Origin of the sequence: Bacillus sp. PPSBB_2 (genome assembly GCF_045291115.1) — a bacterium.
GTDB classification, from domain to species: domain Bacteria; phylum Bacillota; class Bacilli; order Bacillales; family Bacillaceae_G; genus Bacillus_A; species Bacillus_A cereus.
In genome coordinates, this window is sequence record NZ_CP147983.1 from 1346360 (window position 1) to 1404030 (window position 57671).

Here is a 57671-nt window from a genome sequence, read left to right on the forward strand (position 1 = left end):
GTTGCAAAACTAAAATAAATATGCAATGTTATGAATCAGAAAAACTAGCTGAACATGCAATAGATAGCGATTTTGACCATACCAACGTGGCTGTTCCAGCCCTTTATCTTTGAGATGACTAAACTGTTGTTCAATTTTTCCACGCTCTTTCATCAACTGTTTGCCAAAGGTAGTTTGTAGAAAATGAGACACTACACGACGATGTGTACTTTTGATTGGTCCGCTATTACGCGGGTTAATTGGATTGATCGCAAAGATATCACATGCTCCGGCAATTTCATGAATGTGCTGACTATCATAAGCGGCATCTGCAACGGAAAATAACACATTTTGGTTTTGTATATCCCGAAGCAATGCAGGAGCTATTTTACTATCATGTACATTTGCGGTTGTAAATGCATACGACAATATAACACCTTCTGGTGTAGAACAGACATGAGTTTTATATCCCTTATACCAACCATAGCGAGTAGATTTTCCCCATTTCGCTTGAGAATCATATAAACTACTCCGTAAGGCTGTACTATCAATTAAAACGCACGGAATTAACCCTAAATTCTTTTCTTGAAGAATTTGTTTATGAAGCAACGGAATTTCTTCGTTGCGAAACCAAGTGCCTACACGTGAAAAAGTAGATATATGAGGAACAAGCGAAAGGCCACAAGATACACGAAATGAAGGATATTGATGTAAAAAACGAGTTAACTTACGTAATGAATTGATCTGGAATACCGTTTTTATAAAAAAACATTTGAGTAAAGCTTTTCTACAGATGGGTGGGCGGCCTGTCATAGGCGGAACGCCTCCAATGGTTAAACTGTCTACGTAGGCAAATAAAATTTGTAAAATGGATTGATTTTGATCAAAATTGGTTATCATACTAGTAAATCCGTCCTTTCTGGAGATAGTTTTAGGATACTATCATTCTTCCAGGAAAACGGGTTTCTTTATGCATTCATTTTTGGATATTTATGAGTTTTGCAACACCCTCTATGTAATATCCCTTACCGTGAAAATGAACTATTAAAGAAGACGACGTTAATGATCTTTGGTGCGGTTTTACTTGTAGTGGTAGAGGTTATTGTTTGGTATATGTTGAGAAATTAAAAATCCTCCTAACATAGGAGGATTTTTTTTATGAGTGGATAATGATTTAAATATGAATAGCTGCTACTAAATGAATAGGAGATGAAATGTATGCCCCTAAAAAACTACGGTGTGTTAAAAGGTACAGTTATACAATCAAAGATTGGAAAAGGGAAAACACCTCATTATCAAGTTCATTTACAGGGCGAGACAGGAGTAGATTATCGTATTGCAATTAACGTAAAATCGCAAAGTTATCCGTCAGAAGTTTTATATTTTGCGAGTAACAATATTAGGTCAGAGGCGATTCATATTTTACCGACATTACCATTCGGTTTTACAGAAATAAAAAACAATGAACCGAAAGTAGCTTTAGATTATGTAAGAGGAAATCTATTTGACTCAAAACAAATGATTCCTTTGCCTCCCGAAAAAGCAGGAGCAGATAATGATTTAAATGAAAAAATAGAACGTTATATAAAACGAGCGATAGAAGAAAAAGCAATTATTTACGCATTTGGCGAAAGATGGGGACCAGAAGAAAATACACCAGATTCCTATTTTCATTTCAAACCAGGAAACGGTATACATGATATTCACATGAATCAAGGGAATGTAGAAAAATGGCAAGGTGATGATGGCATATGGCAAGACGGAGGAATACTCATTCACTTCGAGAAGGAAGAAGAATGGATTGGTATCTTTCTTGCATTCCAATCACAGTCATGGTGTACCGATGAAGAGGGGCATGCTCGTGTTCCGGTTGAGCATTGTGATTATAAGGGGAATAATTAATAAGAAGAGGGCGTTCAAAAAGAACGCCCTCTTCTTATTTTATAAAACCCAAAACTTACAAGTGTAGAAATACAAGAGAAAAGCAGTGCTACACTAGAAAACGCAATGAGATACATATTATATTTCATAACCTGTCCAAGTAGCTGGTTACTGTCGTATTGAAACAGTCCCGCGATGATGTTGAATAAAAATAAAACGATAAACATGACGATAACTCCGTCTATTGATCCTTTAATGTCTGGTTTACTTAAAGCGATATGTGCGGAAATGCAAATGGCGATAAATAAAAATAACCAAAAGGAAGGATTCAATAAATTACCGATTGTAAATAAGCTTTTCAATAATACAAACGTCGACAAGAGCATGTTTTGGATCATTTCTATATTAATAGAGGTAGAAGCAATCGTTTTTTCGAGAGTTGTATTAAATAAAAAATATGATTCTGGTACGAAATAGCGCATTAAAAGGATTAGTGCAGTAATACCAGAAATAATAGGCCCAATGCCGATGAAGAAATTCCCAATCCGTTGATACACACTTTTTTGATTGTATTGATGTTGTACGTAACCTAAAGCCCCTTGACTTGTATCTGTCGGGAAGAACTGCGTTGCTACAATCTTATGACGGAACAGCACGCACATAATGGCATGTCCAAGTTCGTGAATCGGAACACCAATCCAAGCCGTTAATAGGAATCCTTTTCTTCCGAAAGCTCTCGACCAATACATGCGTGTGAGAGATTCTAAATAGCCTAATAGAAATCCAATTACAATGATAACGCCAATTAAAGATAATAATTGGATTACGCTTGTAAGGAGTATTTGAAAAATTGAGTTTACCAATTCCATTGCCAGTCATCCAATCTGTTAAAAATATTATTTATTCTGTTTCATAATAGCATTTTTTTTCAAGATTACTAGCACATATATTTTCTTTCGGAAGAAGGATTTCAGAATCTTTTTCTTGTAGTCATGTTTTATGTCCAAAGTCATATATTGAACTTGTAACACCCTATATGGTATATGCTTAAGGAGGGATAAGAGAATGAAATGTCCGTCATGTCATACAGAAAATGCAGCGGAGGCAAAGTTTTGCGGGAATTGTGGACATTCGTTAACGGAAGAAGTAGTGGCAAGTAGTGGCCAAGAAGAAGGGCCGGAACAAGCACGTGCGGCACAAGCAAAGGAAGCTCGGCCAAATGAAACGGTAGAGCAAGCGAAACGGTTTGCGAGCGGCTATTTTCAATTTTTTAAACATGCATTACAAGCACCGACAGCGATTATGAAAAGCGGCGCTATTGAAGTGCGAAATGGAATTGTAAGTCTTGTTCTTATTTGTCTTTTAGGAGCATGTATTTTTTATAGAATGATGAGTGCAGCATCAGCAGTTACGAGAACATTTGCACCAGATATATCTACTCCCACGTTTTTTGGAGAATCTATAACGGTCTTTTTCTTTTTATTAATTTTAACTTTATTTGTCGGATTTATTATTTTTGTAAGTGGCAAGATGATGAAATCATCTTTTTCGTTTCTTGAAGTATTTGGTATATGGGGAACGATAGCGACGCCGGCTATTGTCATATTAGTCCTTTCTTTTCTTTTTAGTTTCTTATTAATCTTTTTCTTACCTATATTATTATCCGTAGCTGCAACTTATATAGGGATGAGTATAACTGTAGCCGTATTAAAGCTAGACAATGGCGGATTAGATCTCGTTTACACACTTATTATTGCAAATGTTTTAATTGGAATTGCAACGTTCATTGTACTTTGGTCTTACATTAGCACGATAATTCAAGCCTTAACACAGGGAATAACTGGCTTCTAATGAAAAGGTGGTTGACTGAATGAATGTATGTACAAAGTGCGGAGTTCAGTTTGAAGATGGTTTGCAATTTTGTCAAAACTGCGGGTCGAAGAGGGGACGTCCTGTAGTAAAGAAGAACATGAGCGGTGGTGCAAAAGTTGGCATTACACTGTTAGCGCTATTTGTTATAGTGATTATTGGATTGTATTTGTACGGATCGTCGTATTATACGCAGCTGGCACAAGTAGACCGGATGATTACGATTTTACAAGAGAGGGACGGAGAGAAATTAGCTGAGATCGTTACGGCAGATGATCCATCGGTTATGATAACGAGAGAGAGTGTAAAGCCCCTATTTTCATATATAAAAGAAAATCCATCTTACGTAAATGAATTAAAAGGATATTTGAGACAAGGTGAAAAACAACGGGACGGAATAGAAAGAGCTGATTTTTCATTAACGAAAGACGGAAAGTATTTCTTTATATTTGATCGATATAAATTGAAAGCGAAGACGTACTATACAACTTTGCTTACAAATGAAAAAGGCGTATCGTTAAAAATGAACGGAAAAGAAATTGATAAGACAGATGACAAAAGGTTTGAGAAGCAATATGGGCCATTTCTTCCGGGAAATCAAGTGTTTCAATCAGATTATAAAAATGACTATGTAAAATTATCTCGTGAGGAAAAGGTTGTACTTATGAAACAGAGCCAAAATAACGTAACGATAGATTTAACGTTGCAAGGTCAATATATTACAGTTCAAACGAACGCGCCGGGTGCAACATTGTACGTAAATCAAAAACCGGTTACAGCGCTGGCAGGAGAAGAAATTACATGGGGGCCAGTAGCGACTGATGGAAGTGCGACGATTTATTTAGAACGAAATGGAGAAAGCGGACGGGAAACGACACAAGTAGAGACGGTAACGGCACTTTCGTCTTATAATCTTCCATTCCAAAAGAAAAGTACAGAAAAAACAGTTGTTTATAATGTTACTCCAACGCCCGCGACTGGGTATGTATATAATGGTTTCATCTTTCCTGATAGTGATATTCGAAAATTAACGAGCGCAGATTTAACATATTTATCGAAAGAGCAGTTGAAAATTGCTAGAAATGAAATATATGCAAGGCATGGACATATTTTTCAAACGAAAGATATGCAAGCGTATTTTGCAAAACAGTCTTGGTATAGAGAAAATCCTTATTTTAAAGGAAAGTTAACAGATATCGAAACTTATAATATTGAACTAATCAAATCAAGAGAATAGAACACAGGAAAAAAGGTACAGTGCATAACTGTACCTTTTTATGGTTTTTTATCTGAACCAGGATCCCTTGAGAAAAAGATATGAAAGAGAAATGTGACTTTACTTGCTCCTCCTGATGTACTTGCTTGCACATCAGATAAACCATTAGATGTTAAAACACCTTCAGAATGAGGGGGTACGACTATTTTGAGATTATCATCTGATTCTGATGATGCAGTAACTGTTATTGTATCATCAGATAAGTTCAAAATTTTTACAGTGCCGATTGGTAAGATGGACTTGCCAGCGTGTGATGCTGAAGCGAAGCGAGAGCCTTTCCAAATCGTTTGTGGGAAAGTCTCATCATTAGATAACCAAGCACGAGCACTATAGATGGTTGCGTTAATAGAGAATTCTTGATCAAGCGACAAGGCGGGTTTTGGTTCTTTCGGTTCCTCTGGAGTTTGAGCGAGAAGGCCGGCGCACATGTATGTTTCACCTACTTTCAATTGTTACTGTTATAGCATATTAAACATATTGTTTATAAGACACGACAGTTACCTATTCAAGCATAGGTTTGTGCACAAAATTTGAAGATGGAATTCTCTTTCTTTACAATGGAAGTAGGTGTTATTTCTATAAAATATGGAAAACGTAAAGAGTATGTAAAAAAAGAAGGAGTGGTAAAGTGAACTATGTCATTATTGGCGGAGATGCAGCTGGTATGAGTGCAGCGATGCAAATTGTTAGAAACGATGAAAATGCAAATGTTGTAACTTTAGAAAAAGGTGAAATTTATTCATACGCTCAGTGTGGATTACCGTATGTCATTAGTGGTGCTATCGCTTCAACTGAAAAGTTAATCGCGCGTAACGTAAAGACGTTTCGTGAGAAATATGGAATTGATGCGAAAGTGCGTCATGAAGTAACGAAAGTAGATACGGAAAAGAAAATGGTGTACGCAGAGCATACGAAGACGAAAGATGTCTTTGAATTTCCGTACGATCGATTATTAATTGCGACTGGAGTGCGTCCTGTTATGCCAGAATGGGAAGGACGGGAATTACAAGGCGTTCATCTTTTAAAAACAATTCCTGATGCTGAGCGCATATTAAAAACGCTAGAAACGAATAAAGTTGAAGATGTAACGATTATTGGCGGTGGTGCCATTGGACTTGAGATGGCAGAAACATTCGTCGAACTTGGTAAGAAAGTAAGAATGATTGAGCGAAATGATCATATCGGTACGATTTATGATGCAGATATGGCAGAGTACATACATAAAGAAGCAGATAAACATCATATTGAAATTTTAACGAATGAAAATGTAAAAGCATTCAAAGGGAATGAACGAGTAGAAGCAGTTGAAACGGATAAAGGTACGTATAAAGCGGATCTTGTTTTAGTATCTGTCGGAGTGAAGCCAAATACTGATTTTCTTGAAGGGACAAATATACGTAAGAATCATAAAGGGGCAATTGAAGTAAATGCATATATGCAAACGAATGTGCAAGACGTATATGCAGCTGGTGATTGCGCAACACATTACCACGTTATAAAGGAAATTCATGATCATATCCCGCTCGGAACGACTGCCAATAAACAAGGGCGACTTGCTGGACTGAACATGCTGGATAAACGAAGAGCCTTTAAAGGTACGTTAGGTACAGGTATTATTAAATTTATGGATTTGACGCTTGCAAGAACAGGATTAAATGAAAAAGAAGCGAAAGGGCTACACATCCCGTATAAAACAGTTAAAGTAGATTCTACAAATATGGCGGGCTATTATCCAAATGCAAAACCACTTTACTTGAAATTATTATATCGATCCGATACGAAACAATTATTGGGCGGGCAAGTAATTGGAGAAGAAGGCGTAGATAAACGGATTGATGTGATTGCAATGGCACTTTTCAATAAAATGAGTATTCACGATTTAGAAGATGTCGACTTAAGTTATGCACCACCATATAACAGCGTTTGGGACCCAATTCAGCAAGCGGCAAGGAGAGCGGAATAGCACTTTTTAAAGTGCTATTTTTTTTACAATGAGGGAGTAAATAAAGTTTCACTTTATTTTGAATATACCCTTTCCCCTTGAAAACATATTACGTATCGCTTATATTTTCATATAGTATTTATTTTTTAAACGAAGCAATGAATGAACCAGGGGGCGCAGTATGGCAATTAACATGAAAACAATCGAAGAATGGATTGCTGAATCAAATGCAAGACATGAAGAAGACTTTGGACACGTTGTGGAAGAAATGAAAGAAGTATGTGTCGGACTTGATAACGCGACATTAATTTATACGAAAAATGTATTTTGTTTCGGTAAAAAAGTAGAAGTATTTTTCTTCTTCCAAGACCATGTCGTGATTGGACAAGAAAAAGACGAATATATTGAGATTGAAAAATTAAAGTATGATGACATTACAAATAGTAACTTAAAAACAAATGACAAAAATACTACGTTAGAATTAAAGTTTGCTAACGGACAATCTATCAATTTAGATAGTTTAAATGATAACTACGGTACGAAAAATTGGTTATTTGCTAGACAAATTAAGAGTATTTTTAAGTTAATCTAGTAAAAAAGCACGCCGATAGACGGCGTGCTTCTAACAATGCAAAGCCCCTTTTAACCAATTCCGCGCTCGATATGCCCCAACTGGAACTTGAATAAGAGATGTTTCATTCCCAGCATCTATTCCGTACAATTGATCACATGAATTTGTATCAAAACTAAGTAAAGGATGCCCGCCCATCCCCATCGCGGTCGCTGCAAAAACGAGTTTATGAACGAGTATACCTGCTTCCATTTGATGGATACGGTACCCTCTATAGCCTAATGCATTTGTATAATAATCTTTCTTTCCGACTACATGTAGGCAAAGTGGTACTTGAAAAAGGTTTACGTTATCCATCGTCATACTAGACTGAAGTGGGTAGCGAAGGTCTCCATATCGAATTGGTTGTATGGAATGTGTTTTACTGTTATAAGCGTAAGCTCCGTTTTCAATATTTTTCACGTTATAAAAACATCCATATAAGGAGACGCGTGTATTTTTATTTGTATACTTACCATCAAGGTCGTTGTAATAGGGGAAGGAGAGGCTCGCTTCTTGTAGTAAAGTAGCGAGCTCAGCTGCATCCCATTTCGTTAAAGTAAAGTCAGCATCAGGGGAATACCGTTTTCTGCAAAGTTGCAAGAAATCATAAGATAAACGCTCTACTTTCGGCAGTTGTACAGCATACTCATGATGTTGATAGTGCTCTTCATGAGCAAGTGTTTGGAAGTGTGCTGTCGATTCGATTATAGAAGCCTCATTTATTTTTGTTATCATCGGATATTCATCTACATGTTTTGAGCGAACGAAATGTTCATGTGCGAGCGGCGGAATTTGTTGCAACAACTCATGAGAAGTAACTGTTTTATTTTCACGGTAATCATTGTGAAACCAATTAGTTTCTGGCTCTGTACTTAAAGGAATAACGGCATACACACTTTCTTCACCTTCTGACAATCCGAGTAAATGGTTCAGTGCACGGTCTAGAAATTGAAAGTATACGCCGTTCGTATAACCGAACTGATTTGCACATTCTAGTAATTGTCCAATGAGAACCCCGCTATCTAATCCTTGAAGTCGATATGAAAAGTTATTGTATTTAAAGAAGTTTTTCCAAAACATAGTGGATACGAATGCAGCACCGAAACAATCCTGTATGTTACAGCGATTACCGAGTGCGTCTGCTAAATAAGAATCGAAATTTCCTTCGCGAAGTAAAATAAGTCGGTGATGCGCGGCGTCATAATGGTAAATGCCGTCTGGATAATCGTCAATCTTTAAATAGATATACAATTCATTCGGGTATAAGGCACCGCCTGAAGGAATGGATCTACGTAATACATTTCTCTCGCTATTTAGCTGACATAATTGTGTTACACCAAATGAATACCAAAGGTAGTAACCAATCTCATTTAGAGTAGGTGTAGTAGAAGAGTTCGATAAAGATAACGGGATTTCTAAGGAGAGCGGGATGGTAGGTACATTTCGATATAATTTATAAGGAAGCGGTGCGTCTTTCCAGTCCACCTCATGATTTGGCATAATTTCATCGATAGAGAAATGGAGATGATGTAAAAAAGTATCTAGCTGCATGAAATCCCTCCTTTACTATGGAAACGGATGTGGATGTGGATTTAATCTTTCATTTGTTAAAGGTTCGTCTGTATATCCAAGTGTCATCGGTACGGTATATACCCGGTCCAGTCCTGTAACCCGAGTAAGATGGTGCCCGAACGTCATCGGTAACATACCTGGAATAATAACTTTTACACAGTGTAGTCCGTTCTTTTCTATAAGGGGAACGGTTTGATCTACAACGATTACTTCAAGGTCAGATTGATGCAAACGATTTAAAAGTTGGTGGAGATCGGATGTTAAATCCATATCAAATGATTGTGATACATTCATTTCTTGGAACGTTTGCACCGGTGCATCTTCTCGTAAAAGGAAGTGAAGACGTTCTTCCGTTTCTTTCAATCCGTACAGCATACTATGGTCTTCCATTTTATTAACGAAATAAGGATCTTGTAAGCACTTTTCGTAGTATTCTCTTTTGTGCTCGAGCTCATCGTCTGTTATAAGTAACATGCCTGCTATTTCTTGAATAGCGCTTTTTAAGGCTCGAATAGGATCTAAATGAGCGCCTCCCGCACAAACAACGTTCATTCCTTTTTCACGCGTATTTTTTGCAATTACCCATAAGCTCGGGATGCCGTGTTCCATCGTCGCGTTAAAAGCGTGTAATTCATATCCGGTAATCGTACGTAACCGCTGGATCATTAATTGTAATTCTGTATCATTTGCTGAATTAAGATCAAGGCGGGGAAGAGGTAATTCGGCATACCAAGTGAGTAAGAAGGCATCACGCTCTACAATTTCTAAAATGCCGTGAAAAATCGCTTCTTCTAAACTACCGCCAATTGCACATCCATTTGATGTTTCATACACGAAAGCGTCTCGATGACCGAGGCTATAATAAGCAATTGATTCAGGAACTAAAAGCGGTCTGTTTTGTGATAAAGAATATCCCCATACCCAGTTTTGCTCATAATCAGGATCAAACGGTTTAAATGGAAAATTATCACGATTGTAATGTTCATTTGTATGTACACCGAGCGAGAGGGGATTTAGTGCATGTTCCTCTAAATCATGAAAACTACCATGCACATTTGTCTTTTTCCCGCGAGGCGACATACCGCAATATCGTTCTAAACCTTCTAAAATAGCAGTTGCTTCACTCACTGCAAATGAATGGGTTCGGCCTGCAACACCTTCATTTCCAAACATCAATGGCATGTTTATAATGACGTCAGCGAATGGTAATACAGAATGCTGCATTTTGCCGTTCAACATACCGACCCGATAATCTAAATAGTCTCTCGTTAAAAATGTGTTTAATTCATGAATGGAACGGCAGCGATACGTTTCGGTGCTTACTTTTAAACTCGGTTGTAAAGAAACTTCCGCCGCATCCGCAGTATCATCAGGTAAATTACTACATACAGGACAGAGAGGATCTGGAAGAAAAGAATGCCGCGTACATTGTAATGTTTGTAAGTTTAGTAAAATAAGTTCATTTTCTAAAGAAGAATGGTTATGAGTTAATATTTTTTCTGTTTCTGCGCAAATAAGATGGCACATTTGTAACATTCCATTTTGGGTGGCACGTACATCACGCCTCGTTACATTATCTGCTTTAAAGGCATATTTCCGCTGTAGTTCCCACATTTCTTTTTGATCAAAGCCAGCGATAAAACGGCGTCCATCAGAACAATGGGAACATCCGGGCGTAAGAGGATGAATGTAAGGACCGATAATACCTTCGCCAAATGAAGTAAAACCACGTAACCACGGAATATGATTTGACCGAAAAATTAGCTCAGCGTCATGATGAATAGTAGAAGGAGATCCGTCATGTAATACGAGAGCGAGATGAATATTTTCAGGAAGTTCTTCTGTAAGGGTATGCTGACGAATGATGGAATATTGTTTGCATAATTGATCATGTACATAGTCTGCAAGAAGGCCATCCCCTATAAGTAATATATTTTGAGTCATAGACCGTCCTCCTTTGCAATTAATACCCCATACACACCGTCTAAGTTTTCTTTCAAAAATGGTTCGATTGCTAAATCAAACACGAAGGGATAAAAATTATGTTCTTCTAAATGCTGTAAGGCAAGCTGTAAAGATTGCACACTTGGAATTTCTTCTTCCGCTTGTATTTCCACTCTAAAAGAATCCGTGTCATATAAAATAATAGATGATTCAGGCAAGATATTAGCTCTGTAAGGAGTCTCTTCACTTTGAATGTGGAGCAGTGATAGTTGTAGTGCGCTTCGTAACGCTAACGTCATATTAATATTAGATGCACCGTACCATCTATCATTTATACCAATCCAAATGACTGGAAAACTGAGAATCTCTTCACTCATTGCAATTTTAGGTGTTTCATGAATTGTAGCAAGAGCATCGTAATAAAATCTACAATGTTTATCGTGAATATCAGTTAAATCAATCGTTGTAAGTTCTTCTAGCATATGTGACTGCCGCTCATACAGTTTATTGTTTAAATGTTGTTGTAGTGCCCGGTAAAATCCTTCTGTCATCGTTTCTCCAGCACCGATACCGATATCGTTATGTTCAGGAATAAGGCGGTGAATGATTTCTGCTACATATGTTTCAATTCCTGTTAAACCGGCTTCTCGGCGTGCTTCATTATGAGTCAATCCACTGCAAGTCATAAGAGGCAGAAGGGGAGCTGGGCCATCTGATAGTGGAGTGGCTACTTGAATATAGCACTGTGATAACGGTAATTGATATGAATCTTGTTCATCCCATACATGGAATATACCGGCTTCTTTAGAAGTTAATGAGTCGAAAAAGCGGAATACATCAGTTGAAGTATGTTGGTTCGACCGATGCTCAAGTTTTTCAGAAAGATTTTCTATCGTATCAATTGTAAAACTTTCATCAGTTGCAAGAGGGTGTTTTATAAAAGGATGCCACGTTCCTTCAAGTGTTTCATAGTTTAATAAAAAGAATTGTGATTCTTTTTCACGATATGAATCATCCGCGACATGTTTAAACAATTCAAAAACGATTACATTTGCTAACATGGCAGATGTAATTTGTGAGAAGGAATCCGATGAATTTTCATTTTGCAAAGTCGTTTCATGTAGTCGATGCCATGCGGATTCCCAGCATTCATCACGGTTTTCCATTACGACAGGTCCAGCTATACCGAGTGTTGATAAACAAATAGCTGGTATAAAATTCTTTTTCGTTTCTCTACAAATAGTGTGAACTGTTTTTAAACCGTCAATGTCTCCGTTTTGAGAAACATATAAAATCCAATCAAAAGGTTCGAATACTTCATGCAAGGGACGGTCAATTGTAGTATCGATTTCTTGAAGGAGTACACTGTTATCAACTTCATATGCACGTTCTATTAGCTCATGTATTCTGTCATAGTTTGTTTCATCCCGATCTGTAACGAGGTAATAAAATGTAGGTAAACCAGATTCTAATAAAGAAGAAACTAAGGAAGTGAGCATATCCCCAGAACCAAGTACAAGGACATTTGCTCCGCGGTACGTTTCGAATTTTAAAGCACCTGAATGAGAATCGGCTTCTAAAAATTCAATTTGCGAAGCATATCTGTCGAGTAATGTACTGTTTAATTCATGAGGTGCATCTTGATTTGCATCACGAACGAAACCATTTTCATATAAAATCTCTCCAATTTCAAATACACGGTTTTGATAGGGGAGAGGGAGGCCATCGGTTATTTCGGCTAAAGAATAATTCCCGTTAAACATTGGCATTAATTTTTCAATCCAGTCATAAATTCCATCACCGTCCATACGAAATGAACTGGCGTTATTTCGAAAATAGACACCCCCGTTTGAATCGGGGAGGAAGAAAGTATCCTTATTTACTTTAAGTTTTGCATGAATTGGAAGGTTATTCATTTTAATCCTCCTTACGTTTAGGCATACATTATTACCTTATGTCATGAAATTTGTCCCGTATGAACACAATAAAAAAAGGCTGTAGAATGAATCATTCTACAGCCTTTAATAGATTTTTAATCTATCAACCTTCTAATAATAATGACTTTGGATCTTCAAGCATATCTTTAACAGCAACAAGGAAGCTAACTGCTTCTTTACCATCAACAATGCGGTGATCGTAAGATAAAGCAATGTACATCATTGGGCGGTTTTCCATACGCTCGTTATCAATTGCAACTGGGCGTACTTGGATTTTATGCATTCCTAAAATACCAACTTGAGGGCTATTTAGGATCGGTGTTGACATTAGAGAACCGAATACACCACCGTTTGTAATTGTAAATGTACCACCTTGTAGTTCTTTTAATGAAAGTTTGTTATCGCGTGCTTTTTTACCTAATTCACGAATTTCGCTTTCGATTTCAGCGAAGTTTAATTGGTTAGCATCGCGTACAACTGGAACAACTAATCCATCTGGAGCTGCTACTGCAATACCGATATCATAGAATTTTTTAATGATAAGCTCGTCACCTTGAATTTCAGCATTTAATAATGGGAATTGTTTTAATGCTGCAACAACTGCTTTTGTGAAGAATGACATGAAGCCAAGACGTACATCATGTTTTTTCTCGAAAGCATCTTTGCGTTCTTTACGTAATTCCATGATCGCACTCATATCAACTTCGTTAAATGTTGTTAACATTGCAGATGTTTGTTGAACTTCTACAAGACGTTTTGCAATTGTTTGACGGCGGCGGGACATTTTCACGCGCTCAACTGGTTTTTCGAATTCCGTTTTTGCAACTGGAGCAGGAGCTGGACTCTTTGGAGCAGCTGGTGCTTCTTTTGGTGCTGCAGCATGAGCTTGTACATCATGTGGTCTCACGCGTCCAAGTGGATCTGTACTACGTACGTCGTTTAAGTCGATTCCTAATTCACGAGCCATCTTTCTAGCAGCTGGTGATGCGATAGGACGGTTTGTATTTGGTAACCCTTGTAGTGTTGCAGTTTGCTCAGCACTTGGTGCCGCAGCTTTCGGTGCTTCAGCTGTTTCTTGTTTTGGTTGCTCAGCCACTGGTGCAGGTGTACTTACTGCAACTGGTGCTCCATTAGCATCTAAAATTGCGATAGTTGCGCCAACTTCAACTGTATCCCCAGGTTCGCCTAGTAACTTCGATACAATACCTGAATCTTCTGCAATGATTTCTACATTGACTTTATCAGTTTCAAGCTCAACAACGCTGCCACCTTTCTCAACTTTGTCGCCTACGTTGATAAGCCATTGTGAAATAGTTCCTTCAGTAATAGATTCTGCAAGCTCAGGTACTTTAATTTCGATCATTTTAAATGTCCTCCCCTTATTTGCCTAACGGTGTATTTTTTCTTCTTTTGTCTTCGGTAATCTCCATTTGTTAGCCTGGCCTTGGGCAGAATATCTGCCCAAGGAACAAGCTAGAAACCTTCATTGTTACTTTTTAGTTGCTGTAAACTTCAATTTCTTGTTTATCTTGACGGAAGTTATACTTCACATCTAAAGCATGTGCAACAATTAGTTCTTGCTCAGCTTTGTGAGCGAATGGATCGCCGCCAGATGGACTAGAGCGATCAGGACGTCCAATGTAGCCTGTTTTCACTTTATCTCCAGCAAGTTCGAACAGAATTGGAGCCATGTAATGCCATGCACCCATATTACGAGGTTCTTCTTGAACCCAAATGATTTCTTCTAAGTTTTTAAAGCGTTTAATAATAGATTGAACTTTCTCAGCAGGGAATGGGTACAATTGCTCAATACGAACGACATGAACTTCGTCTAAGTTGTACTCATGTTTACCAGACTCGATTTCTGCTGCTAAGTCAATCGCCATTTTACCTGTGCTTAAAACAAGACGTTTTACTTTATTTGGTTTCATGCCAAGGTTTTCTTGTTCTAAAGCAGGTTGGAAACGTCCTTCGCTTAACTGACTAGCAGTTGAAAGCGTAAGTGGGTGACGTAATAAACTCTTCGGCGTCATCAATACTAATGGTCGAACAGCTTCTGTTCCTAAGATAGATGCTTGACGACGCAGGATATGGAAGTATTGTGCCGCACTCGTTAAGTTTGCAACTGTCCAGTTATTCTCAGCAGCTAACTGTAAGAAACGCTCTGGACGTGCACTAGAGTGCTCTGGTCCTTGACCTTCATAACCGTGTGGTAATAGGAGAACTAAGCCAGATTTTTGACCCCATTTTGCTCTTCCAGCTGAAACATATTGATCAAATAATGCTTGCGCAGTATTTGAGAAGTCACCATATTGCGCTTCCCACATAACAAGAGTTTCTGGAGCGAATACGTTATAACCATATTCGTAACCAACAACAGCGGCCTCTGATAACGGACTGTTATGAACAGAGAACGATGCATTAATGTTTGGTAAGCGATGCAATGGTGAATATGTTTCGTTTGTATCAGTATCGTGTAATACGATATGACGGTGTGCGAATGTACCACGCTGTGAATCTTGACCAGTTAAACGAATTGGCGTACCTTCTTGTAAAATAGAAGCGAATGCTAACGATTCAGCAAGTGCCCATTCAATTTTACCATTTTCTTCAAGAGCATCTTTACGGCGCTCAAGAATTTTCTTCACTTTCGGATATACGTTAAAGCCTTCTGGCCAAGATAGTAGACCTTCATTAATTGCACGAAGTGAGTCAAGCTCAACACCAGTATCAATTGGCTGAATACCTTTTGCAACAACATCTGGCACTTTAACGTGAATTGTTGCGTCGCTCGTATCAGCTGGTGGTACTTGTGCATAGTCAGATTTTAATTGCTCTTGTATAAACTGTGTAATTGTTTCAATTTCATCTGCATTTAGAACACCAGCAGCTTGTAATTGATCTGCATAAATTGCCCTTACAGTTGGATGGTTTTTAATTTTTTTGTACACTTGTGGTTGCGTAACTGCTGGATCATCCATTTCGTTATGACCGTAGCGGCGGTAACCAATTAAATCGATTAAGAAATCTTTTTTGAACAACATGCGATATTGAATTGCAAGGTTAGCAGCTGCAAGACAAGCTTCCGGATCATCAGCGTTCACGTGAACAATCGGAATATCGAAACCTTTTGCAAGGTCACTAGAATATTTCGTAGAACGAGAATCATAGCTGTCAGTCGTAAAACCAACTGCATTGTTTGCGATAACATGAATCGTTCCGCCTGTTTGATACGCGTTCAATCTGCTTAAGTTGAGTGTCTCAGATACAATACCTTGACCAGGGAATGCAGCATCACCATGAACTAAAATTACGAATGATTTTGAAGTATCTTGATCTGGAAGACCAGATTTTTTACGATTCTCTTGAGCAGCACGTGCGAAACCTTTTACTACAGGATTCACGAACTCAAGATGACTCGGGTTATTTGCTAATGTCACGCGAGTGCTAACTTCTTCGTTACTAACGACTTGTTCTCTACCTAGGTGGTATTTCACATCGCCAGTCCAGCCAGAATTAGCCACTGCGCCTTCTATTTTGGCATGTTTGAACTCAGCAAACATGTGGCTATATGGTTTTTCTAATACGTGAGCAAGTACGCTTAGGCGACCGCGGTGAGCCATACCAATCATGACATCCTCAACGCCGTTTTTAGCACCTTCTAGAACAATTTCATCTAAAACAGGTACAAGCATATCAACGCCCTCGATAGAGAAACGTTTTTGCCCAACGAATGTTTTATGCAAGAATTGCTCGAAACCTTCAACAGCTGTTAAACGTTTTAAAAGAGCAGTTCGTTTTTTATTTGATAGTGGTTGACGCAATGAATTTGATTCCACCATTTGATGCAACCACGCGCGTTCTTCACTATCTTGTATATGAGAAAATTCATAAGCTAAAGATTTTGTATAAACGTCTTTTAATCTATGAATTACATCAAGTGCAGTGTGAATACCTTCTGGTGCATCTTGCCATACTGTTTTCGCTGGAATCGCTTTCAAGTCAGCATCGCTCAGTTCGCTCATTGCTTTCTCAAGAAGAGATTGTCCATTTGCAGCATCTTCCATCGGGTTGATGTGAGCCAACGTGTGCCCGAAAGAACGAATCTGCTCAACTAGTTGAACGACTTTAAGAATTTTTTCAATGTTACCTGTGTTTTGAGGAGAAAAATGTGTTGCTGTGTTGTCCCCTGTTACGACATCATCTTGAAACGAAGGAGCTCCAAAAATTTCAAAAAGCTCTTGTAATTCCGGATCAACAGAACCTGCTCCAGTTACGTAAAGATCATACTGTTCAATAACATAACCAAGGTTCGGACCGTGGAACTTGGCCCAAGGGTTTGTCGTTGTATTCTTCCTCGTCATTTGTTTAAACCTCCCAATGCATATAATCCTTTTCCATACAAAGGTGCATTTTGCTCTTTTTCAATAAGTAATGAATCAATAATCAATGTAAATGTTTTCTTTACTCTTATGTTATTACAATAATTTACATAATACCAAACACTATTACTTATCTGTTTTGTAAAAAAACATTCACAATAACTTATCACCCAAGTTAATCTTTCATGTTATAAATTAATTTTACAGAAAAATGGGGTGGATATATTTGGTATGCCTATACTAATAGCTATAATTGTTGCATTTAAATATAGGTATAATAGTTAGAATGTTTCGATAAAATCAGTTTGAATTATGTATATTGAAATAATAAGCGCTTTCATAGATATTATACAACAATATAACGGAATATAGTATAAAAAATAAAAAATTATGAATTTATCGTAAACTTTATTTAGATAGTGTTAAATATTGAAAGGAAAGTGAAGGATTTCTACAAAAAAAGTTGCTAAACATAAAAAATGCTCCATAAACAGTTAGTTTCTATAAATATGACGAAAAACACCGTAAAACAAATAACGTATTTCGTGAAATAAAGAAATAAATGAAATATTTTAAAAGGATAAAACAAATATGGAGATATTAAATTTTAAAAAAAGAAGTGAGGAGATATAGTAACAGTTATTTACAGTGTTCCGTGTTTCGCTTCAAAATAGACGTGCTGAAATTGAAAAAAGTTTCTTCTATATAAATAGCGTGAATAATAATCAAAATATATGTAAAGGGAACTTGACGTAAAGTTTCCTTTACATATATACTCGGTATATGGAAGGAGGGAGAAATTTCCTTGGAAAATAAAATGGTCGAATACCGAAAAAAATTTGGACTATCTCAAGAAAAGTTGGCTGAGAAACTTGGAGTTTCCAGACAAACCATTATCTCAATTGAAAAAGGGAAATACGATCCATCACTTCCGCTAGCATTTGAAATAGCGAAAACATTTCAGACAACGATAGAACATGTATTTATTTATGAAGGAAAAGAAGAGGGGGAATAGGGATGAATTATTCACAAAAGTACTTTGTAATTATGGGGATTATTTTTCTATTTATGAGTGGATTTATGATATTAACAGGTATAATGACGCATTCTGCACCGCCAACCATAACGTATCCATTGCTTGGGATTATGATTATGAGTTTCTGTCTAAGCTACTTGCACCCGCAATTTAAAGAAAAAGACGAGCGAATGAAACTTATTCGTTATAAGGGAATGTTTGTAACCTTTTTTGCATTAACGGCATATTATCTTCTTTTCTCTATCGGCTTAAACTTAAAAATACTTACACTTTCTGCTACTGAATTATTAAATATACTTATGGCACTTACAATGAGTACAGTTTTTATCTCATTTGTTGTTTTATCAAAAAGATATTAAGATGGAAGAGAGAAAGGAAGATTAACATATGCAAATGATGTATGCTTTTGGCATTGGGCTTGTATTATTTTTAGCTGTATTCTTATTTATTCGTAAAGACGTTCAAGGCGGGACGTTAACGAAACGAGGATTTTATAAATTAATCGCCTGTTTAGTTGTTATGCTTATAGCGATTATTGTAATGATCGTTTTAATAAGTCAGTCACTATAGAATGTAAAAACGGAACCTTACTTCGGTAAGGTTTTTCTTTATTATTCAACCTAAAAAATACCATTAAATCCATTTATTGTAAATAACTTATGTTATATAATCCAATGAAATGATAGATAAGGAGTGTAGTATATGAATAAAAAAACTATCTTCTATTTATTAACTTGTCTACTACTTGTAGCTAGTACTCCTTATATAATATGTAACAAAAGAGAACAAGTGCCACCTATATTAGTATGGGACGAACAAGAATATTATGTTACGAATGAACCTGCCAAAGTAGAAGAAGTTGGGCGAAAACTTGGCGAAGTAACAAGGGAAATTAAAACAAGTAAAAACCTACTAAAAATAGAGAATCTAATACATTACAAGAGAAAACAGAAGTATTCACAATGATTGAGGAAGAAAAAAGTGAATATCCGCCTTTAATCATAAAGGAAGCTTATAGTGATGAATATAGGGTAGTGAGGCCGATGTCGAAGCAGGTATTGTGATGAAAAGGAGAATCTTTTGTAGACAGTAATTTAGTATTCGTGGTCGTTAAGAAAAATATTTGTCTTTTCCTCCTATCGGTGCCGTTTACATTTTGATGAATAGAGGAGCAATGCAAAAGAGAGATTTCATTTTATATTTATTATTTACTGCTATTAATATATCGCTTTGGTTATCGTTTATGATTTTTGATTGGAGTATGTGGATGGTAGTAGGGCATTATTTGTTTGGAGCAGTTGTTATTGTTTTTTCGAATATGAATAAGAGCTAAGCCAGCAACCTTAAAGTTGCTGGTTTTTATTTTGCTATTTATAATGAAGAAACAAATTTTTAATAGAGAGTAGTGGGCGTTATGAGATGGAAAGAGGGAACGTTTGAAAAAATAGACACGAATGACTCATCTGTTGAGCAACTTATAAACACGTTTAAGGAACAAAACTTAATTGGTGGAACAATAATAAGCTGTTTTAAAGTGCATAACGAAAATTTTTTTAAAGAAATACCACATTCGAAAGATGGACATGAGCACTTCTTTAGAAGAATCTTCAACTCTTTAGACATAATCAATAACTTAGAAGAGTTAAAAATACATACATCAGACAAATATAAGTTTCGTTTTAAAGAGCAGCTGGCAGTTATGCTTGATGGTAGCATTGCTGCGCAAATTTTGTGGGGCGGAGCATATGAAGGGTTTAAGGAACGACCAGTTATCGCAAAACAATTAGCAGTCAATGTATGTCAATATATGTTCCAAGATCGATACGAAGATATTAAAGTGTTCGAAAGCTATCGCCCTTGGACAGATTGGTTTTACAATGTTGCGTGGGATGTTACTTGGATGGTGTTAGATAGTAGGGAACAGAAAATGTGGTTCATTTGTGCTACGGATACAGATTGATAGAAGAGGGCCTTGTAGGAATGCTGCAAGGCCCTTTATCTTTTGGGAATTAATAGAAAACGAATCATATAAATGCTATACTAAAAAATGTTTGTAATGTCAGTTTCATAATATTGTATGATGCTGACTTACTAGAAAAGATAAGAGGAGAATGAGCGTGCAAAAGATAAAGAAATTATTGCTATTAATGATGGTAGTAGGATTAACAGCAGGTGTTTTAGCAGGGTGTGCAAATCCGAAAGATACTACAGAAGAATTTTTAACAGCGATACAAAAAGGTGATATAGAAAAAGCTCGTACATTTGTTGAGAGTGACAAGGAATTTAATAAACTAAATGAAAAAACAGATGATGCTGAGGCAAAAGCAATGCTAAGTGCAATTACAAAGAACTTTAAATTTGAAAAGCTAGAAGAAGTATCGAAAAAGGATGACAAAGCAGAAGTGAAAGTGAAAATTACATCTGCTGATCTATCCGTTGCTGTAACAAAAGCAGTGGGAGAAGTTATGCCAATGGCCTTCGCTAGCGCATTTAGCGAAGACAAAGAACAATCTGAAAAAGCGATCGAAAAAACAATGACCTCAACTATCATCAAAAACTTAACGGATAAAGATGCAGCAATGGCAACTCGCGAAGTTACATTGAACTTAAAGAAAGACAAAGATGGCGACTATAAAATCGTTGCTGACGATAACTTGAAAGAAGTATTGTTTGCCAATGCAAAGTCTTTGGAGAAGATGTTTGGTGGGAAGTAATTGAATGAGATAAAAAAGAGACACTATATCACGTAGAAGGTTGATATGGTGTCTCTTTTTTATATGACCCCGGAGAGGCTCGAACTCACGACCTCCACCCTGTCAAGGTGGCGCTCTCCCTGCTGAGCTACGGGATCCCAACTATAAATGTTACCATCAGCAATGTATTTTCATTTCATTCGTGTAATCGGAGGATTTGTACAATTTGTTGGGTATTGTAACATTTGATGTATTCCTATAATAGCAACAAACTTTAATGGTGTAAAGATGTAATTTTCTGAATATTTATATTCTAATTTTTGTATAAAAAAATAAGCCCCGAAGAGCTTATTTTAATAATAATATCAACGCAATTATCAATGATATTTTCAAAAATACAATCATAAATAATGGAGCTTGTTCATAAGCTATCGTCCTGTAACTGTCATTCCTGCTGTGTAAATTGTATCAATAGAACCGTCAGCGCCTTTTATTTCGACTTTATAACGATATGTTCCATCCTCATAAATATCATCGCCATATCCTGTGAAAGTTGCAATTTCATCATTGCTTCCAGCTGGGACCCATTGATTTTGCCAACGGAAGTTGGTTTCAAATTCTCCCCATCTATCGCCATATTTCTTTTCAAGGCTGACATTGTAATGAATTTCTTCAGCTCGGTCATTTGTAATTCTTGCAATTACGCTGTTACCAAAAGTAACTTGTGTAGAGTGTACCTGAACTGTAACACCGTTCACCGTTTCACCAGGACCACAAATGTAATGACAACCATCCCATTCGTCAGCATGTGCTTTTGGTGTTTCAATGTTCATAACCGTTAAACCGCCTAAAGCTAAAGCTCCTGTTAATAATACTTTACTAAATGTTTTCACTTGAAATTCCCCCTAAGTATATTCTCAATTCGTTCCATAGATATCACATTAAGTAGTTTTATAACATTAATCTAATCGAACGCTTTTTTTCTCGAGTGTATTCGCTATGAATCTTTCATCTTGTAGTAATCTAACCTCTACATATAATTTCATAGTTTTGATTCCATATATGTATCATGATTTACATAGAGCAAATCTGTTAATACGTTTTGGTTATTTGCTTATCCCACTACTCTTTATTACCTTTTATTGGTAAAAAGTTGATTTTATTATATACCATTATTATCTATTTACAAGAGAAAACAATACTGTATGCAAAAATGCATAATAAAAAACACTACTTGTATTCTGAATTACAGAATACAAGTAGTGTTGGGTTTCAATTAATATTTGAGTGGAACTTAATGCTAATTTTTTATGCTTAACAGTATACATATATCATCGTTTATTAAAGTCATAATTGATAAACCTTGTCCAGGGGACGCTCTTCCTGCTGAGCTACAGAATCTTCAAAAGGGAAAGTATAAGCGATTATGCTAGTAATGGAGGGATAATGATAAGAAGAAAATTCAGTAAAAAGTAGTTTTTGAATGTAGCTGTTATATTATTTCCGGTATTTATCTAAAGGATTTTCATCGCTTAAATCAACAATTAAAGGGCATAAAAATAACAGTGGTAAAGCGGCGTTAGCTTGATGAAAAGTATCATTAGACATATATTGCCTCCCAAAACAATACGGACAATCTTTTTCAAATGTCACGAGTATTGACCATACATCTTTTACTTTCCACTTCGTTTTACAATACGTACAACGCGCCATTGAGTTCCTCCTCAGTTTAAGGTGTTTTCTAATATATTCTACTTTATTGTACGAAAGTCATTTGAATTTGATGTGGTAAAATGCAAAACAAGCCTAACCTCGTTCTACATTCAGGGAGGGGTTAAGCTTGTTTTAATTCCGTTCAATGTCTCTTTGTATCAGGCTGTTTATACATTGCCTAGATAGCTTCGTGTTAAATTCGGGAGAATAATTTTTCCATCTTTACTGTATTTTTCGAATAGCTCTGATAGGAGAAAAATAAAGTTTTTATACTGTTCGTCATTTTCTTTCGGAGCATAAGATGCTGATAAATTCCTTCCCAAAAACCCTTCATAATCAAAAAGTAAATCATTTTGATATTCTTTAAAATCATACTTTCCATCTTTAAAAAAGTTGTTAAATACTTCTGGAGTTTCATCTATTCCACCGCTAAAGCCTTTAAAGTTTGGACAGGTTTTCTGGCAAATTTCTGCATTCTCTTTAATAAGTGGACTAGTTAAATCTCTACTATTCCAAACAAGTGCAACATTTGCTTTTTGTTTTAAAATTCGTTGGCATTCGATTTTGAAAGCCTCTTTATCAAACCAATGAAATGCTTGGGCAACAGTTACTAAATCTACACTATTTTCTTTTAAAGTGGTATTTTCAGCAGTTGCTTTTATGGATTGAAAACGAGAATATAGTTTTAATGATTGCTCAGCCATCTTTCTCATATCATCATTTGGCTCAACTCCAATAACATGTAAACCACTTTCAAGCAGCTGGTGGCTAAATATCCCCGTACCTGAACCAATATCAGCCACAATCCGATTCCCTTTCAGTTGGTTAGCTGAAAGCAAGTAATCAATATATTCATTAGGATAACTAGGGCGATATTTTGCATATATATCGGCCCTGTCAGTAAAATTTTCTGTTGTTTTCACAGTACTACCTTCTTTCTTACGATATGATGTACAGAAATAGAAATTAAATATGAATTCAGGCATCAGTCTTTAAGTCTACAACTTAAGAATCCAGCTAAATAGAGGGCCTCAGTTTCTTTATTCAAATATCCTTTATCCGTTTAGTATACTATTTTAGATAATATCTTCCAAAAGACTAGAATGGCTTACTCAATTATGTTTTAAAGTGTATATTTTTATGGATTTATTTAATAATTTATGAGCGATTGTATGTCGTATTACGTTTACGTAGGTAAGAGATTTTCATTTTTGCTATTTAAATTGGCCAATATATCCTTTTTACAATTTACTGAAAATCATGTATAACAGAGATACATGATTATTTTATCTCGCTATTTGCGGGCAGTAAGATCCCTTACCTCGAAATTCAGCAAAAGTAAAGAAGTTAGGTTCGGGTCGGAATGCCCGTAAAAGTCCGATTCGTGAGGGTTGATGAAAGTTTCACTTTATAAATATTCAGAAGTAGAGGGAGAAAAGTTGTAATGGTAAGAAAAACGTTCAAGATGCGCGTGTCTAAAAATAGAACGATTTCGATTAATGGATCGATTCTTGATGTGGATGTTACACATGATGAATTTTTACAAGAGTTTGTTGAGTGGGTCGATTCTAAAGGTTGGTCGTTTATGGGAATAACAGATGAGATTACGCCCGAGGAAGCTAGTCAAAAGTTAATAGATTCGTTGATTGATGAGAAGGATAAGAAAGAGTAATTCCTTCTTATTTTTATTGTATATTTATGTTCTTTATCGTAAAAGTATGATATAGTAAAAAATAGTGAAATTTCTTCCAATATAATACAAATTACATATGATTGGTAGATTTATTATTTTGTTAAGGAGTAAATGGAAAAGGGAGAGTCATATGGTAAATTTTAAGAAAATTTTGGTTTTTATTACAGTTATTTGTTCGTTTTTTTTGACGCCCATAACATTGCGTGCTGAGACGAATATTGGAGTAAATCCAGAACAAGTTGCACCACCACCTGCGGAAGGACCGAATGTTTTTAGTCAGTTTGCAACGACAATTGATGCGAAAACAGGAGATGTTTTGTATGATAAAAACGCATATCACCGAGCATATCCTGCTAGTACGACGAAGGTGTTAACAGCGATTTTACTCATGGAGCATACAAAGCCAGAGGATCAATTTACATTTTCACAATTAGCATTAGATCAAGAGAAGAGTAATTATCAAATTGAGTTTCAACCTGGAGAGACAATTAATAGAAATACTGCGCTTATGATTTTAATGGTGCTGAGTGCGAATGATGTGTCGTATGCGATTGCGGAGCGGATTGGCGGGAGTGTTGAGAATTTCGCTAATATGATGAATGAGAAAGCGAAGCAATTAGGAGCGAAAGATAGCCACTTTGTAACACCGAATGGATTGCATGATCCGAACCATTATACGACGCCGTATGATATGGCTATGATTACGAAGGGTGTGCAAAAGTATCCTGAAATTTTACAAGCGATGAATACGAAAAGAACGACAGTTACGACGTCTAGGCAGACGGTGTCTATTTTTAATAAATCTAATTTTTTTGAAAATCCATATAGCATTGGCGGTAAGACAGGGTTTACGAATGAAGCACGTAATACACTTGTTTTATTAAATGAGAAAGATGGAAATCGTATTATAAGCGTAGTAATGGCTTCTCAAAGACCTGAAATTTATGAAGATTTGAAGCAGATGGCGGAATATTCTTTCGGTCAATTTACGAAGCAAATGGTGCTTGATAAACATAATTGGCATCAAAAAACAACATATTTAAATAAAGATGTTAATTCTGAGTTGGAACAAAGTGCGGAGCTTATGCTTAAGAAAGATGAAGGGAAAAATGTGAAAACTATTTTCCGGGCGGCTTCATTAGATAAAGAATCTTTATATCATAAAGGAATACATCGTGGTGAGGTAGTTGGTGCAGTTGATATTACGAAAAATAATCAAACAATTGCGACGGTAAATGTTCTTTCAACAGAAGATGTCACTTTTACGATGCCTAAAAAAGATACAACTATGCCTGAAGTAAAAGACTCAAATGTGAAAGTAATAAGTGTTGGGATGGGTGCGATTATATTATTTGGAGCAATTTTATATGTAGTGTTGCGCCGAAATACAAAAGGAATGAAATCAGAAGGTAAATAAATTACTAATAAAAAGACTGTGTAAAATTTTGGCACAGTCTTTTTTATATATCTTAAATAACTAATAATTGTAAATTTTCTTATTGCAATAACTTAAAGTTCGTTATATCATTTACTTGTGTTCTTGTTAAAGAACAAAGTGGATATTGCATACTTCAAATAATATAAAACAACGGAGAGGGAGAGAGACGATGAAATTAATATGGAAGATAATTAGCAACGCGATCTCATTTGTTTTATTTGCATTGATGTTTTTTTTAGCTTTTGTAGTTATTTCTTCAAAAGCAAGCGGTGGTGATCCGACAGTGATGGGATATCAATTTAAGAGCGTTCTTTCAGGATCAATGGAGCCGACGTTTTTAACAGGATCAATCATTGCAATAGAACCAAACAAAGATGGTTCTAAATATCAAAAAGGTGATGTTATTACCTTTAAAGAGAAAGATCAAAAAATTATCACTCACCGTATTATCGGTGTGAAAGATACAAATGGAAAAGTAATGTATGAAACAAAAGGGGATAACAACAATGGACCAGATTTAGAGCCAGTACTTGCAGAAAATGTAGTTGGAAAGTATGCAGATATTACAGTTCCGTATGTTGGTTATTTACTGAATTATGCGAATTCAAAAGCGGGAGCAGCATTGCTTCTTATTATTCCAGGAGTCTTTTTGCTTGGTTATTCCGCTATTTCTATTTTTGGTGCTATTCGTAGCATTGACGGAGAAAAGAAAGATAAAAAAGTAGAACAATCCGTCTAGTTCGTTTGGTTATACTTTCCGTTTAGGAAGTTAACAAATATATATTAAGGGGATATGGACATGACTTTAAAGAAAAAATTAGGAATGGGTATTACATCAGCAGTATTAGGAGCAGCTTTAGTTGGTGGAGGAACATTTGCATTTTTCAGTGATAAAGAAGTGTCAAACAATACATTTGCGGCTGGAACACTGGATTTAGCATTAAATCCATCAACAGTTGTTAACGTATCGAATTTAAAACCTGGGGATACAATTGAAAAAGAATTTAAACTAGAAAATAAAGGTTCTTTAGATATTAAAAAGGTTCTACTGAAAACAGATTATAATGTAGAAGATGTAAAGAAAGATAATAAAGATGATTTTGGTAAACATATTAAAGTAACATTCTTAAAAAATGTAGATAAGCATGAGACAATTGTGAAACAAACTACTTTAGATAAATTAAAAGGTGACACACTTACAGCTGTAGATAATGATTTATCGGCTTGGTTCTGGGATGAAAAAGGTATTTCAGCAGGTAAATCTGATAAATTCAAAGTGAAATTTGAGTTCGTTGATAATGGAAAAGATCAAAATCAATTCCAAGGCGATAAGTTACAATTAAATTGGACGTTTGATGCACAACAAACAGCAGGTGAAGAAAGATAATAATAAAAAGGGCTATCACATGGATAGCCCTTTTTCTATTTTTCTAGTATTTGTCTATCAATTTTAATAGTTCTTTACTATAATATAGATAATGTTCTGTATAAAGAACGTAATGTTCGATGGGAGAGATTAAGATGCTGAAAAGACCGCGTAATTTTAAAAAGATGCTTATATTGCCGTGTATGTGTTCTATTACGTTTTATTTAGGATCTCAAATTATGACGCATACAGAAGCGGCGTTCATTCATGAAACGAAAGTAGAAGCGACGCTTTCTACAGCAATTATATTTCCGAAAACAGTTAATACGTTAAAAGAGCAATCTGAGAAACATAAACAGTTTATTGAGCGTGAGTATGGAACGATGAAGGGGAAATCGAAAGCAACTTCTATTGAAGAAATAAAACAGGCGATTTCTGTATGGCAACAAGGGCGTGAGAAAATTGTTGCTGAGAAGGAAGCTCTGCAAAATGTATATACTGAAATAGAAGCTCCTTACAATCAAATACAAGAAGAATTAAAGGTAAATAAAGATGAGTCGATGCAGCAAGTGTCCATATATGTAAATGAAGGCTTTCGCAGTATCAAAGAGAAGCGTGACTATATTGAGAAAGAAATTAGCTTGAAAGCTATTGATGAGCAAATTCAGGCTCTTCAGCAACAATTAAACGTTGCAATTGAAGCGGAAGGACAAAAGAAAGTAGAAGAACAAAAGAAAGCCGAAGAACAAAAGAAAGTAGAAGAACAAAAGAAAGTAGAAGAACAAAAGAAAGCCGAAGAACAGAAGAAAGTAGAAGAACAGAAGAAAGTAGAAGAACAGAAGAAAGTAGAAGAACAGAAGAAAGTAGAAGAACAGAAAAAAGTAGAAGAGCAAAAGAAAGCGGAAGAACAGAAAAAGCTAGAAGAGCAGAAGAAAGCGGAGGAACTGCTTTAGTGAAACAGCTAGAAAACAAGAATGTGGTGTAAGAGAGAGTGAACGAATAAGCAAGACTAGTAATATTTATACGAGTGTGAGGGAACGTTAGCCCTCACCTCTTTGTTTTTCTTTTTTCTTATAGTATTAAATGATTTGAGTGTGAAAAAAGTTATAAATTATCATCATTTTTTCTGAAAAGTCTAAATAATATTGAGAAATAAAAATAACTGAAAATATTAATAAATATGTGTTGTGTTTATATAGGGTTGTTCGTTATAATGAACATAAGGTTTTTAAAAAAGAACACATATTAGCTAAGCTAATATAGTTTTCTTTACATCTCTTATTGAAAAATAAGTGATAAAAATATAAAAAAAAGCTAGGGGGAATTGATTGTGAGTCTGAAAAAGAAATTAGGTATGGGAGTTGCATCAGCAGCATTGGGGTTAGCTTTAATTGGTGGAGGAACATTTGCATTCTTTAGCGATAAAGAAGTATCAAACAATACATTTGCAGCTGGGACGTTAGACCTTACATTAAACCCTAAGACGCTTGTAGATATTAAAGATTTAAAACCAGGGGATTCTGTTAAGAAAGAGTTCTTATTACAAAACAGCGGTTCGTTAACTATTAAAGATGTTAAATTAGCAACAAAGTATACTGTTAAAGATGCAAAAGGTGATAATGCTGGTGAAGACTTTGGTAAGCACGTTAAAGTAAAATTCCTTTGGAACTGGGATAAACAAAGTGAGCCTGTATACGAAACAACTTTAGCAGACTTACAAAAAGTTGATCCAGATCTTTTAGCTAAAGACATTTTTGCTCCTGAGTGGGGAGAAAAGGGTGGATTAGCAGCTGGTACAGAGGATTATCTATGGGTACAATTTGAATTTGTAGATAATGGAAAAGATCAAAATATCTTCCAAGGTGATACATTGAATTTAGAATGGACATTCAATGCTAACCAAGAAGCTGGGGAAGAAAAATAATAAAAAAGCGGGTATCCCCCGCTTTTTTTATAAAGAAAAAGAAGTGCTACTTGTAAGCACTTCTTTCTATTTATTATTTTGCTTCCACTTTGTAAATTCAAGAAATTCACGAAATTGTTCTTTGGAGACACCAGAGTTCATTGCATCTTTAACGAGTTGTGTCCATTCGGAGTCTAGGTTAGTTTCCTTTGTTGTTTCATCATGAAGTAAAGTATCAACTGGAATTTGTAGAACTGCTGCGATCTTTTCAAGAAACTGAATGGAAGGGTTTTTTTGTAAATTTCGTTCTATAGAACTAATGTAAGATTTAGCAACGCCAGCTTTTTCGGCAAGTTCAGTTAATGAAATCCCTTTTTGTAAACGAAGGCGTTTTATACGTTCTCCAATCATATTTGCGCACCTTTCTATCAATATGTAGTTGTCTTATGATGTCATTATTATAACATAAACTTCGTTAAAAAGAACAAACCTATTGAGCCTGACTGGATGGCTTCATACGTTGGAAAAATTGCTCGATGTCTTGCATGGCGATACCAGCATCTAGAGCTTCAAGTATTAAATCAATCCATTCTTGATCCAGTGCGTCTGTCTTATCTTTGTACAAATGTAATTCCTCCCTAATTATCGGTCATAATTGCTGCTACAGAATACATGATAATGCAATTGGATTTTGTGTTTTATATAGTGAATTATCAAATATTGTGTAGATGAAACAAAGATAAAATCCCCATTAAACTCCCTCTATGGAAATTATAAATTGTTCGATAAAAACTTTCAATATTTTCAGAAAACATTGTTGAATTGTGATATATTCGTATGCTAACTATGAAATTTTTACAAATATATTAAAAATATTACATAATATGACTAAATATTGAAAAAATATTGAATTTTTAATAAAATTCAATTTGTAATACATATTATTTATTAGGGGAGGAAATAAGGGATGAACAAGAAACCGTTCAAAGTTTTGTCATCAATCGCTTTAACAGCTGTATTAGGCCTTTCATTCGGGGCTGGCACTCAATCTGCATATGCTGAAACGCCTGCGAATAAAACGGCTACGAGCCCAGTTGATGATCACTTAATTCCGGAAGAACGTTTAGCAGATGCGCTAAAAAAACGTGGGGTAATTGATTCGTCAGCTTCAGAGAAAGAAACAAAGAAAGCTGTCGAAAAGTATGTAGAGAACAAAAAGGGTGAAAATCCTGGGAAAGAAGTACCAAATGGGGATCAACTTACGAAAGAAGCATCTGATTTTTTAAAGAAAGTGAAAGATGCGAAAGCAGACACGAAAGAAAAATTAGATAACCCTGCAACAGGAACACCTGCAGCGACAGGCCCAGTTAAAGGCGGTCTAAATGGTAAAGTACCAACTTCTCCAGCGAAACAAAAAGACTATAACGGTGAAGTTCGTAAAGATAAAGTACTCGTTTTACTTGTAGAGTACGCTGACTTTAAACATAATAATATCGACAAAGAGCCTGGATATATGTATTCTAACGATTTTAATAAAGAACATTATGAAAAAATGTTATTCGGCAACGAGCCGTTTACATTAGATGATGGAAGTAAAATTGAAACGTTTAAACAATATTACGAAGAGCAATCTGGTGGTAGTTACACAGTGGACGGAACAGTTACAAAATGGTTAACAGTTCCTGGTAAAGCTGCTGATTACGGTGCAGATGCTGCTAGCGGCGGTCATGATAATAAAGGACCAAAAGGCCCACGTGATTTAGTAAAAGATGCATTAAAAGCAGCTGTAGATAGCGGTCTTGATCTATCAGAGTTTGATCAATTTGATCAATATGATGTAAATGGTGATGGAAATAAAAATCAACCGGATGGTTTAATTGATCACTTAATGATTATTCATGCAGGTGTTGGACAAGAAGCAGGTGGGGGTAAATTAGGTGATGATGCAATTTGGTCACATCGCTGGACAGTTGGACCAAAACCATTCGCAATTGAAGGTACACAAGCGAAAGTTCCATATTGGGGTGGAAAGATGGCAGCGTTCGACTACACAATTGAACCAGAAGATGGAGCAGTTGGTGTATTCGCGCATGAATATGGTCATGATTTAGGTTTACCAGATGAGTATGATACACAATATAGCGGTGCTGGTGAGCCAATTCAAGCTTGGTCTATCATGAGTGGCGGAAGCTGGGCTGGTAAAATTGCAGGTACAACACCAACGAGCTTATCACCACAAAATAAAGAGTTTTTCCAAAAAACAATCGGTGGTAACTGGGCAAATATCGTAGAAGTAGATTACGAGAAATTAAATAAAGGTATCGGCCTAGCAACATATTTAGACCAAAGTGTTACGAAATCTAACCGTCCAGGTATGATTCGTGTTAACTTACCAGACAAAGATATAAAAACAATTGAACCGGCATTCGGAAAACAGTATTACTACAGCACAAAAGGTGATGATCTTCATACGAAGATGGAAACACCACTGTTCGATTTAACAAATGCAACGACTGCAAAATTTGACTTCAAATCATTATATGAAATTGAAGCAGAGTATGATTTCCTTGAAGTACACGCTGTAACGGAAGATGGTCAACAAACGTTAATTGAAAGACTTGGTGAGAAAGCAAATAGTGGAAATGCAGATTCGACAAATGGAAAATGGATTGACAAATCATATGATTTAAGCCAGTTCAAAGGTAAGAAAGTAAAATTAACATTTGATTACATTACTGATGGTGGTTTAGCATTAAATGGTTTCTTACTTGATAATGCTTCATTAACAGTAGATGATAAAGTAGTATTCTCTGATGACGCAGAAGGTACGCCACAATTCAAATTAGATGGTTTTGCTGTTTCTAACGGAACAGAGAAGAAAAGCCATAACTACTATGTTGAGTGGAGAAACTATGCTGGTTCAGATAACGCGTTAAAATTTGCACGTGGTCCAGTATATAACGCTGGTATGGTCGTATGGTATGCAGATTCAGCTTATACAGATAACTGGGTTGGTGTACATCCAGGACACGGTTTCCTAGGTGTAGTTGATTCTCATCCAGAAGCAATTGTAGGAACTTTAAATGGTAAACCGACAGTGGAAAGTAGTACACGATTCCAAATCGCAGATGCGGCGTTCTCATTTGATAAAACGCCAGCTTGGAAAGTCGTATCTCCAACGCGTGGAACGTATACGTATGATGGTTTAGCAGGTGTACCGAAGTTTGATGATTCTAAAACGTATATTAATCAACAGATTCCAGATGCAGGACGTATTTTACCGAAGCTTGGTCTGAAGTTTGAAGTAGTAGGACAAGCTGATGATAATTCTGCAGGTGCTGTTCGTTTATATCGTTAATACTGTAAAACTACCGAGAGATTTTCTTTCGGTAGTTTTTTTGTGAGCAATGAATTTTATATAGCTGAAAAAGTCATATATAATGTAACCTTAAGAATAGAAATTTGTTATATATGAAGTCTATATAAATAATGAAAGAATTGGATAAAAATAGTGGGAGAAGGTGAGTGAATGAGTATTTCCTCTATTGTAAGTAGGCAAAAGGAATATTTTTTAAAAGGGCATACGAGAAGCATCGAAATGCGAAAGAATAATTTGAAGAAGCTTTATGAAGGCATTCAGCATTTTGAAGAAGAAATATTTCAGGCATTGAAATTAGATTTAAATAAGTCAGTTCACGAGTCGTTTACAACGGAAGTTGGATATGTATTAAAAGAAATTTCCTTTCAATTGAAACATATTTCATCGTGGAGTAAACCGAAACGAGTTCGAACAGCACTTACTCATTTGGGATCAAAAGGAAAAGTAGTGCCAGAACCGTATGGTGTGACGCTTATTATTGCACCGTGGAACTATCCTTTTCAATTAGCAATTGCACCACTTGTAGGAGCACTGGCAGCTGGAAATACAATCGTTTTAAAGCCGTCAGAGTTAACACCAAGCGTTTCAAAAGTGCTTAAGAGAATGTTAGATGAATTATTCCCAGAAGAGCTTGTAGCGGTAGTAGAAGGTGGCGTTGAAGAGAGTACATCTTTGCTGAGGGAACCGTTTGATTATATTTTCTTTACTGGTAGTGTTGGCGTTGGAAAAGTTGTAATGGAAGCAGCAGCGAAGCAGTTGACGCCGCTCACTTTAGAACTTGGCGGGAAAAGTCCTTGTATTGTACATAAAGATGCAAAGATAGAGATGACAGCAAGAAGAATTGTTTGGGGTAAGTTTTTAAATGCGGGGCAGACGTGTGTAGCGCCTGATTATATGTATGTGCATTCTTCCGTGAAAGAAAAGCTAATTGAGGCACTGCGACATGAAATTATAGAGCAGTATAGTAAAGAACCTTTGCAAAATGAAAATTATGTGCGTATTGTAAGTGAGCGCCATTTCGAACGATTATGTGGATTTTTACAAGATGGTCAAGTCGTAATTGGTGGAAACTATAAGAAAGATACATTACATATTGAACCGACAGTACTAGCGGATATTACATGGAAAGATACTGTTATGGAAGATGAAATTTTTGGTCCGATTTTACCAATCATAGAGTACGACAACATAGAAGATGTAATTGGCAAAATCCAGCAACATCCGAAGCCGTTAGCGTTATATGTATTTTCTGAAGATAAAGAAGTACAAAAGAAAGTGACGAGTAATATTTCATATGGTGGAGGCTGTATTAATGATGTTGTCTATCATCTTGCCACGCCATATTTACCTTTTGGGGGTGTTGGAAGTAGTGGATTAGGGGGTTATCATGGGAAAGAAAGTTTTCGGACTTTTTCACATTATAAAAGCATTTTAGCCCAATCTACAGCATTCGACATGAAAATTCGTTACTCTTCTACAAAAAGTGCTTTAAAATTCATACGAAAGTTGTTAAAATGATGATGGTGTTTATCAGTAGGCGTAGCCGTATGATAATAGCCCCTTCGCAATGGAAGGGGTTTTTCTGTTCGACGTTATGTATCATGCGAAAATGAATCAAACATACTACATAAAGAATAGAAACGAACGCTTGTTAAATAACCATTTTTGTTTGGATCGAAACAAAAAATAGTCTATAGAACATAAATATTTATTCATGAATATAAAAATTTAAAATTTAAGGTAGATAGGACGGGAAAATGAAAAAGATTATTAAAGTTGAAGCAGTTGAAAAACATTTTGGAAATCAAGTGATTATCCCACCTCTTTCTTTAGATATTAAAGAGGGAGAGTTTTTAACAATTTTAGGGCCGAGTGGCTGCGGGAAAACGACTTTACTTCGTATGATCGCAGGATTTGAAACGCCAACTAAAGGGAATCTTTTATTAGATGATGAAAGAATTAACGATTTGCCGCCATATAAGCGTCATATGAACCTAGTGTTCCAACATTACGCACTATTCCCACATATGACAGTAGAGAAGAATATTTGTTTTGGTATGAAAATGCAGAAAGTATCAGCAGCAGAGCAGAAAGAGCGTGCTGAAGAGGCAATGCGTTTAACGCAGTTACTTGAGTTCCGTAATCGTAAACCTGCGAAGCTTTCTGGTGGACAACAGCAGCGTGTTGCAATTGCAAGAGCGATTGTAAATAATCCGCGTGTATTACTATTAGATGAGCCACTTGGAGCGCTTGACTTTAAGTTACGAAAAGACTTGCAACGTGAATTGAAAAACTTACAACGTAATTTAGGAATTACGTTCATATACGTAACGCACGATCAAGAAGAAGCAATGAGCATGAGCGATCGTATTGTCGTTATGAATAAAGGACATATCGAACAAATCGGAACGCCGAAAGAAATTTATAATAAGCCGAAAACATTGTTCGTTGCGACATTCATCGGTGAAAATAATATTGTGAAGAACGGGGAAGGCTATGTAGCAATTCGCCCTGAAAATGTAAAAGTACGTTCGGTTGAAGAACCAATTTTAAAAGAATACCATCTTGGACATATTGAAGATATTGAGTTTGTCGGAAATATGGAGAAGCTTTATGTACGTGATGAGAAAACATCAGAATTACTAATGGCATATCAAACTGCTGAAGAGGCAGCGCAGTGGAGCATTGGAGATAATGTATATGTAGGCTGGGAGCAAGAGGACGAGGTGACCTTAAATTGAAAAAAGGGAAATTACTCGCACTACCTACAGTCGCGTGGCTGTTAATTTTCTTCCTAATCCCGCTCGTATTCGTATTAGGATTCGCCTTCATGCAGCGCGGAGCTTACGGGACAGTAGAAATGCAATTTACGCTGGAGAATATATCCCGTGTATTTGATCCATTGTACTTAGGAACGTTATGGGAAACTGTTAAGATCGCAGTTATTACAACAGTAATATGTTTATTAATTGGTTATCCGTTTGCGTATACAATTACAATTGTTGACCGCAAATACCGCTCTATTCTTTTATTATTGGCAACGATCCCGTTTTGGATTAACTTTCTTGTTCGTTCATACGCATGGATTGTTATTTTACGTTCACAAGGTCTTGTGAATACGTTGTTATTAAAGCTTGGCATTATTAGTGAACCGTTAAATTTATTATATAATACTCCTTCTGTAATACTCGGAATGGTCTATTCTTTATTACCATTTATGATTTTACCAGTGTATGCAGCAATTGAGCAGCTGGATAAGCGTAAGCTAGAAGCGGCTTATGATTTAGGAGCAACACCAATAAAGGCATTTTGGAATATAACAGTGCCGATGACGATGTCAGGAATTGCGACTGGTTCTATTTTAGTATTCGTTTCTTCTATCGGAATGTTTGTTGTATCAGACGTGATGGGCGGATCGAAAGTAGCATTAATCGGAAACGTTATTCAAAATCAATTCTTAGGTGCACGTGACTGGCCGTTTGGATCTGCGTTATCGATTATCGTTGTTCTATTCTCTGTTCTGTTAATTTACTTATATTATCGTGCAACGAAAGTATATAAATATAATGAGAACGGAGGGGAATAGGCAAAGATGAAGAAGTTTTTAGTTTCTTATTCTTGGTTAATTTTGTTATTCTTGTATTTTCCAATGATGGTTTTAATGGTCTATTCTTTCAACGACTCTCGCATTAATGCGGAGTGGGAAGGTTTTACATTCCATTGGTATACAGATTTATTTCAAAAACAAGATGTTATTGATGCATTTGTAAATAGTATTACGATTGCAGTTATAACAACGATTGTGACAACGGTACTTGGTGTATTCTTTGCAATTGCTTTACATCGTTATAAATATCGTTTCGAAGGGGCTATTAATGGCCTTGTATATTTACCAATTTTAATTCCTGATATTTTAATGGGGTTATCTTTACTAATTCTTTTCAGTCAGTTAGGAATGGAACTTGGACAAACAACGATTATTATTGCACATATTACATTTAGTATTTCGTTTGTTGTTGTTATTTTAGCTGCGCGTCTTTCAAGTATGGGACGTGACTTAGAAGAAGCTGCAAATGATCTAGGAGCAACACCTTGGCAAACGTTTCGTTATGTAACGTTCCCAGCAATTGCACCGGGAGTTATTTCGGCAGCATTATTAACATTCACATTATCAATTGATGATTTTGTAATTAGTTTCTTCGTATCAGGACCAGGATCAACAACATTGCCACTATACATTTACAGTATGGTTAAGCGCGGAGTATCACCAGAAATTAATGCTCTTTCTACAATTTTAATTGTTGCTATCGTAGGATTAATGGTTCTATCTGAAATCTTCCGGAACAAAGGTGCAGATGGTGAAGAAAACTCTGGAGGACACCTTCCTTTATAATACGAACGATATAGAAAGTACAAGGGGGTAATAAACCGATGAAATTAATGAAAAGAATAGCTGGCGCAGCAATTAGCTTTAGCCTTGTTGCGGGTGTGCTTGCTGGTTGTGGTGAAAAGAAAGAAGAATTAAATATTTATAGTTGGGCTGACAATTTTGATGAGCAAGTGCTAAAAGATTTTGAAAAGAAGTATAATGTGAAAATTAACTATGACAAGTACGCAAGTAATGAAGAAATGCTTGCGAAATTACAAGCTGGTGGCGCAAAGTATGACTTAATTCAGCCGTCGGATTACATGGTTAAAACAATGGCGAAAATGGACTTATTAGCGCCGTTAGATAAAAAGAATATCCCGAATATCGAAAATATGGTTTCTAATTTTAAAACACCTGCGTTTGATCCAGAGAATAAATATTCTTTAGTGTACACTTGGGGTGTAACAGGGATTGCATACAATAAAAAGTATGTGAAAGAAGCACCTACAAGCTGGGCGGACTTATGGAATGAGAAATATAAAGGACATGTAACGTTACTGAACGATTCTCGTGAAGTATTAGGAGTGGGTCTTAAGAAGCACGGGTTCTCAAACAGTACGAAAGACGATGCACAATTAAAGACAGCAGCAGATGATTTAAAGAAGCTGCTTCCAAACTTATTAGCATTTGATACAGATAACATTAAACAAAAATTCATTACAGAAGATGCTTGGATCGGAACAGTTTGGTCTGGAGATGCAGCATTTATCGCAAAAGATAATAAAGATGTAGAATATGTTGTACCAAAAGAAGGCGGCACAATTTGGGCTGATACGTTAGCAATTCCAAAAGGTGCAAAACATAAAGAGCTTGCTGAGAAATTTATGAACTACTTACTAGATGAAAAAGTAAGTGTGAAAAACTACGAGTCAATTGGTTACAGTAATCCAAATGAAAAAGCTCATCCTCTTCATAGTAAAGAATACCGTGATAATCACATGATTTTCTTAACGAAAGAAGAGTTAGATCGTACAGAATGGCTTGTTGATGTAGACGATAAGTTAAAAGACTATGATCGTTACTGGACAGAGCTAAAAACAAAAGGTAAATAAGCAAGGAAATGCGGTTTCTAAAGTAGAAATCGCATTTTTTCATAGTAGGAGGAAATCGTTTGAAGAAGAAGTTACATCAGTATGAGGTAATGTGTATCGGTTTGTTATTTGCTGTATTTGGTATTGTTGCTTGGCGCGTACATGCAGGTGGCGTTACAGTGATGGATACATATGTCCGTGGATTAGTAAGAGGGCTACAAACGGAAAGTTCGCTTACATTTTTCTCGTACTTTACAAAATTGGGATCAGCAATTGGGATAGTCGCTACGCTCGTTATAAGTTTGCTTGTTTTTTGGAAGAAGCGTTATTATGCTGCGATGATTGTATATCCAATGGGAATTTTAATAACACATCTTGTGAATAAAGGGATAAAAGAGATTGTAAAGAGAGAACGTCCGTCATTAAATGAAGCGCTAGATGCACTTGGGTATAGTTTTCCTAGTGGACATGCAATGTTATCGATTATGACATTTGGATTTCTTACTTATATCATTGCTGCTAATTTGAAAAGCGTAGCTGGGAAATGTGTCACAACGATTTTGATGGGTATAGTAATTCTATCGATTGGATTAAGTAGAGTCATTTTAAATGTACATTACCCAACTGATATTTTAGCTGGTTACTGCGTAGGTGGTATTTTGTTAATTATCGCGATTTACTACCATCGTTTACTTACTGAGAGATTAGGGCTTAATAAAGAGAGATAGAAAAACGTCTGGAAAAACTATTATTATAGTTTTTCCAGACGTTTTTGTTTATATCAAGATGTGATACAGTATAAGTGACAATTGAATTATGTAAAGTAGGTGAAAATGTGTGAAGACAAATGTACATAAAGTTGATAAGTGGGGGAAGTTAGGAGCCTTTTTGTATCAGTTTCGTTATACAGTAATTGTAGCGTTACTGTTGCTCGCAATCGCACTTGGGATTTTTGCTCCAAAGCTACCGGGAGTATTAGGTGGTGACGGTTTCCAAACGGAAGGCGACTATCAAAAAACGAAAGAAATTTTAGATAAAGATTTTAAGAAGTCTCAAGATACGCTGCTGCTCGTTTTTGAGAAAAATAAAGATGCTTCGCATGAGGAATTTAAAAAGCGAATAAATGAAATTGTAAAGAATGTTCAAGAGAAAGAGAACTATGAATCTTTCCATCACCCAATCCAAAATAAAGAAATGCTACAAGATGACATCGGCTATGCGACAATTTTATTTTCCGGGAAAACAAATAAGGAACGAATGGAAAAGACATTACAATTTGCTGATGAGATTGAGAAAGAAAGTAATATAGCATTAAAAGTAACACCTACAGGGTTTCCGAAAATTAATAAAGAGATTAATGAAAGAACGCAAAATGATTTAAAAGTAGCAGAGATGATTGGATTACCAATTGCGTTTCTTGTATTACTATTTTCGTTTGGTAGTCTTTTGGCATCAATTTTACCGATTTTGAATGGGGCGCTTAGTGTTATTAGTACGATGGGTATATTGTATTTCATCGGTGTTGATAAAGAACTATCTATTTTCGTGTTAAACGTTGCACCGATGATTGGACTTGCATTATCTATTGATTTTGCGCTATTATTTGTGAACCGTTTTCGAGAGGAAGTTGCTAAACGAACGGTAAAAGAAGCGATAGCAATTACATATCAAACGGCAGGACGTGCGATTGTATTTTCAGGATTATGCGTATTTGTTGGGTTATCCGGTTTGTTTTTCTTTAAGATAGATTATATTCAATCTGTCGCGATTAGCGGAATGATTGTTGTCATTATGAGTATTTTATTCTCACTCACACTTCTTCCAGCACTATTATCGTTAATCGGTAAAAGAATATTAAAAAAGAATCAAGTAGCACATACGCCGGCAAAAGCATGGCGTAAATTTGCACAATTTGTGATGAAACATCCAATTGCAATGATTATTGTTGTTACAACATTTATTGTTATTTGCTTATTACCGTTACGTACAGCTAATTTGCAGTTCCCTGGTGTTGAAGCTTTACCTGAAAAGAGTGATACAAGGATTGCATATGAAAAGTATGAAGGAGCATTTAATGAAACTGTCAAAACACACGCTGATGTTACATTAGTTGTAGAGACGAAAAAAGATATGAAAGAAAAAGAAAGTCTACAAAAGATAGAAGAAGTCGTTCAAAAGTTAAAAGATGATAAGAAAGTACATGAAGTAAGAAGTTTATACGACGGGTTAACTGGAATGAAAGCAGATCAAGTTGTTGGAATGTTGCAGTCGCCAGAATCAGCGAAACTAACTCCTGTATTTGAAGCATACACGCAAGGGAATAAGACGACGATAGAAATCTTTTTGAAAACAAAACCACGTACAGAGACTGCAAAACAGTGGGTACGTGACTTTAAAAAGAACTATAAAGAAACGGATGTTACGTATTATCTAGGCGGAATGACGACGTTTCAACAAGAATTAGAAGATGAAATTAAAGATAAAGTTGTAATTGGTATGTCTGTTATATTTGGATCGACCTTTGTTATATTATTATTTGCATTCCGATCTATACTCATTCCAATTAAGGCAATTGTTATGAATATACTTAGTTTAAGTGCAACCATTGGAATTGTTGTTTGGTTATTTGAAGGTGGTCATTTCGGTTTAGAAGCAAGTCCGGTTCTGTTTGTCTTACCAATCTTCATTTTTGGCCTCGTATTTGGGCTTAGTATGGATTATGAAGTATTTCTTATTTCACGTATTCATGAGCTCTATGAAGAAACAGGAGATAACGATCAAGCAACGTTAGAAGGGCTCGTTTCAACAAGTAGAATTATTACATCAGCTGCTTTAATAATGATTGTTGTAACTGGTGCATTCGCATTTACTGATATTTTACCAGTAAAGCAGATGGGTCTTGGCGTTGCATTAGCAATATTTCTTGATGCAACAATTATTCGTCTTATGCTCGTACCAAGCTTAATGAAGTTATTTGGAGACTGGAACTGGTGGTTACCATTTCGAAAAAAAAGAGAAAAAGCATCATAAAAAATGCTCATCAATATGATGAGCATTTTTTATGAATAGCAAAGCCTACATTTTGCAAATAGTATGTGATAAGAACATTACATAATAAGTAGGTGAAGGCAATGTTTCGTTATTTTAAGTTTAAGTTAAATGATACAGTACAGTTTGCCGAGAACGATGGGCATATGTATCGCATTGTCGGTTATCGGTTAGAAAAAGGGTTTTATCCAAAAGATGAATGGACTCATATCATTTATGAACTACTTAGAGAATTTGACGGGTATACGATGGATGCAGAAGAGGAAGAACTTGTAAAGGTCGTTCAAGTAGAGGATGAGTATTACAAAATACAAGAAGTATCAGGTTATCGCTATCCAGTAAAAATGAAACAAAAACAACAAGTGATGAAAATAGAAAAGATGGACGATTTATTAGATGCTTACAATGATTATAAAAGGTTGGCGGATTTCTTTAAAGATTTATCGTATGAACAAAAAGCTGAAGAAGTATTGTTAGAAATGAAAAGACTTAGAGCTTGAGGGGCAGTCTATTATAAGACTGTCCTCTATTTTTGACGGTGCATCAAAGTGTGTTTTCCGTTACAATGAGAGAATCAATAGAAATAAGGTGATAAACAGTATGGAAACAAAGAAAAAGGGTGAATGGTGTGAAATTACCGTTCCAGCTAAATGGAATGGTATAAGTATTGAATCGGTATTAAAAGTAGAATGGGAAATACCGAAAAAGCTATTACATCAGCTTCGTATGGAAAAAGGTGTTACGGTTAACGGGGAACAAAGAAGATGGAATGAGCTTTTAAAAGAGAACGATAAGTTACAAGTCCATATGTTTGCGGAGGAAGAGTACGGTGTAGATCCAGAATATGGTGAATTACATGTAGTATACGAAGATGATCACGTACTTATCGTAAATAAACCAGAGCAAATGGACACGCACCCTGCTGAAAAAGGTGGAACCGGGACGCTTGCAAATCTTGTTGCTTTTCATTTTCAAATGCAAGGTTTAGAGACGAAGGTGCGTCATATTCATCGTTTAGATAAAGATACGACAGGTGGTGTCGTGTTTGCTAAGCATAGAATTGCTGGTTCAATTATGGATCGCTTATTAATGGAAAGAAAAATTAAAAGAACGTACGCAGCGCTCGTTGAAGGGAAAGTAAAGAAGAAAAAAGGAAAGATTGATGCTGCTATCGGAAGGGATCGCCATCATGCTACAAGGCGTCGTATTTCTCCAAAAGGTGACCAAGCTATCACATATTATAAAGTAGAAAAGTATTTTAAGAAGCAAAACACGACTTTCGTAACGTTACAATTAGAAACGGGTAGAACACATCAAATTCGTGTTCATATGAGTCATAATGGTAATCCATTAGTTGGGGATGTATTATATGGTGGACAAACAAAATATATGTCCAGTCAGGCATTGCATGCGATGAAGATAAATTTCTTGCATCCAATTACGAAAGAAGCGATTGAAGTTGATGTGCCGTTTCCTACAAAGTTAAATAATAAAATAAAAGAATTTCAAAAAGAAAATGCGTAAAGTATAAGTTTTAACTTGAAAAAAGTAGATTTTTGCAGGGATTTCTCTAAAAGAAGCGAAGCCGTTAAGAGAAAAGAGAGGTGAGAATCACTTGATTAAATATAAGTATGTACTGGGAATATTTTTCGCTTGTCTTTTACTTACTCTATTTCTCTATCCCTATTTACCAAATCGTATGGCAGTACATTGGAATGTAAATGGTCAGCCAAACGAGTTTATGAGTAAACAAGTCGTTGTAGCATTTATTCCCTGTTTTATTATTTTTTCATATGGATTTTTGTATATTATTTCACATAATATATTTAAGTTTAATGAAAGAGAGCATGGTATTATAGGCGGATTTATAAAGAAAATTACGTTATTTATGTTGTTTATTCATACGCTTATCCTCTTTATTAATTTTGGGGATTTGATATCCTTTCAAACAGGATTAACGATTGGGATTAGTATGTTTCTTTTTATGCTGAGTAAAGAATTTAAGAAAATAAAAGGCAAAGAAAAAGAAAAAGATCCAATTAAATTACAAAAAATTTGTTTAGTGAGTAGACGGATTTTTCAAGTGATGGCATGTGGCATATTGTTTTCATTGTTTTTGAACTTAGAGTGGGGATTTTATGTATTGCTTAGTGTAATAAGCTGTGGATCTATGTTGTTTATGTTATATATTTTCTATTCATACATAATAGAAAGCTATGAAACTTAAAAAAGAGTCTTCTCATTATGAGAAGACTCTTTTAATCTATTTACTTCGTAATAAATTGTTGTGTCCAGTAGTTGCCGCTTTCTACATAACCAACACCGATGTGAGTGAAGCCGTTATTTAAGATGTTTGCACGGTGTCCAGCGCTGTTCATCCAAGCTTGTACTACTTCTTCAGGTGTACGTTGACCTTGAGCGATGTTTTCACCTGCAGATGTATAAGAAATACCAAATTTCTTCATCATGTCAAACGGAGACCCGTATGTAGGGCTGTTATGATCAAAGTAGTTGTTTTTTTGCATATCTTCAGACTTAATACGTGCTACTTTGCTTAATTCAGTATCGATTTTTAGTGCTGGTAAGCCTTGTTTTGCACGCTCAGCGTTTGTTAATTCAACAACACGTTGTTCAAACTCGCTTAAAGATTTTGCTTCTTCAGCAGGCTTTTGCTCAGCTGGTTTTTGCTCAGCTGGTTTTTGAGTATTGTTGTTTTCAGCAGGCTTTTGAGCTTCTGGTTTTTGAACTTCTTCAGCAGGCTTTTGCTCGGCAGGTTTTTGCTCAACTGGCTTTTGAGTTTCTGGCTTAGCTGTTGGTTGCTCAGTTACAACATTTTCAGTAGGTTGTTGACCAGGAATGAAGCAGTTTGGTTGGAAGTTTCCTTGTTGCCATTGTGCTAATGATTCAACTCCCATAGATTGTAAGAATGCTTGTAATTCTTGTTGGCTCATTTGTTTCATCATTACTTTTGAATACTGAATATTTTGAACCTTTACGTTAGATGGTTGTACTGTTGCAGCTTGTGCATCTAGAGAAGATACTCCTAAAGTAAGAGCTGTTGCAGCAGCTACAGATAATAAAACACGCTTTTTCATGATGTGTGTCCCCCTATATAAAGTTTTAATTTGTTTTCACACGATTTGTTTTTGACAGCCTGTCTGACTGACAAATTCATCGTAGCATACAATTTGCGAGAAAAAAGATGGAAAAAAATTCATAGACTTTAAAATTACCTAATTTATCCTAAGAGAAGAAGGGGGTAAAAATAAGAGAAATATAGAGTATAAAAGGAATTTATAGTGTTTTTATACTTGGTTTTAAGAGGGGATTTTTGGATAAAGTTACCTAAATAGAAAATGAAGAATCCTATTGTATCAATGGTTTGAACGATTTTTCGAGGAATATAATGGATTGATTTTTACAAAACTGTAATGTTTCTGTTGTTCTTTTTTATAATAAAGTAACATATTTTTAATGTTGTAGCAGACAAAAAAGCGGCTATCTCTTTACATAGACGAAGGAGATAGCCGTTTTCCTATTATTACGTATGTTACGAGTTATTACGAGTTAGTTTCAATTGCTTCTAATAATAAATCCACAATGTGAATTCCTCTCATTTTATGAGAAAGCCCTTCTCGCTCAATGCCCAATTTCATTTGTAATAAACAACCTGGATTTGCAGTAACAATGGTTGCTGCTTCTGTTTCATGCACACGGTCCATTTTGTAATCTAGAAATTCCATTGATAACTCTGAATGAACAATATTGTAAATACCAGCAGAGCCACAGCAGCGGTCGGCATCTTTCATTTCTCGATATGTTGCACCTTGGATAGCCTCTAGTAACATACGAGGTTCAGAAGATGTGCGCATAACATTGCGTAAATGACAAGAGTCTTGATACGTAATAACCTGCGGCGTGAGTCGTAAGTCAGTTCGCTTATGGAAGTCTAGTTCTACTAGTATAGCAGTAATATCTTTAATTTTAGAAACAAACTGCTTAGCACGTTCAGCCCAATCCGGATCATCCTTTAAAAGATAATCATAGTCTACAAGATAAGCCCCGCAACCACCTGCATTCGTAATAATATAGTCGATGTTTAAATTTTCGAATGCTTTTATATTTCGCTTTGCTAATTCTTTTGCTCCACTCTTTTCACCAGCATGTCCATGCAATGCACCGCAGCAACTTTGTGTTTTCGGAATAACGATATCACAACCAGCTAATTGAAGAAGTTTCATCGTTGCATTATTTGTTTCTAAAAACATCGTATCCATTAAGCAGCCTGTAAAGAATGCAACTTGTTTTTTCTTTGTACTTTCTGCAGGTAAAAATGAAGGACGATCTTTCATCGCTTTCATTTTAGGGACTTTTGGTAAAACGAGATCCATCGTTGCAAGGGTTTCAGGGAATAACTTCATAATCCCTGTTTTATGTGTTAGCGTTTGTAAACCAGAACGTTGATAAAATCCGATTAGTCCAGTTAATGTTCTCATTCGATTTTGATGGGGGAATAATCCTTCAAAAACGACTTTTCGAACAGCTTTCACTGGCACTGAGAATTTTTTATTTTGATTAATAATATCACGAGCTTCTTCTAATAAATGTCCATAATTTACACCAGATGGACAAACAGGCTCACAAGCACGGCAACCAAGACAAACGTTTAATGTATTTTCAACATCTTCATCTGGTTCGATTAAACCATCAACGACTGCTTTCATTAATGCAATACGTCCGCGCGGTGAATGTGACTCTTTATATCCGGATTGAATGTAGGTAGGACAAGTAGGTAAACAAAAACCGCATCGCATACAGTTTAGTAATTCATCTTCACTTAATCGTTCTTTAAATTCTTTTTGAATATTTTCTTTATTTAATGTGGTCATCGCTCAACCACCACTCTTTTTCGAGTGTCTTTCGCGAACATTTTTCCAGGATTCATAATGTTATTTGGATCGAAAGCTTGCTTTATTCCTTGCATAGCTGCAATACCTTCTTTACCTAATTTCATTTCTAAATATGGAGCTTTCATTGCACCAACACCATGTTCACCAGTAATTGTGCCACCAAGTTCAATTGCTTTCGCAAATATTTCAGCAAAAGCTTGCTCAGCTCGGTGCATCTCTTCTGCATTACGAGCGTCTGTCATACAAGTTGGATGTAAATTACCATCACCAGCATGTCCAAACGTACAAATAGGAATATTATATTTTTTTGCAATGGCATTAATAGCTTCAACCATCGGAGCGATTTGTGAACGTGGTACAGTCGCATCTTCTAATATTGTAGTAGGTTTTAATCGTGCGAGCGCTGATAGAGCACTACGGCGAGCGGTACGAAGCGCATCTGCTTCTGTTTCACCTTTTGCAACGCGAACATCAACCGCATTCATAGAGTGACAAACGTTAGCCATTTTTTCAATATCTCGATTGACTACTTCGGGCGGACCGTCTTGTTCGATTAATAAAATTGCTTTTACATCTGTAGGTAAACCGATTTGTGCAAACGCTTCTACTACTTCAATTGTCGGTTGGTCTAAAAACTCCAGTGTTGCTGGAATGATTTTATTTGCAATAATAGAAGAAACAGCACGTGCAGCTTCATTAATATCTTCATATAGTGCAAGCATTGTTTTCTTTGTTTCAGGCATAGGAACAAGTTTTAATATAGCTTCTGTTACCACGCCAAGTGTTCCTTCAGAACCGATAAATAAACGAGTTAAATCGTAACCAGCTACATCTTTTGCTAATTTACCACCAGTGCGAATAATATCGCCATTTGGTAAGACAAGTTCAAGCCCCATTACATAATCACGTGTTACGCCATATTTCAAACCGCGTAATCCACCTGAGTTTTCATTAATATTACCGCCGATTGTAGAAATTTTCATCGAGCTTGGATCTGGTGGATAAAATAAACCTTTTTCTTCTACCGCTTTAATAATATCAAGTGTAATGACACCAGCTTGTACAGTAATTGTTAAGTTTTCTTCATCAATTTCTAAAATATTGTTCATATGGCGGAAAATAAGGACGATACCGCCTTCAAGTGGACATGTTCCTGCGCAAAGGTTTGTTCCAGACCCGCGCACATACACAGGGATTTTGTGAGTGTTACATACTTTTAACACTTCAGCTACTTCATTTGTATTACGAGGAGCAATGACTGCATCAGGCATTGCTTGGAAGTTTGGAGTGGCATCATAACTATAAGTTAAACGCCCCATATTGGATGTATCTACATTATCTTCGCCAACAATAGATACGAATGAATGAATAATTTGTTTTTCTAACATTGGAAATCCCCCTCAAACTGTTAACGTGTTTAGTTATAATAAACAACGTGGTAACAGTGCTTTCATTATAATGATAAAAAAGTCGAGGGATTCTTTCTATGTATAATCATCTAAAGATTAATCTGTTTTATCATTCTTTTTTGTATAATTATCTAATAGGAGAAGTGCGAAGTACAAAACGTTTAAGTCTTTGAATTGTTTTGGATCAAGTCCTGTATGTTCTTCAATCTTTTTTAGCCTGTAATGTAATGTGTTAATGTGTATATGTAATTGTTTAGCCGTCTGTTTATAAGATTGGTTATAATCGATAAATAAGCGTAAAGTTTGCATAAGCTCAGGAAATGATAATAAGTTTTCGATGGTACGCTCTAGAAATTGTTCACGCGTTTCGACAGAAATATCTTGTAAACACATTTCTAAACGTAAATCTTCATTAAATACAATTTTTTTCGTCTCCAATGATACAGAAAGAGCGCGTAATGCTTGTTCGTAACATATGCTCATATTGTTTGGGGTAACTGTTTGTCCAATCCCTATATATAAAGGAATAGAAAATAAAGTTTCGCAGTCTTGTTTTAACCGTTTTAAAAATTGATAAGTTTGTTCTTTGGAGCTCATCGCTGTAAATAAAATAAAACGATCATTTCCCCAGCGAACAAATAGATGCTCTTTTGTTAAAATATTACGTATGTGTTGCCATATTTTACGCTGGAGCATCGTGTCATTTTTGCCAATAGAAAACAAAATAAGTTGTTTTTTCTTATATAAATCAATGCCAAGTGTTTTGGCGCGATCAAGAAAACTTGGAGACCACTCTGTATTTTGAAGCCAATCAAAGACAAAAGCTTCATAAGAACGGTGCTCAAGTTCTAGTTGCTCTAAAAAGTAGTTTTCATGAATTAATAATTCGGTCATCTTACGCAATATTTCTCCGTAGCGTGAAATATTTTCAGGTTCTCCTGTAATTCCAATGACACCAATTACTTCATCATGAAATAATAAAGGAAGATTCATCCCAGCCTTTACACCTTGCAATCGCCTTTCATCTTCTTTTGTAATGATGACGGTTTTCTTTTGTTTGGCACAGCGGAGTGCACCTTCATGAAATTGACCAATTCTTTCTGTATCTGTACTTGCGATAATAACGCCTTCCATATTAATGATAATAATATTTTCTGTAATTAGTCTGCGTACTTCTCGTACAATTTTATTCGCTAAATCAGGAAATAGCATAATTGACACACCTCAAATTCTATTTGTTGTACATTATATATGTAAATTGAGTAAGAAAGGGAAATTTCACACTTTCCACACATTTATTTGTTATTTTACAATTATAACGAAATCATCCGAAGATGGAGGGAATCTTTTGAGAAAGTATGTTTTTCTTCTCTGTTTTTTATTTCTACTAGTAGGGTGTCAAGGAAGTTCATATACACCAATTGCTAAAGATAAAAATGTTATTATAACTACGAATATAAAAGAAGGCAGCATTAGTTTTATTGATAAAAAAGATAAAAAGTTAATTACGACATGGGAACTAAATGAGCCAATGGCCGGAATCACACTGCTTCCAAATGGCGATGAAATACTTGTATACGGTAAGCAATTAGAATATATGTATGTATATTCACTAGCGGAAGGAAGGCAAGTGGGAAAATATAAAACTGGAAAGGGCATTGTAAATGTGGTCGTATCAGCAGATAAAAAACAATTATTTGCTGCTGATCAAAATGTTCAAAAGGTAAGGTTCTTTACGATAAATGGGAAAGAGACAGGAAATGTTTCAACAGGAAAAGGGCCTATAACGATGGTAGAGTATCAGAATCGGTTATCTGTACTAAACTTTTATGATACGAAACTAACGACAATTGATACGAAGAAAAAAGAAGTTATTCAATCCTTTATGATTCCGCCAGCATCAACAGGAGCGACGATTAGTCCTGATGGGAAAGAAATATGGATTGGCGGACATGGTGATGGAAATCAAGTAAATGAGAAAGTGTTAGTGTATTCTTTACAGAGTGGAGAAATGGTGCGTTCTTTACACGCTCCATTTATGCCTGTGAATATAACGAGGGATAGTAAGTACGTATATGCACTCAGTCATGGGTCGAATACACTTAGAAAGTTTGATATTAGAACATATAAAGAAATAGCTTCTGTAGAAGTAGGGTCGAATCCATTTGCATTTTTTGAGAGCGGAGCAGAAGGGTATGTAGCCAGTTATGATAGTGATGAAGTGTGCGTTATAGATATGAAGAATTTGAAAATAAAACAAACAATTAAAGTCGGAAAAGGACCGTTTCAACTCATAGAGAGGGAAGGGAAGGACAATGAATAAATATAGAGTGCTAGTTGTAGATGATGAAAGTGATATGAGACAGCTTGTTGGAATGTATTTGGATAACTTTGGATATGAGTGGGGAGAAGCTGAGAATGGAAAAGAGGCTCTTAAAAAACTAGAAACGGATCATTATGATTTCGTTGTATTAGATATAATGATGCCAGAAATGGATGGACTTTCAGTTTGTAAAGAAATTAGAAAAACGTCAGATGTGCCGATTATATTTTTAACGGCAAAAGGTGAAGAGTGGAATAGGGTGAACGGCTTACGTATGGGAGCAGATGACTATATTGTAAAACCGTTTAGTCCTGGTGAATTGGTTGCCCGTATGGAAGCTGTGCTAAGAAGATATACAAAGCAAGAACAGCAAGAAGAGATTCAATTTGGACCAATTCTTATCAATGAAAAAAGTAGACGAATAGAGGCGGATGGTGAGTCGATTTCTCTTACTGTAAAAGAGTTTGATTTATTATATTTTCTTTGCCAACATACAGGACAAGTATTTAGCCGGGAGCAATTACTTGAAAAGGTATGGGGATATGATTATGCCGGAAGTACAAGAACGGTAGATACGCATGTGAAAACGATGCGCTTGAAGCTTGGAGAAAGTGGAAACTACATTCAAACTGTTTGGGGTGTAGGCTATAAATTTGAGGTGTAACGTATGTTTACGATGGTACAAAAACTTTGGCTTACAGTAGTATGTGCAGTATGTGTAACAGTGTCCTTTCTTTATTTCGTATCTTTATACTCGTATGAAAAATTATACGTTGATAATTTAAAAGCTTCGTTAGTAATGGAAGGAAAAAGTCTTGCTGCTCAATATGATAAGCGTGAAGGAATATCAACTTTTGAAGAGAAAGTAAGATCGTTTGATCAAATATCTAGTTCAGACGTTATTTTCGTGTCTAATCCGCGTGATTTAAGCGCATGTTTGCCTTTTGATGTGCATCATCATTCTCTTATAAGTGAAGGAGCTAGGCAAACGCTATTAGACGGGAAAACTGTGACAAAAATAGGATATGAAGAACATTTTGACCGTAATATTATGGGGGTTGTCATCCCTGTATTGGAAAATAAAAAATTAGTCGGAATTGTCTATTCGTATATTCCTTTAAAAAGTATAAAAGATTTAATCTATGATATGGGTCTTATTTTAGCACCGTTAGCAATTGCTATGATTTTAATTACGATATGGGTTGGAAGGAAAATTATAATTGCAATTACGAAGCCACTTTCGCAAATGGAGCGGGTTGCAAATCATTTGGCTACGGGAGATTTTTCGGAGCGGATTACAGTTTCTTCAGAGGATGAAATTGGACGATTAGGAAAAGCATTTAATAAAATGGCAAATTCATTAGAAACAGAAGATGTAAAGCGTAAGGAATTTTTAGCAAATGTTTCGCATGAACTTAGAACACCACTTAGTTATATAAAAGGGTATAGCGAGGCTATTTTAGATGGTGTTGCAAAGGGACCGCAGCAGGAAAAAGTAACGCAGCTAATTCATAAAGAAGCAGGTCGTATGCAGCGTCTCGTTCATGACTTGTTAGACTTAGCACAATTAGAAGGTGAGCACTTTCCGTTAAAGAAGCAACCTATCGTTTTTTCACAGCTGATTGAAGACGTATTAGATACGTATGAGATTAAGTTTATAGAAAAGGAAATTCATATTTCAACTAATTTAAATCCAGAGGTCATTGTCATGATTGATGAAGATCGTATGCAACAAGTGCTTCATAATGTGTTAGATAATGCGATACGGTATACAAATCAAAAAGGAAATATCGTTATAACTTTAGAGCAAATCGATGATTACTGTGAATTAAAAATAAAAGATACAGGAATTGGTATTGATATAGAACATTTGGAGAATCTTGGAGAACGCTTTTACCGAGTTGATAAAGCGAGAAGTCGTCAACATGGTGGAACAGGTTTAGGCCTTGCTATTGTGAAACAAATTGTTCATATACATGGTGGACAGTGGAAAATTGAAAGTGAAAAAGATAAGGGAACAACGGTTATTATTAAACTGAATGTACAGGATGAGGGGAGCATGTTCTAATTTTTAGGACATGTTCTTTATATTGAAGAAAATATTTATCCCGCTATTCGCCGGGCAGTAAGACCCTCACCTCAAAATTCAACGGAAGCAAAGAAGTTAGGTGGAGGCCCTGCTGCCCGTAAAAGTCCGATTCGTGAGGGCTAATAATCAGTGGGCGATGAACAAAACCCCCACTGATTAAAGTTTCACTTTATACGTAAAAATATAAATTAATATGTAATAAATATCGAAAATTTGACTATTTTATGAACAAAACATTTGTACTTCTTATCAATTCGGTCTAAAATAGTTATGATGCAAAGTTCTTATAAATCGTTTCAATTGTTGTTTGGAAGATACTGAGGTGATTTAACTGGAGTACAAATCTATTAAACCGAAAAAAATTTACGAAGAAGTATCTGAAGCTATTTTAACAATGATTAAAAATGGTACGTTAAAACCTGGTGACAAACTACTCCCTGTGCATCAATTAGCTGAGCAGTTTCAAGTTGGCAGATCTGCTGTTCGTGAAGCGCTAAGTGCGCTAAGAGCGATGGGCTTAATTGAGATGAAACAAGGAGAAGGTACATATGTGAAGAACTTCGATTCTTCTTCATTAACGAAATCATTAAACAATAGATTATTAATGAAGAAAGAAGATATTTTGAATTTATTAGAAGTACGAAAGGTGCTTGAAGTGGGGGCAGTTCGAGTAGCGGCGGCAAAACGTACGGAAGATAATTTACAAAATATGAAACATTGGTTAGATGAAATGGCAAAGAGCATTGGAGATGAAAAGGCTGGCGAAAAAGCCGATTTTCAATTTCATATGGGAATTGCAGAGTCTTCGCATAATAACATTTTGCTTGAACTCATGAATCATGTTTCAGAGATGATTGCTGAAACAATTGGTGAATCAAGACGCATTATTTTATATGGTGAACAAACGACATCAGAACGACTTATAGAAGAGCATCAAGTTATATATGATGCGGTGTTAAAACAAGATGTAGAATTAGCGCAGCAAGCAATGCTAGATCATTTAACAAATGTAGAACATATTGTCACAGGTAAAAACGATATAAATTCGTAATTTAATCTTTTAAAAATTTAATTTTCTGATAAAATAGAGAAAGATTAAGTAAGCGTTTTCTTTAGAAGAGGGAGAGGATAGGCCACGGTTGAGCCTATTTCTTCTCTACTAAGTCATCTGATGACCATATGTTTGTTGGTGAAGTTGTAAAAAGGGGGAGTAATAGTTATGAAAGTTACTTTATTTGTTACTTGTTTAGTCGATATGTTTGAAACAAATGTCGGCAAAGCAACAGTTGAAGTGTTGGAGCGTTTAGGTTGTGAAATTGAATTTCCAGAAGCACAAGTTTGTTGTGGGCAGCCTGCTTATAATAGCGGCCATGTAGAAGCAGCAAAAGAAGCGATGAAACATATGATTGAAACTTTCGAAGATGCAGAATATATCGTTACGCCATCTGGTTCTTGTGCGACAATGTTTCATGAGTATCCGCATGTTTTCAAAGATGATCCAAAGTGGGCTAAACGTGCACAAAAAGTTGCTGATAAAACTTATGAATTTACACAGTTTATTGTAGATGTTTTAAAAGTTACAGATGTTGGTGCAAGTTTACCAGGGATAGCTACTATTCATAAATCATGTCATATGACGCGTATGCTTGGAGTAAAAGAAGCACCAGGAATTTTATTATCAAATGTAAAAGGATTAACTGTGAGAGATTTGCCAAACGTGCAAAATTGTTGCGGGTTTGGGGGAACGTTTTCAGTTAAGATGACTCCAATTTCTGAGCAAATGGTAGACGAAAAAGTAGATAGTGTCATGGAAACAGGTGCAGATTATTTAATCGGTGCAGATTGTGGGTGTTTGTTAAACATTGGCGGACGTATTGAGCGTTTAGGAAAAGAAGTAAAAGTAATGCATATTGCTGAGGTACTGAATAGTCGCTCATGAAGGGGGAACATAAGCTATGTCTATGAAAATCAGTGAGAAAAAATTTAATGATCGCGTTGGTGATGGAATTCAAGATTCGTTTATGCGCGGAGCAGTATCTTCTGCACAAACGCGTTTATATACGAATCGCTTAAAAGCTGCAGATGAATTAGGAAACTGGGAAGAGTGGCGTGAACTAGGTGAACAAATTCGTCAACATACGTTAGAAAATCTGGATTATTACTTAATGCAGTTAAGTGAAAATGTATCAAAAAGAGGCGGACACGTGTACTTTGCGAAGACGAAAGAGGAAGCTGCAAAGTATATTCAAGACGTTGCCAAAAAGAAACAAGCGAAAAAAGTAGTAAAATCAAAGTCGATGGTAACAGAAGAAATTAGTATGAACCATGCGCTTGAAGAGATTGGCTGTGAAGTGTTAGAGAGTGACTTAGGAGAGTATATCTTGCAAGTAGATAACGATCCACCTTCACATATTATTGCACCTGCACTTCATAAAAATAGAACGCAAATTCGCGATGTATTTAAAGAAAAGCTAGGCTATGAAAATTCTGATGACCCATATGAAATGACAAAGTTTGTTCGTAAACAACTTCGTGAGAAATTTATGGATGCAGAAATTGGTGTAACTGGTTGTAACTTTGCTGTTGCAAATACTGGATCTCTTTGTTTAGTAACGAATGAAGGTAATGCAGATCTTGTTATGTCAATTCCTAAAACACAAATTGCGGTAATGGGTATGGAACGTATGGTTCCGACAATGGAAGAATTAGATGTTTTAGTTGGTTTACTATGTCGTAGTGCAGTAGGTCAAAAATTAACAAGTTATGTAACAGTAGCAGGACCAATTCAAGAAGAGGAAGTTGATGGACCTGAAGAATTCCATTTAGTGGTTGTTGATAATGGTCGCTCTCAAATTCTTGGATCTGAATTCCGTTCCGTATTACAATGTATTCGTTGCGCTGCTTGTGTTAACGTATGTCCTGTATATCGTCACGTTGGTGGACATTCATATGGATCGATTTACTCAGGACCAATCGGTGCGGTATTAACACCGCTTCTAGGTGGATATGATGATTACAAAGAGCTTCCTTATGCATCTAGTTTATGCGGAGCATGTACAGAAGCTTGTCCAGTAAAAATTCCATTGCATGATTTATTATTAAAACATCGTCAAGTCATCGTTGAGCAAGAAGGTCGTGCACCACTTGCAGAAAAACTAGCGATGAAAATGTTTAGTATGGGTGCTTCTTCAGCTGCTTTATATAAAATGGGTTCAAAAATGGCACCAGCGGCAATGAGTCCATTTACATCTGGTAATCGTGTATCAAAAGGTGTTGGACCACTTAAAAACTGGACGGATATTCGTGAATTCCCAGCTCCAAGTAAAGAACGATTCCGTGATTGGTATAAAAATCATAAGAAAGGCGGGGATAAATAATGACAGGATTAATTCAAAACCGTGATGCCTTTCTAGATAACATTGCAAAAGAACTTGGGCGCGCACGTAAAACAGAAGGTGTAGAGCGTCCAGTATGGAAAAGTAATGTGAATATAGAAACGTTAAAAGATTATTCACAAGAAGAATTACTAGAAGTGTTTAAAAAGCAATGTACAAACATTCATACAACTGTAGTAGAAACGACAAATGACCGTTTAGGTGAAGACCTTCAAAAAGTAATCATGGAAAACGGCGGGGGACCTATTTTATTATCAGCAGATGATCGTTTTGATGCATATGGTTTAACATCTTTATTTAAAGAAGAACTTCCAAAGCGAGACGTTGAAGTAAACGTATGGGATCCAGAGAGAAAAGACGAAAATATGCGTTTAGCTGAAAAAGCGAATATTGGTATTGCATTTAGTGATTATACATTAGCCGAATCTGGTACAATTGTTGTACAAAGTCATAAAGGGCAGGGACGTTCTTTACACTTTTTACCGACTGTATATTTTGCTATTATTCCACGTGAAACACTTGTGCCTCGTATTACACAAGCAGTTCAGGATATGAACTCACGCGTAGAAAATGGGGAGACAGCGGCATCTTGTATTAACTTTATTACAGGGCCAAGTAACTCGGCTGACATTGAGATGAATCTTGTTGTCGGAGTACATGGACCATTAAAAGCAGTATATTTCATCGTATAAAAGAGGGGAAAGCAGGCCGGAAAATGGCCTGCTTTTTTAGTAGAATAAAGGATAATATGAAGTAGAAGTTCTCTCCTTTTTTTGCTATGTTTTTTTGGAAAGGAGAGGAAGGGATGTTCACTTATTTATATGCACTGTTAGCAGGGATGGTGTTTGGTTCTTTTTTTATGTTAGTTGCGGTGAGGGTTCCATTAGGTGCGTCTATTATTACCCCGCGTTCACATTGTTATTATTGCAAATATGTGCTAAGGCCAAAAGAACTAATCCCCATCATTTCATTTTATATACAAAGAGGCTGTTGTACGAATTGTAAGAGGAAAATTCCAATTATATATGTAGCATTTGAATGTATAACAGGAAGTATATTTCTTCTTACCGTGTATATGATTGGAATAGAACGAGAACTTATTATCATTTTATCCCTTTTTTCGCTACTTCTTATTATTTCAGTTACAGATTACTTATATATGTTAATTCCTGATTGTATTTTAATTTCGTTTGCCGTTTTACTCATTCTCGAAAGTATTTTTGTACAATTAGTTACTTGGACAGATAGTATAGTTGGTAGTGGTGTTATATTCCTTTTGTTATATTGCATGCAAAAGATATATCCAGAAGGGCTTGGCGGAGGAGATATAAAACTACTTTCGTTACTTGGTTTTATAGTAGGAGTGAAGGGAGTTTTTATCGTTTTATTTTTAGCATCTTGTTTTAGTCTTTGTTTTTTCGGGATTGGTATCGTATTAAAACGTATAGAAGTAGGAAAGCCAATTCCATTTGGTCCTTTTATTAGTCTTGGGGCAATGTGTTATGTATTGGCCGCATATTCAAATTAGAGAGGGAGTCAAAAATGAACGTATATATGGATGATCAAAGAAGTTGCCCGTTCGGGTATGTGTCCGCAACTACGGTAGAATGTGCCTTGCAAATGGTTCGGAATTATGATGTGAATATTCTTTCCCTTGATTTTAATATGGGGTGGAGAGCAAAAAATGGACTAGATTTTGTAGAAGCTTTTTGTACAGAGGGATTATATGTGAATGAAATTCACCTTCATACGAATGATGTCATCGGTATGCACAAGATGAAACAGAGAATGGATAAGGGAAAAGAAGAAGGAGAAATTAATCCTCACCTTGTTGTTAAATACGTGGGAAGCTAAAAACTCCAAAATAAAACTTTGGAGTTTTTAATGTTTCATATGTGCTTGTAAAGGAATAATCTCTTCTTGTTGAGCTGCTGCGATTTCAGTTTCTTCCTGTTGAACTTCAGGTGTTTTCTTTGTTAAGTAGTGGTATACCATACCGACAAATACTGATCCGCCAATAATGTTACCGATTGTAACAGGAATTAAGTTATGAATAGCACCTGAAAAAGAAATTGTCTCAGGATGCGGTGAAACTAAAGATAAAGCAAAGAGTGATAAGTTTGCAATACTATGTTCGTAACCAGATAAGAAGAATGTGAAAACAAGTAGCATCATGACTATTATTTTTGCTGTGTCACCTTTAACCTGAGAAGGTAAGAAACAAGCAAGACATACGAGCCAGTTACATAAAATGGCTTTAAAGAATAACTGCATTGTAGGTGTGTTCATCTTTCCTTCAACGACTTTACTCATTAAGTGACCGTGATCAATTGCTTCAAAAATTCCAGTTGCGTAAAATAGTAAGGCAAAGAATAACGCGCCGGCTAAGTTACCTGCATAACAAGCAACCCAGTTACGTAG

Annotated in this window: 54 protein-coding genes, 1 tRNA gene and 2 pseudogenes (1 of these 57 cut by a window edge); 38 read left to right on the forward strand and 19 right to left on the reverse strand. The window is 35.9% G+C overall.

Annotated elements, in window-relative coordinates; all coding sequences use genetic code 11:
• Positions 1-9: 9 nt before the first annotated feature.
• Positions 10-879 carry an ISNCY family transposase gene (locus V6946_RS06705; protein ID WP_023520903.1) on the reverse strand — a complete coding sequence of 290 codons (870 nt, stop codon included), beginning with the start codon at positions 877-879 and terminating at the stop codon, positions 10-12.
• A gap of 318 nt (positions 880-1197) precedes the next feature.
• On the opposite strand from V6946_RS06705, the gene V6946_RS06710 reads away from it, so the two are divergent.
• Complete coding sequence (locus V6946_RS06710) at positions 1198-1881, forward strand: DUF2278 family protein (RefSeq protein WP_001128608.1); 684 nt, start codon at positions 1198-1200, stop codon at positions 1879-1881.
• A 14-nt stretch (positions 1882-1895) separates the two neighbouring features.
• On the opposite strand, the gene V6946_RS06715 is transcribed toward V6946_RS06710, so the two are convergent.
• The gene (locus tag V6946_RS06715; protein ID WP_000424525.1) at positions 1896-2729 is read right to left on the reverse strand and encodes a hypothetical protein; all 834 of its coding nucleotides are present in this window, start codon (positions 2727-2729) and stop codon (positions 1896-1898) included.
• Between the two features lie 196 nt (positions 2730-2925).
• Between V6946_RS06715 and V6946_RS06720 the strand changes: the two genes are divergently transcribed.
• Entirely contained in the window at positions 2926-3711 is a 786-nt protein-coding gene (locus V6946_RS06720; protein WP_366981407.1) for a zinc ribbon domain-containing protein, read from the forward strand.
• Positions 3712-3730: 19 nt separating this feature from the next.
• Entirely contained in the window at positions 3731-4966 is a 1236-nt protein-coding gene (locus V6946_RS06725) for a TcaA 3rd/4th domain-containing protein (protein WP_001099934.1), read from the forward strand.
• A gap of 38 nt (positions 4967-5004) precedes the next feature.
• Here V6946_RS06725 and V6946_RS06730 read toward each other — a convergent pair whose 3' ends face one another.
• Positions 5005-5433: a hypothetical protein gene (locus tag V6946_RS06730; protein ID WP_000332414.1), complete on the reverse strand. Its 429-nt coding sequence runs from the start codon at positions 5431-5433 to the stop codon at positions 5005-5007.
• 200 nt (positions 5434-5633) lie between these two features.
• Between V6946_RS06730 and V6946_RS06735 the strand changes: the two genes are divergently transcribed.
• Complete coding sequence (locus V6946_RS06735) at positions 5634-6968, forward strand: CoA-disulfide reductase (RefSeq protein ID WP_001110231.1); 1335 nt, start codon at positions 5634-5636, stop codon at positions 6966-6968.
• A 160-nt stretch (positions 6969-7128) separates the two neighbouring features.
• Complete coding sequence (locus tag V6946_RS06740) at positions 7129-7539, forward strand: DUF3908 family protein (RefSeq protein WP_000996781.1); 411 nt, start codon at positions 7129-7131, stop codon at positions 7537-7539.
• Positions 7540-7569: 30 nt separating this feature from the next.
• On the opposite strand, the gene V6946_RS06745 is transcribed toward V6946_RS06740, so the two are convergent.
• From V6946_RS06745 to odhA, 5 genes are all read right to left on the reverse strand, one after another.
• Entirely contained in the window at positions 7570-9111 is a 1542-nt protein-coding gene (locus tag V6946_RS06745) for a SagB family peptide dehydrogenase (RefSeq protein ID WP_006916767.1), read from the reverse strand.
• A gap of 15 nt (positions 9112-9126) precedes the next feature.
• A complete protein-coding gene (locus tag V6946_RS06750) occupies positions 9127-11076 on the reverse strand; it encodes a TOMM precursor leader peptide-binding protein (protein ID WP_406622273.1) in 1950 nt (649 codons plus the stop codon).
• Complete coding sequence (locus V6946_RS06755; RefSeq protein ID WP_001061566.1) at positions 11073-12992, reverse strand: putative thiazole-containing bacteriocin maturation protein; 1920 nt, start codon at positions 12990-12992, stop codon at positions 11073-11075. The genes V6946_RS06750 and V6946_RS06755 overlap by 4 nt, the downstream gene beginning before the upstream one ends.
• A 124-nt stretch (positions 12993-13116) precedes the next feature.
• Complete coding sequence (odhB, locus tag V6946_RS06760) at positions 13117-14376, reverse strand: 2-oxoglutarate dehydrogenase complex dihydrolipoyllysine-residue succinyltransferase (RefSeq protein ID WP_000569922.1); 1260 nt, start codon at positions 14374-14376, stop codon at positions 13117-13119.
• A 133-nt stretch (positions 14377-14509) separates the two neighbouring features.
• A complete protein-coding gene (gene odhA, locus V6946_RS06765) occupies positions 14510-17377 on the reverse strand; it encodes a 2-oxoglutarate dehydrogenase E1 component (RefSeq protein WP_006916763.1) in 2868 nt (955 codons plus the stop codon).
• 823 nt (positions 17378-18200) lie between these two features.
• On the opposite strand from odhA, the gene V6946_RS06770 reads away from it, so the two are divergent.
• From V6946_RS06770 to V6946_RS06800, 7 genes and pseudogenes are all read left to right on the forward strand, one after another.
• Positions 18201-18410 (forward strand): helix-turn-helix transcriptional regulator, encoded by a 210-nt coding sequence (locus V6946_RS06770; RefSeq protein ID WP_000428506.1) that lies wholly within the window; start codon positions 18201-18203, stop codon positions 18408-18410.
• A gap of 2 nt (positions 18411-18412) precedes the next feature.
• The gene (locus tag V6946_RS06775; RefSeq protein WP_006916750.1) at positions 18413-18790 is read left to right on the forward strand and encodes a hypothetical protein; all 378 of its coding nucleotides are present in this window, start codon (positions 18413-18415) and stop codon (positions 18788-18790) included.
• A gap of 28 nt (positions 18791-18818) precedes the next feature.
• Positions 18819-19001: a DUF3976 domain-containing protein gene (locus tag V6946_RS06780; protein WP_001178291.1), complete on the forward strand. Its 183-nt coding sequence runs from the start codon at positions 18819-18821 to the stop codon at positions 18999-19001.
• 132 nt (positions 19002-19133) lie between these two features.
• Positions 19134-19495: pseudogene (locus V6946_RS06785) on the forward strand (hypothetical protein).
• Positions 19496-19550: 55 nt separating this feature from the next.
• Positions 19551-19764, forward strand: a pseudogene (locus V6946_RS06790) (hypothetical protein).
• An 81-nt stretch (positions 19765-19845) separates the two neighbouring features.
• On the forward strand, positions 19846-20391 hold the full coding sequence (locus tag V6946_RS06795) for a hypothetical protein (protein WP_366981409.1): 546 nt from the start codon (positions 19846-19848) through the stop codon (positions 20389-20391).
• A 157-nt stretch (positions 20392-20548) separates the two neighbouring features.
• The gene (locus V6946_RS06800) at positions 20549-21145 is read left to right on the forward strand and encodes a hypothetical protein (RefSeq protein WP_001169480.1); all 597 of its coding nucleotides are present in this window, start codon (positions 20549-20551) and stop codon (positions 21143-21145) included.
• 64 nt (positions 21146-21209) lie between these two features.
• Here V6946_RS06800 and V6946_RS06805 read toward each other — a convergent pair.
• From V6946_RS06805 to V6946_RS06820, 4 genes are all read right to left on the reverse strand, one after another.
• A tRNA-Val gene (locus V6946_RS06805) sits at positions 21210-21282 on the reverse strand.
• A gap of 270 nt (positions 21283-21552) precedes the next feature.
• The gene (locus V6946_RS06810) at positions 21553-22017 is read right to left on the reverse strand and encodes a hypothetical protein (protein WP_000847516.1); all 465 of its coding nucleotides are present in this window, start codon (positions 22015-22017) and stop codon (positions 21553-21555) included.
• Positions 22018-22621: 604 nt separating this feature from the next.
• Complete coding sequence (locus V6946_RS06815) at positions 22622-22837, reverse strand: hypothetical protein (protein WP_000090222.1); 216 nt, start codon at positions 22835-22837, stop codon at positions 22622-22624.
• A gap of 167 nt (positions 22838-23004) precedes the next feature.
• Positions 23005-23760 carry a class I SAM-dependent methyltransferase gene (locus V6946_RS06820; protein WP_000858661.1) on the reverse strand — a complete coding sequence of 252 codons (756 nt, stop codon included), beginning with the start codon at positions 23758-23760 and terminating at the stop codon, positions 23005-23007.
• A 521-nt stretch (positions 23761-24281) separates the two neighbouring features.
• On the opposite strand from V6946_RS06820, the gene V6946_RS06825 reads away from it, so the two are divergent.
• From V6946_RS06825 to calY, 6 genes are all read left to right on the forward strand, one after another.
• Positions 24282-24509 carry a hypothetical protein gene (locus V6946_RS06825; protein WP_000251856.1) on the forward strand — a complete coding sequence of 76 codons (228 nt, stop codon included), beginning with the start codon at positions 24282-24284 and terminating at the stop codon, positions 24507-24509.
• A 151-nt stretch (positions 24510-24660) separates the two neighbouring features.
• Positions 24661-25947: a D-alanyl-D-alanine carboxypeptidase family protein gene (locus V6946_RS06830; protein WP_366981410.1), complete on the forward strand. Its 1287-nt coding sequence runs from the start codon at positions 24661-24663 to the stop codon at positions 25945-25947.
• Positions 25948-26137: 190 nt separating this feature from the next.
• Positions 26138-26707 (forward strand): signal peptidase I SipW, encoded by a 570-nt coding sequence (sipW, locus tag V6946_RS06835; RefSeq protein WP_366981412.1) that lies wholly within the window; start codon positions 26138-26140, stop codon positions 26705-26707.
• A gap of 60 nt (positions 26708-26767) precedes the next feature.
• A complete protein-coding gene (locus V6946_RS06840) occupies positions 26768-27355 on the forward strand; it encodes a CalY family protein (RefSeq protein WP_000172852.1) in 588 nt (195 codons plus the stop codon).
• A gap of 134 nt (positions 27356-27489) precedes the next feature.
• Positions 27490-28287 (forward strand): DUF4047 domain-containing protein, encoded by a 798-nt coding sequence (locus V6946_RS06845; protein ID WP_406622274.1) that lies wholly within the window; start codon positions 27490-27492, stop codon positions 28285-28287.
• Positions 28288-28664: 377 nt separating this feature from the next.
• Entirely contained in the window at positions 28665-29258 is a 594-nt protein-coding gene (gene calY, locus V6946_RS06850) for a biofilm matrix protein CalY (RefSeq protein ID WP_000053714.1), read from the forward strand.
• 66 nt (positions 29259-29324) lie between these two features.
• On the opposite strand, the gene V6946_RS06855 is transcribed toward calY, so the two are convergent.
• Together V6946_RS06855 and V6946_RS06860 are read right to left on the reverse strand one after the other, a co-directional pair.
• Entirely contained in the window at positions 29325-29648 is a 324-nt protein-coding gene (locus V6946_RS06855) for a helix-turn-helix domain-containing protein (protein ID WP_000578884.1), read from the reverse strand.
• A gap of 79 nt (positions 29649-29727) precedes the next feature.
• Complete coding sequence (locus tag V6946_RS06860; protein ID WP_000276219.1) at positions 29728-29862, reverse strand: anti-repressor SinI family protein; 135 nt, start codon at positions 29860-29862, stop codon at positions 29728-29730.
• A 342-nt stretch (positions 29863-30204) separates the two neighbouring features.
• Here V6946_RS06860 and inhA1 point away from each other — a divergent pair, with 342 nt between their 5' ends.
• The 11 genes from inhA1 to V6946_RS06915 all read left to right on the forward strand — a co-directional run bounded on the left by inhA1 (position 30205) and on the right by V6946_RS06915 (position 43351).
• Positions 30205-32595 carry a M6 family metalloprotease immune inhibitor InhA1 gene (gene inhA1, locus V6946_RS06865; protein ID WP_001035937.1) on the forward strand — a complete coding sequence of 797 codons (2391 nt, stop codon included), beginning with the start codon at positions 30205-30207 and terminating at the stop codon, positions 32593-32595.
• Positions 32596-32766: 171 nt separating this feature from the next.
• Entirely contained in the window at positions 32767-34134 is a 1368-nt protein-coding gene (locus tag V6946_RS06870) for an aldehyde dehydrogenase (RefSeq protein ID WP_006917685.1), read from the forward strand.
• A gap of 239 nt (positions 34135-34373) precedes the next feature.
• Positions 34374-35357, forward strand: a complete 984-nt coding sequence (gene potA / locus V6946_RS06875) for a spermidine/putrescine ABC transporter ATP-binding protein PotA (RefSeq protein WP_000720333.1) — start codon at positions 34374-34376, stop codon at positions 35355-35357.
• The gene (potB, locus tag V6946_RS06880; protein ID WP_000715500.1) at positions 35354-36202 is read left to right on the forward strand and encodes a spermidine/putrescine ABC transporter permease PotB; all 849 of its coding nucleotides are present in this window, start codon (positions 35354-35356) and stop codon (positions 36200-36202) included. The genes potA and potB overlap by 4 nt, the downstream gene beginning before the upstream one ends.
• A 6-nt stretch (positions 36203-36208) precedes the next feature.
• Positions 36209-37009 carry a spermidine/putrescine ABC transporter permease PotC gene (gene potC, locus V6946_RS06885; RefSeq protein ID WP_000714192.1) on the forward strand — a complete coding sequence of 267 codons (801 nt, stop codon included), beginning with the start codon at positions 36209-36211 and terminating at the stop codon, positions 37007-37009.
• A gap of 38 nt (positions 37010-37047) precedes the next feature.
• A complete protein-coding gene (gene potD, locus V6946_RS06890) occupies positions 37048-38097 on the forward strand; it encodes a spermidine/putrescine ABC transporter substrate-binding protein PotD (RefSeq protein WP_000772485.1) in 1050 nt (349 codons plus the stop codon).
• A gap of 59 nt (positions 38098-38156) precedes the next feature.
• Positions 38157-38804 (forward strand): phosphatase PAP2 family protein, encoded by a 648-nt coding sequence (locus V6946_RS06895; RefSeq protein WP_000727792.1) that lies wholly within the window; start codon positions 38157-38159, stop codon positions 38802-38804.
• A gap of 109 nt (positions 38805-38913) precedes the next feature.
• The gene (locus V6946_RS06900; protein WP_006917699.1) at positions 38914-41106 is read left to right on the forward strand and encodes an MMPL family transporter; all 2193 of its coding nucleotides are present in this window, start codon (positions 38914-38916) and stop codon (positions 41104-41106) included.
• Between the two features lie 101 nt (positions 41107-41207).
• A complete protein-coding gene (locus tag V6946_RS06905; protein ID WP_000490301.1) occupies positions 41208-41624 on the forward strand; it encodes a hypothetical protein in 417 nt (138 codons plus the stop codon).
• Positions 41625-41724: 100 nt separating this feature from the next.
• Positions 41725-42648, forward strand: coding sequence for an RluA family pseudouridine synthase (locus tag V6946_RS06910; protein ID WP_000448349.1), 924 nt, complete (start codon positions 41725-41727; stop codon positions 42646-42648).
• Positions 42649-42739: 91 nt separating this feature from the next.
• Positions 42740-43351 (forward strand): DUF1648 domain-containing protein, encoded by a 612-nt coding sequence (locus V6946_RS06915; RefSeq protein ID WP_006917704.1) that lies wholly within the window; start codon positions 42740-42742, stop codon positions 43349-43351.
• 40 nt (positions 43352-43391) lie between these two features.
• On the opposite strand, the gene V6946_RS06920 is transcribed toward V6946_RS06915, so the two are convergent.
• The 4 genes from V6946_RS06920 to V6946_RS06935 form a co-directional block, all read right to left on the reverse strand.
• Positions 43392-44219, reverse strand: coding sequence for a CAP domain-containing protein (locus V6946_RS06920; RefSeq protein WP_000747606.1), 828 nt, complete (start codon positions 44217-44219; stop codon positions 43392-43394).
• Between the two features lie 465 nt (positions 44220-44684).
• Entirely contained in the window at positions 44685-46013 is a 1329-nt protein-coding gene (locus V6946_RS06925; RefSeq protein ID WP_006917711.1) for a (Fe-S)-binding protein, read from the reverse strand.
• Positions 46010-47422, reverse strand: a complete 1413-nt coding sequence (glcD, locus tag V6946_RS06930; protein WP_000890752.1) for a glycolate oxidase subunit GlcD — start codon at positions 47420-47422, stop codon at positions 46010-46012. The genes V6946_RS06925 and glcD overlap by 4 nt, the downstream gene beginning before the upstream one ends.
• Positions 47423-47539: 117 nt before the next feature.
• Positions 47540-48664, reverse strand: coding sequence for a sugar diacid recognition domain-containing protein (locus tag V6946_RS06935; RefSeq protein ID WP_139849163.1), 1125 nt, complete (start codon positions 48662-48664; stop codon positions 47540-47542).
• A 127-nt stretch (positions 48665-48791) separates the two neighbouring features.
• Here V6946_RS06935 and V6946_RS06940 point away from each other — a divergent pair, with 127 nt between their 5' ends.
• The 9 genes from V6946_RS06940 (at position 48792) to V6946_RS06980 (ending at position 57104) form a co-directional block, all read left to right on the forward strand.
• Positions 48792-49766, forward strand: coding sequence for a YncE family protein (locus tag V6946_RS06940; RefSeq protein WP_001234152.1), 975 nt, complete (start codon positions 48792-48794; stop codon positions 49764-49766).
• Positions 49759-50430, forward strand: coding sequence for a response regulator transcription factor (locus V6946_RS06945; protein WP_001046397.1), 672 nt, complete (start codon positions 49759-49761; stop codon positions 50428-50430). Before V6946_RS06940 ends, V6946_RS06945 begins: the two co-directional genes overlap by 8 nt.
• A 3-nt stretch (positions 50431-50433) precedes the next feature.
• Positions 50434-51834 carry an ATP-binding protein gene (locus tag V6946_RS06950; RefSeq protein ID WP_366981415.1) on the forward strand — a complete coding sequence of 467 codons (1401 nt, stop codon included), beginning with the start codon at positions 50434-50436 and terminating at the stop codon, positions 51832-51834.
• Positions 51835-52216: 382 nt separating this feature from the next.
• A complete protein-coding gene (locus V6946_RS06955) occupies positions 52217-52906 on the forward strand; it encodes a FadR/GntR family transcriptional regulator (RefSeq protein ID WP_254904515.1) in 690 nt (229 codons plus the stop codon).
• Positions 52907-53074: 168 nt separating this feature from the next.
• Positions 53075-53794 carry a (Fe-S)-binding protein gene (locus tag V6946_RS06960; RefSeq protein ID WP_000869148.1) on the forward strand — a complete coding sequence of 240 codons (720 nt, stop codon included), beginning with the start codon at positions 53075-53077 and terminating at the stop codon, positions 53792-53794.
• A gap of 16 nt (positions 53795-53810) precedes the next feature.
• Positions 53811-55232, forward strand: a complete 1422-nt coding sequence (locus V6946_RS06965; protein ID WP_006917713.1) for a LutB/LldF family L-lactate oxidation iron-sulfur protein — start codon at positions 53811-53813, stop codon at positions 55230-55232.
• The gene (locus tag V6946_RS06970) at positions 55232-55942 is read left to right on the forward strand and encodes a lactate utilization protein C (RefSeq protein WP_000147187.1); all 711 of its coding nucleotides are present in this window, start codon (positions 55232-55234) and stop codon (positions 55940-55942) included. Before V6946_RS06965 ends, V6946_RS06970 begins: the two co-directional genes overlap by 1 nt.
• A 113-nt stretch (positions 55943-56055) precedes the next feature.
• Complete coding sequence (locus tag V6946_RS06975) at positions 56056-56778, forward strand: A24 family peptidase (protein WP_000495725.1); 723 nt, start codon at positions 56056-56058, stop codon at positions 56776-56778.
• 14 nt (positions 56779-56792) lie between these two features.
• On the forward strand, positions 56793-57104 hold the full coding sequence (locus tag V6946_RS06980; protein ID WP_001103771.1) for a cyclic-phosphate processing receiver domain-containing protein: 312 nt from the start codon (positions 56793-56795) through the stop codon (positions 57102-57104).
• Between the two features lie 27 nt (positions 57105-57131).
• Here V6946_RS06980 and V6946_RS06985 read toward each other — a convergent pair whose 3' ends face one another.
• Positions 57132-57671, reverse strand: the 3' portion of a protein-coding gene (locus V6946_RS06985; RefSeq protein WP_000893026.1) for a formate/nitrite transporter family protein. 312 nt of this gene lie beyond the right edge of the window; the window shows 540 of its 852 coding nt (coding positions 313-852); its start codon lies off the right edge, out of view; it ends in the stop codon at positions 57132-57134.

What these genes read in the sequence shown, in the direction of transcription:
- V6946_RS06825 (WP_000251856.1), top strand. Translation starts at nt 24,282, where the DNA reads ATGGTAAGAAAAACGTTCAAGATGCGCGTGTCTAAAAATAGAACGATT.
- V6946_RS06705 (WP_023520903.1), bottom strand. Translation starts at nt 879, where the DNA reads ATGATAACCAATTTTGATCAAAATCAATCCATTTTACAAATTTTATTT.
- V6946_RS06710 (WP_001128608.1), top strand. Translation starts at nt 1,198, where the DNA reads ATGCCCCTAAAAAACTACGGTGTGTTAAAAGGTACAGTTATACAATCA.
- V6946_RS06975 (WP_000495725.1), top strand. Translation starts at nt 56,056, where the DNA reads ATGTTCACTTATTTATATGCACTGTTAGCAGGGATGGTGTTTGGTTCT.
- V6946_RS06720 (WP_366981407.1), top strand. Translation starts at nt 2,926, where the DNA reads ATGAAATGTCCGTCATGTCATACAGAAAATGCAGCGGAGGCAAAGTTT.
- potC (WP_000714192.1), top strand. Translation starts at nt 36,209, where the DNA reads ATGAAGAAGTTTTTAGTTTCTTATTCTTGGTTAATTTTGTTATTCTTG.
- V6946_RS06980 (WP_001103771.1), top strand. Translation starts at nt 56,793, where the DNA reads ATGAACGTATATATGGATGATCAAAGAAGTTGCCCGTTCGGGTATGTG.
- V6946_RS06950 (WP_366981415.1), top strand. Translation starts at nt 50,434, where the DNA reads ATGTTTACGATGGTACAAAAACTTTGGCTTACAGTAGTATGTGCAGTA.
- sipW (WP_366981412.1), top strand. Translation starts at nt 26,138, where the DNA reads ATGAAATTAATATGGAAGATAATTAGCAACGCGATCTCATTTGTTTTA.
- V6946_RS06965 (WP_006917713.1), top strand. Translation starts at nt 53,811, where the DNA reads ATGTCTATGAAAATCAGTGAGAAAAAATTTAATGATCGCGTTGGTGAT.
- V6946_RS06920 (WP_000747606.1), bottom strand. Translation starts at nt 44,219, where the DNA reads ATGAAAAAGCGTGTTTTATTATCTGTAGCTGCTGCAACAGCTCTTACT.
- V6946_RS06910 (WP_000448349.1), top strand. Translation starts at nt 41,725, where the DNA reads ATGGAAACAAAGAAAAAGGGTGAATGGTGTGAAATTACCGTTCCAGCT.
- V6946_RS06830 (WP_366981410.1), top strand. Translation starts at nt 24,661, where the DNA reads ATGGTAAATTTTAAGAAAATTTTGGTTTTTATTACAGTTATTTGTTCG.
- V6946_RS06775 (WP_006916750.1), top strand. Translation starts at nt 18,413, where the DNA reads ATGAATTATTCACAAAAGTACTTTGTAATTATGGGGATTATTTTTCTA.
- V6946_RS06870 (WP_006917685.1), top strand. Translation starts at nt 32,767, where the DNA reads ATGAGTATTTCCTCTATTGTAAGTAGGCAAAAGGAATATTTTTTAAAA.
- V6946_RS06905 (WP_000490301.1), top strand. Translation starts at nt 41,208, where the DNA reads ATGTTTCGTTATTTTAAGTTTAAGTTAAATGATACAGTACAGTTTGCC.
- potA (WP_000720333.1), top strand. Translation starts at nt 34,374, where the DNA reads ATGAAAAAGATTATTAAAGTTGAAGCAGTTGAAAAACATTTTGGAAAT.
- odhB (WP_000569922.1), bottom strand. Translation starts at nt 14,376, where the DNA reads ATGATCGAAATTAAAGTACCTGAGCTTGCAGAATCTATTACTGAAGGA.
- glcD (WP_000890752.1), bottom strand. Translation starts at nt 47,422, where the DNA reads ATGTTAGAAAAACAAATTATTCATTCATTCGTATCTATTGTTGGCGAA.
- V6946_RS06840 (WP_000172852.1), top strand. Translation starts at nt 26,768, where the DNA reads ATGACTTTAAAGAAAAAATTAGGAATGGGTATTACATCAGCAGTATTA.
- inhA1 (WP_001035937.1), top strand. Translation starts at nt 30,205, where the DNA reads ATGAACAAGAAACCGTTCAAAGTTTTGTCATCAATCGCTTTAACAGCT.
- V6946_RS06740 (WP_000996781.1), top strand. Translation starts at nt 7,129, where the DNA reads ATGGCAATTAACATGAAAACAATCGAAGAATGGATTGCTGAATCAAAT.
- V6946_RS06925 (WP_006917711.1), bottom strand. Translation starts at nt 46,013, where the DNA reads ATGACCACATTAAATAAAGAAAATATTCAAAAAGAATTTAAAGAACGA.
- V6946_RS06730 (WP_000332414.1), bottom strand. Translation starts at nt 5,433, where the DNA reads ATGTGCGCCGGCCTTCTCGCTCAAACTCCAGAGGAACCGAAAGAACCA.
- V6946_RS06780 (WP_001178291.1), top strand. Translation starts at nt 18,819, where the DNA reads ATGCAAATGATGTATGCTTTTGGCATTGGGCTTGTATTATTTTTAGCT.
- odhA (WP_006916763.1), bottom strand. Translation starts at nt 17,377, where the DNA reads ATGACGAGGAAGAATACAACGACAAACCCTTGGGCCAAGTTCCACGGT.
- V6946_RS06960 (WP_000869148.1), top strand. Translation starts at nt 53,075, where the DNA reads ATGAAAGTTACTTTATTTGTTACTTGTTTAGTCGATATGTTTGAAACA.
- V6946_RS06795 (WP_366981409.1), top strand. Translation starts at nt 19,846, where the DNA reads ATGAGATGGAAAGAGGGAACGTTTGAAAAAATAGACACGAATGACTCA.
- V6946_RS06755 (WP_001061566.1), bottom strand. Translation starts at nt 12,992, where the DNA reads ATGAATAACCTTCCAATTCATGCAAAACTTAAAGTAAATAAGGATACT.
- potD (WP_000772485.1), top strand. Translation starts at nt 37,048, where the DNA reads ATGAAATTAATGAAAAGAATAGCTGGCGCAGCAATTAGCTTTAGCCTT.
- V6946_RS06845 (WP_406622274.1), top strand. Translation starts at nt 27,490, where the DNA reads ATGCTGAAAAGACCGCGTAATTTTAAAAAGATGCTTATATTGCCGTGT.
- V6946_RS06815 (WP_000090222.1), bottom strand. Translation starts at nt 22,837, where the DNA reads ATGGCGCGTTGTACGTATTGTAAAACGAAGTGGAAAGTAAAAGATGTA.
- V6946_RS06750 (WP_406622273.1), bottom strand. Translation starts at nt 11,076, where the DNA reads ATGACTCAAAATATATTACTTATAGGGGATGGCCTTCTTGCAGACTAT.
- V6946_RS06855 (WP_000578884.1), bottom strand. Translation starts at nt 29,648, where the DNA reads ATGATTGGAGAACGTATAAAACGCCTTCGTTTACAAAAAGGGATTTCA.
- V6946_RS06725 (WP_001099934.1), top strand. Translation starts at nt 3,731, where the DNA reads ATGAATGTATGTACAAAGTGCGGAGTTCAGTTTGAAGATGGTTTGCAA.
- V6946_RS06745 (WP_006916767.1), bottom strand. Translation starts at nt 9,111, where the DNA reads ATGCAGCTAGATACTTTTTTACATCATCTCCATTTCTCTATCGATGAA.
- V6946_RS06715 (WP_000424525.1), bottom strand. Translation starts at nt 2,729, where the DNA reads ATGGAATTGGTAAACTCAATTTTTCAAATACTCCTTACAAGCGTAATC.
- V6946_RS06945 (WP_001046397.1), top strand. Translation starts at nt 49,759, where the DNA reads ATGAATAAATATAGAGTGCTAGTTGTAGATGATGAAAGTGATATGAGA.
- V6946_RS06970 (WP_000147187.1), top strand. Translation starts at nt 55,232, where the DNA reads ATGACAGGATTAATTCAAAACCGTGATGCCTTTCTAGATAACATTGCA.